At 39.2% G+C, this 57,671-nt stretch carries 48 protein-coding genes and 6 tRNA genes (2 of these 54 cut by a window edge); 16 read left to right on the top strand and 38 right to left on the bottom strand.

From position 1 onward, the window contains the following. Positions 1 to 939, bottom strand: the 5' portion of a protein-coding gene (locus IE199_RS05895; RefSeq protein WP_189768216.1) for a TonB-dependent receptor plug domain-containing protein. 2,139 nt of this gene lie to the left of the window's left edge; the window shows 939 of its 3,078 coding nt (coding positions 1-939); the start codon lies at positions 937 to 939; its stop codon lies beyond the left edge, outside the window. Between the two features lie 395 nt (positions 940 to 1,334). Between IE199_RS05895 and IE199_RS05890 the strand changes: the two genes are divergently transcribed. Further along, complete coding sequence (locus IE199_RS05890; RefSeq protein ID WP_189768214.1) at positions 1,335 to 3,476, top strand: winged helix-turn-helix domain-containing protein; 2,142 nt, start codon at positions 1,335 to 1,337, stop codon at positions 3,474 to 3,476. Here IE199_RS05890 and IE199_RS05885 read toward each other — a convergent pair whose 3' ends face one another. Beyond that, positions 3,477 to 4,481: an ABC transporter permease gene (locus IE199_RS05885; RefSeq protein ID WP_189768212.1), complete on the bottom strand. Its 1,005-nt coding sequence runs from the start codon at positions 4,479 to 4,481 to the stop codon at positions 3,477 to 3,479. A gap of 1 nt (position 4,482) precedes the next feature. After that, complete coding sequence (locus IE199_RS05880; RefSeq protein WP_189768211.1) at positions 4,483 to 5,364, bottom strand: ABC transporter ATP-binding protein; 882 nt, start codon at positions 5,362 to 5,364, stop codon at positions 4,483 to 4,485. Between the two features lie 253 nt (positions 5,365 to 5,617). On the opposite strand from IE199_RS05880, the gene IE199_RS05875 reads away from it, so the two are divergent. Together IE199_RS05875 and IE199_RS05870 are read left to right on the top strand one after the other, a co-directional pair. Further along, entirely contained in the window at positions 5,618 to 5,803 is a 186-nt protein-coding gene (locus IE199_RS05875; RefSeq protein WP_189768209.1) for a hypothetical protein, read from the top strand. Positions 5,804 to 5,806: 3 nt separating this feature from the next. Continuing rightward, complete coding sequence (locus IE199_RS05870) at positions 5,807 to 6,031, top strand: hypothetical protein (protein WP_189768207.1); 225 nt, start codon at positions 5,807 to 5,809, stop codon at positions 6,029 to 6,031. A 13-nt stretch (positions 6,032 to 6,044) separates the two neighbouring features. On the opposite strand, the gene IE199_RS05865 is transcribed toward IE199_RS05870, so the two are convergent. Beyond that, entirely contained in the window at positions 6,045 to 8,168 is a 2,124-nt protein-coding gene (locus tag IE199_RS05865) for a GNAT family N-acetyltransferase (RefSeq protein ID WP_189768205.1), read from the bottom strand. A 286-nt stretch (positions 8,169 to 8,454) separates the two neighbouring features. Here IE199_RS05865 and IE199_RS05860 point away from each other — a divergent pair, with 286 nt between their 5' ends. From IE199_RS05860 to IE199_RS05850, 3 genes are all read left to right on the top strand, one after another. Further along, the gene (locus IE199_RS05860; protein WP_189768203.1) at positions 8,455 to 8,631 is read left to right on the top strand and encodes a PA3496 family putative envelope integrity protein; all 177 of its coding nucleotides are present in this window, start codon (positions 8,455 to 8,457) and stop codon (positions 8,629 to 8,631) included. Positions 8,632 to 8,776: 145 nt separating this feature from the next. Beyond that, a complete protein-coding gene (gene pdxH / locus IE199_RS05855) occupies positions 8,777 to 9,430 on the top strand; it encodes a pyridoxamine 5'-phosphate oxidase (RefSeq protein ID WP_189768201.1) in 654 nt (217 codons plus the stop codon). 58 nt (positions 9,431 to 9,488) lie between these two features. Beyond that, a complete protein-coding gene (locus IE199_RS05850; RefSeq protein WP_189768199.1) occupies positions 9,489 to 10,241 on the top strand; it encodes a substrate-binding periplasmic protein in 753 nt (250 codons plus the stop codon). A gap of 27 nt (positions 10,242 to 10,268) precedes the next feature. Here IE199_RS05850 and IE199_RS05845 read toward each other — a convergent pair whose 3' ends face one another. From IE199_RS05845 to IE199_RS05790, 12 genes are all read right to left on the bottom strand, one after another. After that, entirely contained in the window at positions 10,269 to 11,402 is a 1,134-nt protein-coding gene (locus IE199_RS05845; RefSeq protein WP_189768197.1) for a sodium ion-translocating decarboxylase subunit beta, read from the bottom strand. 7 nt (positions 11,403 to 11,409) lie between these two features. Then, positions 11,410 to 13,185, bottom strand: coding sequence for a sodium-extruding oxaloacetate decarboxylase subunit alpha (gene oadA, locus IE199_RS05840; protein ID WP_189768195.1), 1,776 nt, complete (start codon positions 13,183 to 13,185; stop codon positions 11,410 to 11,412). Positions 13,186 to 13,197: 12 nt separating this feature from the next. Next, a complete protein-coding gene (locus IE199_RS05835; protein ID WP_189768193.1) occupies positions 13,198 to 13,467 on the bottom strand; it encodes an OadG family transporter subunit in 270 nt (89 codons plus the stop codon). Positions 13,468 to 13,853: 386 nt separating this feature from the next. Further along, a tRNA-Ser gene (locus IE199_RS05830) sits at positions 13,854 to 13,916 on the bottom strand. A 924-nt stretch (positions 13,917 to 14,840) separates the two neighbouring features. Further along, a tRNA-Arg gene (locus tag IE199_RS05825) sits at positions 14,841 to 14,917 on the bottom strand. Between the two features lie 180 nt (positions 14,918 to 15,097). Next, positions 15,098 to 15,174: transfer RNA gene (locus tag IE199_RS05820), tRNA-Arg, on the bottom strand. A gap of 150 nt (positions 15,175 to 15,324) precedes the next feature. Next, positions 15,325 to 15,401 (bottom strand) — tRNA-Arg (locus IE199_RS05815). Positions 15,402 to 15,582: 181 nt separating this feature from the next. After that, positions 15,583 to 15,659 (bottom strand) — tRNA-Arg (locus IE199_RS05810). A gap of 3 nt (positions 15,660 to 15,662) precedes the next feature. Next, positions 15,663 to 15,755 (bottom strand) — tRNA-Ser (locus IE199_RS05805). A 204-nt stretch (positions 15,756 to 15,959) separates the two neighbouring features. After that, entirely contained in the window at positions 15,960 to 16,154 is a 195-nt protein-coding gene (csrA, locus tag IE199_RS05800) for a carbon storage regulator CsrA (RefSeq protein WP_189768191.1), read from the bottom strand. A gap of 425 nt (positions 16,155 to 16,579) precedes the next feature. Then, on the bottom strand, positions 16,580 to 19,201 hold the full coding sequence (gene alaS / locus IE199_RS05795; protein ID WP_189768189.1) for an alanine--tRNA ligase: 2,622 nt from the start codon (positions 19,199 to 19,201) through the stop codon (positions 16,580 to 16,582). Between the two features lie 48 nt (positions 19,202 to 19,249). Next, a complete protein-coding gene (locus IE199_RS05790; protein ID WP_189768187.1) occupies positions 19,250 to 19,684 on the bottom strand; it encodes a regulatory protein RecX in 435 nt (144 codons plus the stop codon). A 194-nt stretch (positions 19,685 to 19,878) separates the two neighbouring features. Between IE199_RS05790 and IE199_RS05785 the strand changes: the two genes are divergently transcribed. Further along, the gene (locus IE199_RS05785; RefSeq protein ID WP_189768185.1) at positions 19,879 to 23,436 is read left to right on the top strand and encodes a BACON domain-containing protein; all 3,558 of its coding nucleotides are present in this window, start codon (positions 19,879 to 19,881) and stop codon (positions 23,434 to 23,436) included. A gap of 161 nt (positions 23,437 to 23,597) precedes the next feature. Here the strand turns inward: IE199_RS05785 and dinB are convergent, their stop codons facing one another. The 15 genes from dinB to IE199_RS05710 all read right to left on the bottom strand — a co-directional run bounded on the left by dinB (position 23,598) and on the right by IE199_RS05710 (position 38,030). Next, a complete protein-coding gene (gene dinB, locus IE199_RS05780; RefSeq protein WP_189768184.1) occupies positions 23,598 to 24,659 on the bottom strand; it encodes a DNA polymerase IV in 1,062 nt (353 codons plus the stop codon). A 110-nt stretch (positions 24,660 to 24,769) separates the two neighbouring features. Then, positions 24,770 to 24,991 (bottom strand): (Na+)-NQR maturation NqrM, encoded by a 222-nt coding sequence (gene nqrM / locus IE199_RS05775; RefSeq protein WP_189768180.1) that lies wholly within the window; start codon positions 24,989 to 24,991, stop codon positions 24,770 to 24,772. 26 nt (positions 24,992 to 25,017) lie between these two features. Then, positions 25,018 to 26,055 (bottom strand): FAD:protein FMN transferase, encoded by a 1,038-nt coding sequence (locus IE199_RS05770; protein WP_189768178.1) that lies wholly within the window; start codon positions 26,053 to 26,055, stop codon positions 25,018 to 25,020. Positions 26,056 to 26,191: 136 nt separating this feature from the next. Then, positions 26,192 to 27,415: an NADH:ubiquinone reductase (Na(+)-transporting) subunit F gene (gene nqrF, locus IE199_RS05765; protein WP_189768176.1), complete on the bottom strand. Its 1,224-nt coding sequence runs from the start codon at positions 27,413 to 27,415 to the stop codon at positions 26,192 to 26,194. A gap of 60 nt (positions 27,416 to 27,475) precedes the next feature. Next, positions 27,476 to 28,099 carry an NADH:ubiquinone reductase (Na(+)-transporting) subunit E gene (gene nqrE / locus IE199_RS05760; protein WP_189768174.1) on the bottom strand — a complete coding sequence of 208 codons (624 nt, stop codon included), beginning with the start codon at positions 28,097 to 28,099 and terminating at the stop codon, positions 27,476 to 27,478. 3 nt (positions 28,100 to 28,102) lie between these two features. Continuing rightward, complete coding sequence (locus IE199_RS05755) at positions 28,103 to 28,726, bottom strand: NADH:ubiquinone reductase (Na(+)-transporting) subunit D (RefSeq protein WP_189768172.1); 624 nt, start codon at positions 28,724 to 28,726, stop codon at positions 28,103 to 28,105. Continuing rightward, complete coding sequence (locus tag IE199_RS05750) at positions 28,726 to 29,517, bottom strand: Na(+)-translocating NADH-quinone reductase subunit C (protein ID WP_189768170.1); 792 nt, start codon at positions 29,515 to 29,517, stop codon at positions 28,726 to 28,728. Before IE199_RS05750 ends, IE199_RS05755 begins: the two co-directional genes overlap by 1 nt. After that, positions 29,507 to 30,718: an NADH:ubiquinone reductase (Na(+)-transporting) subunit B gene (locus IE199_RS05745; protein ID WP_189768168.1), complete on the bottom strand. Its 1,212-nt coding sequence runs from the start codon at positions 30,716 to 30,718 to the stop codon at positions 29,507 to 29,509. Before IE199_RS05745 ends, IE199_RS05750 begins: the two co-directional genes overlap by 11 nt. A gap of 2 nt (positions 30,719 to 30,720) precedes the next feature. Next, positions 30,721 to 32,058, bottom strand: a complete 1,338-nt coding sequence (locus IE199_RS05740) for a Na(+)-translocating NADH-quinone reductase subunit A (RefSeq protein ID WP_189768167.1) — start codon at positions 32,056 to 32,058, stop codon at positions 30,721 to 30,723. 370 nt (positions 32,059 to 32,428) lie between these two features. Continuing rightward, positions 32,429 to 33,619 (bottom strand): enoyl-ACP reductase FabV, encoded by a 1,191-nt coding sequence (gene fabV / locus IE199_RS05735; protein WP_189768165.1) that lies wholly within the window; start codon positions 33,617 to 33,619, stop codon positions 32,429 to 32,431. A gap of 139 nt (positions 33,620 to 33,758) precedes the next feature. Continuing rightward, entirely contained in the window at positions 33,759 to 34,859 is a 1,101-nt protein-coding gene (locus IE199_RS05730; protein ID WP_189768163.1) for a TRAP transporter substrate-binding protein, read from the bottom strand. A gap of 18 nt (positions 34,860 to 34,877) precedes the next feature. Then, positions 34,878 to 36,263: a TRAP transporter large permease gene (locus IE199_RS05725; RefSeq protein ID WP_189768161.1), complete on the bottom strand. Its 1,386-nt coding sequence runs from the start codon at positions 36,261 to 36,263 to the stop codon at positions 34,878 to 34,880. Next, positions 36,263 to 36,787: a TRAP transporter small permease subunit gene (locus tag IE199_RS05720; protein WP_189768159.1), complete on the bottom strand. Its 525-nt coding sequence runs from the start codon at positions 36,785 to 36,787 to the stop codon at positions 36,263 to 36,265. Before IE199_RS05720 ends, IE199_RS05725 begins: the two co-directional genes overlap by 1 nt. A 131-nt stretch (positions 36,788 to 36,918) precedes the next feature. Continuing rightward, complete coding sequence (locus IE199_RS05715; RefSeq protein WP_189768157.1) at positions 36,919 to 37,248, bottom strand: BolA/IbaG family iron-sulfur metabolism protein; 330 nt, start codon at positions 37,246 to 37,248, stop codon at positions 36,919 to 36,921. Positions 37,249 to 37,382: 134 nt separating this feature from the next. Continuing rightward, positions 37,383 to 38,030 (bottom strand): alpha-ketoglutarate-dependent dioxygenase AlkB family protein, encoded by a 648-nt coding sequence (locus IE199_RS05710; RefSeq protein ID WP_229854555.1) that lies wholly within the window; start codon positions 38,028 to 38,030, stop codon positions 37,383 to 37,385. A gap of 16 nt (positions 38,031 to 38,046) precedes the next feature. On the opposite strand from IE199_RS05710, the gene IE199_RS05705 reads away from it, so the two are divergent. From IE199_RS05705 to IE199_RS05685, 5 genes are all read left to right on the top strand, one after another. Beyond that, positions 38,047 to 39,186, top strand: a complete 1,140-nt coding sequence (locus tag IE199_RS05705) for a methyltransferase (protein WP_189768155.1) — start codon at positions 38,047 to 38,049, stop codon at positions 39,184 to 39,186. A gap of 8 nt (positions 39,187 to 39,194) precedes the next feature. Further along, on the top strand, positions 39,195 to 39,770 hold the full coding sequence (locus IE199_RS05700; protein WP_189768153.1) for a YajG family lipoprotein: 576 nt from the start codon (positions 39,195 to 39,197) through the stop codon (positions 39,768 to 39,770). Between the two features lie 5 nt (positions 39,771 to 39,775). Next, positions 39,776 to 40,357, top strand: a complete 582-nt coding sequence (locus IE199_RS05695) for a peptidylprolyl isomerase (RefSeq protein WP_189768151.1) — start codon at positions 39,776 to 39,778, stop codon at positions 40,355 to 40,357. A gap of 239 nt (positions 40,358 to 40,596) precedes the next feature. Next, positions 40,597 to 40,932: a hypothetical protein gene (locus tag IE199_RS05690; protein ID WP_229854554.1), complete on the top strand. Its 336-nt coding sequence runs from the start codon at positions 40,597 to 40,599 to the stop codon at positions 40,930 to 40,932. 92 nt (positions 40,933 to 41,024) lie between these two features. Then, positions 41,025 to 42,608 (top strand): AmpG family muropeptide MFS transporter, encoded by a 1,584-nt coding sequence (locus tag IE199_RS05685; RefSeq protein WP_229854553.1) that lies wholly within the window; start codon positions 41,025 to 41,027, stop codon positions 42,606 to 42,608. 7 nt (positions 42,609 to 42,615) lie between these two features. On the opposite strand, the gene IE199_RS05680 is transcribed toward IE199_RS05685, so the two are convergent. Together IE199_RS05680 and IE199_RS05675 are read right to left on the bottom strand one after the other, a co-directional pair. Beyond that, positions 42,616 to 45,153, bottom strand: a complete 2,538-nt coding sequence (locus IE199_RS05680) for an EAL domain-containing protein (RefSeq protein ID WP_189768149.1) — start codon at positions 45,151 to 45,153, stop codon at positions 42,616 to 42,618. A 527-nt stretch (positions 45,154 to 45,680) separates the two neighbouring features. Next, positions 45,681 to 46,229, bottom strand: coding sequence for a YkvA family protein (locus IE199_RS05675; protein WP_189768147.1), 549 nt, complete (start codon positions 46,227 to 46,229; stop codon positions 45,681 to 45,683). Between the two features lie 167 nt (positions 46,230 to 46,396). Between IE199_RS05675 and IE199_RS05670 the strand changes: the two genes are divergently transcribed. Next, on the top strand, positions 46,397 to 47,650 hold the full coding sequence (locus tag IE199_RS05670) for a DUF3667 domain-containing protein (RefSeq protein ID WP_189768145.1): 1,254 nt from the start codon (positions 46,397 to 46,399) through the stop codon (positions 47,648 to 47,650). 25 nt (positions 47,651 to 47,675) lie between these two features. Here the strand turns inward: IE199_RS05670 and IE199_RS05665 are convergent, their stop codons facing one another. Next, entirely contained in the window at positions 47,676 to 49,280 is a 1,605-nt protein-coding gene (locus IE199_RS05665) for an RNA polymerase sigma factor (protein WP_189768143.1), read from the bottom strand. 165 nt (positions 49,281 to 49,445) lie between these two features. Here IE199_RS05665 and IE199_RS05660 point away from each other — a divergent pair, with 165 nt between their 5' ends. Together IE199_RS05660 and IE199_RS05655 are read left to right on the top strand one after the other, a co-directional pair. Then, complete coding sequence (locus tag IE199_RS05660; RefSeq protein WP_189768141.1) at positions 49,446 to 50,045, top strand: CIA30 family protein; 600 nt, start codon at positions 49,446 to 49,448, stop codon at positions 50,043 to 50,045. Positions 50,046 to 50,105: 60 nt separating this feature from the next. After that, positions 50,106 to 51,305, top strand: coding sequence for an acyltransferase family protein (locus IE199_RS05655; RefSeq protein ID WP_189768139.1), 1,200 nt, complete (start codon positions 50,106 to 50,108; stop codon positions 51,303 to 51,305). Between the two features lie 440 nt (positions 51,306 to 51,745). On the opposite strand, the gene lysS is transcribed toward IE199_RS05655, so the two are convergent. The 4 genes from lysS to IE199_RS05635 all read right to left on the bottom strand — a co-directional run bounded on the left by lysS (position 51,746) and on the right by IE199_RS05635 (position 57,166). Beyond that, positions 51,746 to 53,299, bottom strand: a complete 1,554-nt coding sequence (lysS, locus tag IE199_RS05650; protein ID WP_189768137.1) for a lysine--tRNA ligase — start codon at positions 53,297 to 53,299, stop codon at positions 51,746 to 51,748. Between the two features lie 134 nt (positions 53,300 to 53,433). Continuing rightward, a protein-coding gene (gene prfB / locus IE199_RS05645; protein WP_189768135.1) for a peptide chain release factor 2 occupies positions 53,434 to 54,532 on the bottom strand; the annotation gives its coding sequence in 2 pieces (ribosomal slippage) (positions 53,434 to 54,456 and positions 54,458 to 54,532; 1,098 coding nt in all). A 118-nt stretch (positions 54,533 to 54,650) separates the two neighbouring features. Next, complete coding sequence (gene recJ / locus IE199_RS05640; RefSeq protein WP_189768133.1) at positions 54,651 to 56,375, bottom strand: single-stranded-DNA-specific exonuclease RecJ; 1,725 nt, start codon at positions 56,373 to 56,375, stop codon at positions 54,651 to 54,653. A 23-nt stretch (positions 56,376 to 56,398) separates the two neighbouring features. After that, complete coding sequence (locus IE199_RS05635) at positions 56,399 to 57,166, bottom strand: thioredoxin fold domain-containing protein (RefSeq protein ID WP_189768131.1); 768 nt, start codon at positions 57,164 to 57,166, stop codon at positions 56,399 to 56,401. A 200-nt stretch (positions 57,167 to 57,366) separates the two neighbouring features. Here IE199_RS05635 and fldB point away from each other — a divergent pair, with 200 nt between their 5' ends. Further along, positions 57,367 to 57,671: the 5' portion of a flavodoxin FldB gene (gene fldB / locus IE199_RS05630; protein ID WP_189768129.1), read on the top strand. Its footprint extends 226 nt past the window's final position; only the first 305 of its 531 coding nucleotides appear in the window; the start codon lies at positions 57,367 to 57,369; the stop codon falls past the right edge of the window.

Raw genomic sequence — 57,671 nt, 5'->3', positions numbered from 1 at the left:
TGTTTGTCCGTCGTACCAAAACTGAGTGTCATTACGACTTGTTTCACCAAATACGCCACCAGGTAAGCCGTCACTGCGATTTCGCCAGTCTGCTTTCGTGATATCTCGCATACATTGGTAATCATTTTCAGTTAGCATTTGGTTACACATCAACTCAGCGTTGTATCTAAACACATCTTCTTGTTGAGCTCGTTTACGATCCCAATAATCTAAACCCTTTTGCTCATCAAAACTGGCACTGAAAAATAAGTAACCACGGCTATCAGCAAACTCTGTACCGTAGTCTAAGTCTAAACTAATTTCTTCACCGCCACCCTCATGGCTATCGCCATAACGGCCTTTAAAAGCAAAGCCTTCCTTGTCTTTTTGAGTAATAATATTTACAACGCCAGCAATAGCGTCTGAACCATAAGTTGCTGATGCACCACCAGTAATGATTTCAACTTTTTGAACCATGCCAGCAGGAATAGTACTTAAACTAACATAGTTACCACTATAACTATTTGATACAGTTCGGCGACCATCAATCAATGTAAGTGTTCGGTTAGAACCTAAATCTCGCAAATCAATTGTCGATAAACCCGTTACCGATACATAAGATTGACTGTTAGTGTTTGCTACACCCTCTGCAATTTGTGGTAACTCTTGAACGAGAATTTCAGACAATGAACCTAAGCCAGTATCTTCAATTGCCTCTACACCAAGTGTAGCCATTGGTGTGGCAACACTGAAACTATCACGTCGTAAACGAGAGCCCGTTACTGTAATTTTTTCAGTTTTGTCACTTTTAGCTTGTTCTGAGGTATTATTTTCTGCTGTTTGTTGCAATTCAACTTGTGATAATGCTTGCTCTTGAGCAGCGAATACCGGACCTGAAATTGCAACAGCAGTACTAAATATGGCACTTTGTACGGCCATCGTAACTAGCGTTTTGTTCATATGGTTTCCCTTCATTTATTGTGTTTTTATTATGTTGATTTAACTGCTAAAGGCTTTTTCTATATAAATAGGCTAAAGCGTTTCGAGCACTTAATTTCAAACGATTATGTTGTTACTATGTGGTTTTAAAAAATTGAGGGGAAATAGACAATCTGCGGGGCGTCTTTTCTACATCTATTTAACATCTATCTTAAGATTTACAAACACTTATCAAAAGCTCAATAGATATCTTTATTTTTAATTTTTGCTGGTAAAAAAACAAAATGTATAGTTTATATTCGTTTACATTTTTAACTTGAAATTGCATTTGTAAGAGAGCATTGAAATCGCTATTATCACAAAGATAGATAACCTTTCACGACTACAACAACATCAATAAGTGACTTGACCCAGCTATGAACAAAAACGCCGTATTCAATATTGGTAATTGTAAAATCATCCCTATTGAATATGCTATTGAGCACCTAGGCGAAGAAAAACAGTCTGTTCAACCCAAGTTTATAGAAGTGTTATGTTATTTAGCTGAGCATTACCCTAGAGTCATTCCACGTGAAGAGCTAATTGAAAATGTGTGGGATGGAAACTCGTACGTTGGAGAAAAAGCGCTAACCAACGCAATTTGGCACCTACGCCAAAAGCTAAAGCATGACGATGGTGACGATGAGGTTATAGAAACCATTCGTAAAGTCGGATATAGGCTGCTTATTGCTCCGCAATTTAAATGTGACGACTCTACCATTTCAGCTGATGAAGCTCCCGACATCTCGAGCAGTCCAAACAAGCGTCGATTAATCATTGGTGCTAGCCTGTTGACCATTTTATTTGTCTTAGCGATGGCATTTACATTAAACACATTTCAGCAAGAACTTCCAGATCCGGTGATTGAACAAATCACCAAAAATCCAGGGACAGAATTGTTCAATGCCCCCTCGCCCGATGGCAGATTTGTTGTTTTTAAATGGATCAACAGACAAGGTATTGGCAACCTATATCTCAAAGACAGAAGAAACCTTGGGCTTCCACCTCAACAACTTACGTATGGTAGTGACTATTTAGGACATTCGGTATGGAGTACTGACGGAAAATACCTTTACTTTTCTCGTCGAAGCATAAGTAAAAACACTTGTGAGATTGTTCGGTTGCAAGTGAAAACTAAACACGAAGTGGCTCTGAAAGAATGTCCTGTTTTATCAGGATATTTGTATATTGATATATCACCGGATAATAATACATTGGCGTACTTAGGTATTTCAGATACCGATGAAAATTCTGGTATATATTTGTTAGATCTACTGAATAAAGATAGCGAACCGGTTCGTTTTTCTTGCAGTAACAATTGTGATTATCAAGAGCGCGATTTTGCATTTTCACCGGATGGCAAAACATTAGCGGTAACACGCCGTTATAACCGATTTGAAGAAAATATTTATCTAGTTGATATCAAAACCCAGCAGGCGAAGCAAATTACCTTTAAATCAGCAGATATTGTTGGCCTAACTTGGCACCCAAATGGAAAACAAATTGTTTACGGTATACAACACGCAGATAACCGCCAAGGCTATGTTTATAATATTGAAAACGAAAAGACCAAGGCGTTAAATATACTAGGTTTTAGTTACCCAGCTTTTTCTTTTAAAACTGCTGAGTTGTTTTACCAACAAAGGCGAGAAAAATACTCGATAGCACAGCTTACCTTCGATACAGACGTAGCCTCTTTGCCGTTCCCAATTCACCAATCTCAGTTTAAACATCACTCGCCGGATTACTCTGAGAAAGCAGGTAAACTTGTTTATGTGTCGAATGAGTCAGGGCATTACGAGCTTTGGCTTTCAGATCAAAATGGCGACAACCGAAAACAAGTTACTTTTTTTAACCAAACGGTGAGATATCCTCGTTGGTCAAGAAGTGGTAAAAAGATTGCATTTTTAGCACCTTCAGATTCTGCAAAAGCAGACAAAATCTATATACTTGACTTAGCAACGAAAAAGCTGAGTATGTTGCCAAGCAGCCATAAAACTCATAACCGACCTACTTGGTCATGGGATGATAATGCAATTATTACCACCATTTACCAAAAAGAATTTAAAGATTTACACGCATTAGATATTCAAACCGGCCAAAGTGTTCGCTTAACTTTTGACGGCGGTAGAATGGGCGTCATGACCTCCCCCACTACGTTGATATATACAACAAAAAATAGTGGACTCTGGCAAAGAGAAGTATCAACCCAGGTGCCAAACACACCAGATCAGAAATCGTTAGAAAAAGTCTCAGCTAAAGAATTTCAGACTACATATGCTTGGGAATACACCCCACAAGGCATTTACTATCGCCAAAATAAAGGTGAATTTCAGTTGTTATCTTTTTATGACTTCAATGAACAACAATCTAAAGCGCTAATTAAACTACCTAGAAATACGTTGGCGTACGCTAGTAGCCTGTCGTTTATACCGTCAAAAAATAGTTTATTGTTTACGCAAGCGGACATGCCACAATCTGATATCAAAAAAGTGACACACCCGTTAATTCTGAAGTAATTACCGCTCTGTGTTCCAATTAAACAAATAGGCACCTAGCGCTAAAAACACTGCCGACATAACAGCCATCACAGCCAAGTGATAGCTTATATCAGCTAATGTAGCGCCTTCAGTAATTATTTTTCGCGCGCCTGCCACTAAATGAGTCAATGGCAAAATATCCGCAAAGGCTTTGATACTGTCGGGCGCCCCTTCCAAACTAAACCATACACCTGAGAGCATCATCATCGGCCAAGACGCTAAATTAAGTAAACCACCAATCAATTCTTCACTTTTACTTCGACTTGCTACAACTAACCCTAAAGTGATTAAACTAAATGCGCCTAATAGCCCAACAAGAAACAGATCAAAGTAACTTCCCAGCATGTAAAAATCGAAAAAGAAATTGCACCCTATGTAAATTATTGTGGATGTTGTCATAACGATAATGGTACGTGATACTAACTGAGCACTGACAAACTCTAACGCTGTAAGCGGTGTTGCTTTAAGTCTTTTCAATACAGCATTTTTTCTATATCGAACGATGACGTAGCCAACACCAAATAGGCAACTAAACATCATATTCATGCCCAAAACGCCGGGCAATACCCAGTCGACATAACGTATTTTCCGCCCTTGAGTACTAAGTTGCTCAAAGTCTTGATAGTTTGATTGAAAAATTTTCTCAACTAAATAACCATTAGGCGAATCTTGATTTACCCAGTATTGGCGCTGCTCAAAGTCAATCAACATATCTATACTGTGTTGAGATAGTTTAGTTTTTGCCAGTTCAATATCGCTATAGTCAATAAAATCAATATGTTTAGTTTTAATAAAACTGGAGTCAACTTGTGTAAGGTTCAAGACACCAATTTTGTATGCCGCTTTACCATCACCTGAAAAAACAAATGATAAAACCACCAATAGCAACACAGGAAATGCCAAACTCCAGCCAAGAGAAGACTTATCACGAAAAAATTCAATGTTACGTGCCTTAACGACAGCAGTGAAACGTTTAAAATTCATATTATTCTCTTAATGAATGGCCAGTTAATTTTAAAAATAAATCATCTAAATTAGCCGATTTAACTTGCAAGCCCTCTAAGGAAACCTGTTTGGCAATCAATGCCGCTAACGTAGCTTCGACATTGGAAGACGTAATAGCAACACGTTCACCTTCGAGTTGCCAGCCATTTTCGTCAATAGTAGATTGGCTGACATGTGCAGCAGGCAAATATATAAAGATTTCTTTAAAGTGACGATTGAGCAATGTTTGTGGTGTGCCACGTTCAATCACTTGTCCTTTGTCCATAATGACCACGTCATCACAAAGCTGCTCCGCTTCGTCCATGTAATGCGTCGTTAAAATAACAGTTTTACCTTGTGTTTTAATGTTTTCTATTAATTGCCAAAAGTTACGCCTTGCTTGAGGATCTAACCCAGTTGTTGGTTCATCCAAAAACACAATATCAGGATCATTAATCAGTGCCAGTGCCAGCAATAACCGCTGGCGTTGTCCGCCTGATAGTAAACGATTATCTCGGTCGAGAAAGTCTTTAAGATCACATAACTCAATAAGGCGTTGGTGAGATACCGTATGCTGATAAAAAGAGGTGAATAAGTTGAGTGTTTCTTTCACAGTCAAGAAATCTTGTAGCGCGGTGTGCTGAAATTGAATACCTATTTGTTGCGCGATATCACTGCCAGCAGGTTTACCACCATATAAAACCTCACCAGAGCTAGGTTTAATAATTCCTTCCATAATTTCTATTGTCGTTGTTTTGCCTGCACCATTAGGCCCTAACAGACCAAAACACTGACCTTTATTTATGGTAAAGCTAATACCATCAACAGCATTTAACTCACCATATTGTTTGACTAAATCTTTAACTTCAATGATTGCGTTCACTGTATACCACACTTGTTTTTATTGTTAACGCTTAAGGGTTAATTCGAACATGCCCAGCTTTCAAAGACAATTAGCGATAAGAAGCAATTATCAACACGAGCAAAAGTTGCACTTAGCATAGCCTGATTAGTCAAATTAACATAGTGATTAAAAAACACTTATTGAGAATAATTATTATTTGCATTTGTTATTTTGAGCCGCTAAAGTTAACACTTATAGGTTTACTAGAAAACATCATAACCAAGGAGCTATTGTGAAGCCCAAATTTTTGTCTATCACTGAAAAGGAGCAGGCACAAGTTGCTATTTCAGGACAACTGCTAGCACAATTGATTTCACAGGGACTGGTCCATTGCAGCGATTTAAAGTGCTTAAATAGTGCGGCAAAAAGCATCATGTGGCAAAGCTTATTAAACTCTAGTGTGCAGCTTAAGGATTAACCGATGACTCATTATCAAGAAAGTAAATTTTCACAAATGCAAAGTTGGTTAACGGTATTACTTAATACTTACACCGAAAACCCAAGTATTGGCCTTGCCAAAGTTATTGGCTTTTATACAGAAAAAATTAGCCAATATGAAGAAGTTGTTTTTGATCACGAACTCTCTTGCCACTATTTTCAAATGAAAAAGTTTTGGCGATGGCGCGGACAAAGTGATTTAAAATGATTGCTCAATAAAACTAGGTATTTTTACTATCAAGCGCCTGTAATGTAGCTAGTAATAAACTGTTGAGCTGTTTAACGCCAGTAAGCTTTGCTTCTTGAATTAAACTTGCATCGCTATGGCATAACCAATATTTGCGTAATAAAAGGTAAAATGCCTGTGGCAATTGATATAGACCAAACTCTGTCTTTATTGTTTGTGCTGATAAAGTTTGCGCGTTTTTCATTTGGTGCTTTAACCAAAGTTGAATACTAAATGCGCTTTGCGCCAATTGAGCTTGACCACTAAGTAATCTAGCAACATTAGTTTCGTCTATCAGCTCCAAAGCGGGAAGAAACCGCTCAGAGAAACCACATACCAGCTCAAATGCTAGTTCAGGTTCAATATCACTATGAGTTGTAGATAGTTTATACCAAAAACTTCGAACGGCTTGAAAATGCAAACTGTCTAACAATTCAGAGTGGTTATTTGAAATTGCTTTTAATAAAACCGCTGAATATTCTCCACTTGCTTTGTCTTTATTCAGCCCTAAATCAGTCATGACAAAGCCAGCTTTATGCCAAAAGCTAACCACCAATGCACTAGCTGCAAAGCTGGTCGCTAAAAAGTCGACACCATGTTGTTTAGCTTTATCCTCAATTCGATTTAATAAATAACTACCAATACCTTGGCTTTGCATGTTTTGACAAACAGCAATTCGACTTACACGCCAGAACTTATATTCAAAAGCACGTTCAACCGCGCAATGACGGTACAAATACTGCGGAATAAACTGATTTTTAAGTTGTCGCTTATGTTGCTGCACTAAACTTATTTCGCTGTCGTTAGCTAGCCCCTCTTCTATGACTAGGCTGACCGCTAGAATTGCCATCTCCTGCTTAACAACAAACACTTTAGCTTGAGGGTTTGTTAGGATTAACTTTAAATCACTGGGAGAGGTTTGATAATGTGAGCTAACCAATATAGCAAAAACTTGTTCCAATAAACCTTCATCTTCAGACAATTCATTTTTATTGAGCAAATGAACGTGAAATTGACCTTTTGGTAATCTAACGTCTCTTTCACTTGCGTTTAGTACAAAAGCTGAAAAAGTAAAACGTTCTAACGGATCGCCTTCTCGCCATCGAATTGCTTGCTCTAAGTGCAGCTTACGGTAGTTAGGCGTCAACTTTTCGAGCGTTTTTCTAAATTTAGTAGCAAATCCACGACCAGCACCTTCATAACCATGTTGAGTGGTACTGAAGACAATTCTAGGGTAAGACTGAACTAGCCGATTTAATAAATAAAGCGGGATTGCAGCTGCTTCATCAACCAGTAACAAATTGACATCTGGCTGCTCGTGTAACAGCTTGTCTATGGGGAAAAACTCTACACTATTGTCACCAAAGCTAAGTGTATTATTTTTAAGTTCGCTGTCTGTACATTCGTTGATTGCGCTATTAAAAAAAACGGCAACTGATTCTCTAACTGGTGCGCAAACTGCTATTTTAAAAGGCTCTGTGCTGTGTTTTATCAAATGACCAGCGGCAATACCCAACGCAGTACTTTTACCTCGGCCTCGATCTGCTGTTAATACTAGTGGTCGATGCGCGCGCCCCTGTGCAACTTTCAATATTGCATTAATTGCAGCTAATTGATCTTGTGTTCGCGCGTTAAAATCTAAAGTCGAACTAGTATTTTCAGTGGGAAAGTTTAATTCATGACTTTCGCTATCTGGCAGTTTCTTTGCAAAATACAACACCTCAGCATCTGCTGAAACTTGTCGATTTAATCGTTGGATAAACAAATCTGGCGATTTCTGCTGCGTTTCGCTTGGTAGCCAAACTAAAAAACCTCCCGCTTTAATTGTGCCAGACAACGCGGCAAAGGCGTCGGCATGAAACTGCTCGTCATTAAAAACGACCACATCATATTCTCGCCCTAGTTGGTGACGAAAATTTAAATTGATACTCTTCAAATCAGCAATTGCACTGCCCCAGAGCAGCATGCTTTTACCTTGGTGTTGGCAAAAATGACTAATGGCTTGAACGGCATCTGATTGCGTTTTACTTTCACCTGTCACTACCACTAATCGACGCTCATTTTTTAATTTTAAAAAATGATGCCAACGTTCCAACCAAGTTACTGATTTTTCTGACACGTTTACCCTAATAATCGCTAAATTGCATTACCGTTTATTCTATCAGGCATATAGATATCAACAAAACATTCATTACACGCTTCCCCCCTTCATATTAAGCGAATTTTATAATGAATTCCCCTCGCAATGATCTACTCGCTGGCTATCACTCGTACAAACCGTTGGCTTTTTCAACTAACAGTCTAAGAAATTTAATTGACCTAACGAATTTCCTTGCCTATTTTCAAAAGGTGAGGATAAAATTTTGCAGACTGTTATCGTTATACGCATGAAGTAGGTAAGCACCATGACTTATGACAATACCGACGATTTAGACGAAAACCTTGATATCGAGCCAGAAAACACCTTGGACATAAAGCCTTCTGAAGAAAAGAGCGCTGACGTAAGGAAACGGATTGATGACTTGTTAGAAAGAAAGCGTCTTAAAGAGTTACTTGATGATAGTGATGACTGGGATATCTAGTCACACCATTACCCCGTAAAGCCTCATTAACCTAATATGAGGCTTTATCAATTCCACACTAAATTCCACTTTTCGAAAAGATCTATTAGTTTTTTTCTACGTATAGTTGATAAAATAAACTCAAAATAACTGTTTGATTAACCAAATGACCTTTTTAGAAAGATTAAAGTGCCTATTTACTTTTGGTCAGGGCGTTGCGCTGCCATTACCTCAAATTGATGCCGACATGTCACCTTACGAGTTATTTGACCTGTGGTTTAAAGATGCAAATAAATCCGGCATTTTATTGCCAGAAGCTATGTCTGTCAGCTCTGTCGACTCAACTGGACAACCCAGCTCTCGCATGGTTTTATTAAAAAGTTTTGACGAAAACGGTTTTGTCTTTTTCACTAACTACGGTAGCCGTAAACATCAAGAACTCTCTGGAAACAATAAAGTAGCACTACTTTTTCACTGGAGTGTTTTACAGCGACAGGTGCGTATTGAAGGCACGATAGAAAAAGTGACTGCAGCAGAATCTGAGGCTTATTTTCACTCTAGAGATAGAGGTAGCCAAATAGGCGCTTGGGCATCAAAACAAAGCCAACGTTTAACTCACGATAATGAACTTAAAGAACGTGTTAAATCCTACACGGATAAATTTAACAATCAGCAAGTACCACTGCCAGAATTCTGGGGAGGATTAAGAGTAAAGCCCCACTACATGGAATTTTGGCAAGGTAGAGCAAGTAGGCTGCACGATAGAATTTGTTTTGAAAAAAGCGAAAACAACTGGCAACAATTTAAGCTTCACCCATAAGGATTGTTGATATATCTTAAGCTGTGCTAAGGTTTAGTCATGCAATAAGGAACAAGCATTGAAAAAAGTTCTATTAATTACATTGGTATGTTACTCAACCTTAGCAGTAAGCCAAGAAGTAAACGTTGGTTTTGAACCCTTCCCGCCATTAATCAATGAAGACGGCAGTGGAATTGCAATTTCACTACTAGATGCCATTAGCCAAAAAACTGATTTAACATTTAATATTGAATTAATGACCTATGACAGAGCGAAGAAGAACTTACGTGATAATGAGCTCGACTTAATAGGTATCACACCCAAAGGCAACGAGTCTGAAGATTTTTACCTGTATGCTAAAGAGTTATCTTGGTCCTTTAGCACTACCTTGGATGTGTACAGCACCAACCAAAAATTATTAAACCTAAATCAAGTTGAAGAACAGTCAATTGGAACTCTAGTTGGTAACGCTGACTTCATTGCTCAAGTCACCAATATTCCAAGAGAAAAATTTATCGAAGTAAGTAACCTTAACCAGTTGGGTGTTATGCTAATTAAAGGTCGGTTAAAGGTCGCTGTGTTTGAACGTGTATCGATGATGACCACCTTGCGTAAACTCGGTTTACCTTTTATTCATTACAAAAAGCTAACATCAATTCCCGCAAGTTTAGCCGTGCAAAATAACAAAGCAGGTATAGCATTAAAAAAACAAATTGATGACACTCTCGCTCAGTTGGAAACCGACATTTATCTAGAACATTTCTATCAATATAATCGGCTAGCCGATTCTGGTGTAGTCAGTACCTTTTCAGATAAAAAAACGCTGAACTAAGTCAGCGTTTTTTTTACATGCCTTATTTTATTGTCCAACAAGTGCCAGTAAGATCCCTGCCGCAACTGCTGATCCCAATACACCAGCAACATTGGGGCCCATCGCATGCATAAGTAAAAAATTATGTGGATTGGCTTCTAATCCTACCTTATTAGCAACACGTGCCGCCATGGGGACCGCAGAAACACCTGCCGCACCAATTAAAGGGTTTACCTTTTCTTTGCTGAATTTATTCATGAGTTTTGCCATTAACACACCTGATGCAGTACCAATAGAAAACGCAACAGCACCAAGTGCCAAAATACCTAAGGTTTCCACATTTAAAAATGCATTTGCACTTAATTTTGAACCAACACCTAGACCTAAAAAGATGGTAACGATATTAATTAATTCATTTTGTGCAGTTGAACTTAAACGATCTACAACGCCACATTCTCGCATTAGGTTACCCAAACAAAACATGCCAACAAGTGGTGTTGCTGCAGGTAAAAAGAAAATGGTCATCATCAATACACCCAGCGGAAAGATAACTTTTTCAATTTTAGTTACATGCCTTAGCTGCGCCATTTCGATTTTACGTTCTTCTTCCGTGGTAAATGCTTTCATAATTGGCGGTTGGATAATTGGTACTAATGCCATATAAGAATATGCAGCTACCGCAATAGCGCCGAGTAATTCAGGTGCTAATTTCGAAGCAAGAAATATTGCTGTTGGCCCGTCTGCGCCACCAATAATGGCGATAGCCGAAGCATCTTGTAACGAGAACTCAAAGCCTGGAATAGCATTTAACGCGATTGCACCAAACAAGGTCGCAAAGATACCGAACTGAGCGGCAGCACCTAACAGTAGGGTTTTCGGATTGGCAATTAGCGCACCAAAGTCTGTCATCGCCCCAACGCCCATAAAAATGAGCAACGGGAAAATTCCAGTATCAATACCGGCATAATAGATGTAGTGCAATAAACCACCTACTTCTGAAAAACCAGCGACAGGAATGTTGGTTAAGATGGCACCAAACCCCATTGGAACTAATAGTAATGGCTCAAAGTTTTTAGCAATTGCTAAATACAACAAGCCACAACCTACCAGCATCATTACAATTTGGCCAAATTCGAAATTAGCTAAGCCAGTAGACATCCATAACGTATTTAACTGCTCCATATGTCACCTACGCCAAGCTCAACAGTACATCGCCAACAGCGACGGAGTCACCTTCTTTGACATTAATATCCACAATTTTCCCACTAGAAACAGCTCTGACTTCGGTTTCCATTTTCATCGCTTCCATGACGATTACAACTTCGCCAGCTTCAACTTGTTCACCTTCACTCACGAGTACTTTGAAGATATTTCCCGCTAAAGGTGCGTTTAATGTTTCTTCTGCGCTTACAGAAGCCGATTGTTTAATAGCGGCGTCTGCTGCAGATGTTACAGACGACACGCTGCCACTTGGGCCAACAACGACATCAAATACCTTGCCATCAACACTTACTGAATAACGCTCAGCTGATGACTTAGTAGAAGAGGCTGCTTGTTCAGTAGGTTTTGCCGCTTCCTTAGTTGGTACTGGCTCAAACGCCTCAGGGTTATTACGATTTTCTAAAAACTTTAACCCTATCTGTGGAAACAAAGCGTAAGTTAATACATCGTCAATAACATCATCAGCAAGCGAGATATTTTTCTCTTTGGCGAGCGATTCCAACTCAGCGGTTAATTTGTCCATCTCTGGTTCTAATAAGTCTGCTGGTCGACAAGTAATTGGCTCTTTGCCTTCGAGAACACGGTTTTGTAATTCAGAATTAACAGGTGATGCAGTTGCACCATATTCGCCTTTTAACACTCCTGCGGTTTCTTTAGTTATAGACTTATAGCGCTCACCAGTTAGTACATTTAATACTGCCTGTGTACCGACAATTTGTGACGTTGGAGTAACTAATGGGATATTGCCAAGATCTTCACGCACACGAGGGATCTCTTGCAGTACATCATCAAACTTATCAGACGCTCCTTGCTCTCTAAGCTGATTTTCCATATTAGTTAACATGCCGCCAGGTACTTGTGCCAATAAAATACGTGCATCAATACCTTTCAAACTGCCTTCAAACTTAGCGTATTTTTCTCGAACTTCACGAAAATAAGCCGCAACTTCTGCAAGTTTTTCCATGTCTAAACCCGTGTCTCGTTCACGTCCTTCAACAATAGAGACGATAGTTTCCGTTGGTGAGTGCCCGTAGGTTTGGCTCATTGAAGAGATTGATGTATCAATGACGTCAATATCAGCTTCGATAGCCTTCATATGAGTGGCGACACTTAAACCAGTCGTGGCATGACAGTGCAGAGAAATTGGTAACGAAACAGTTTCTTTGAGGCGAGAGATAAGCTCAGCACCATCGTAAGGCTTTAACAAACCAGACATGTCTTTTATACACAGAGAATGTGCACCTAGATCCTCTAATTCTTTGGCCATCGTCAACCAACCGTCTAGGGTATGTACAGGGCTCTCGGTGTAACTTAGCGTACCTTGGGCATGTGCACCGACTTTCACGGCAGCTTTTATCGCTGTTTTTAAATTTCGCACATCATTCATGGCGTCAAATATACGGAAAACGTCTACACCGTTAACATGTGCGCGCTCGACAAACTTTTCGACAACATCATCAGCATAATGGCGATAGCCTAATATATTTTGGCCTCTAAACAACATTTGTTGTTTAGTATTTGGCATCGCTTTTTTCAATTCTCTAATTCGGTGCCAAGGATCTTCACCTAAATAACGAATACATGAATCAAAGGTGGCGCCTCCCCAAGATTCAATAGACCAAAAGCCAATTTCATCTAACTTAGGGGCTATGGGTAACATATCCTCTAAACGGAGTCGGGTTGCCAACAAAGACTGGTGGCCATCCCTTAGTACAACTTCAGTAATTCCTAGTGGTTTAGACATGACAATCGCTCCTTATTCTTTGTTATTATGCTTTTGACGATACTGAGACACGGCACTGCTTATCGCAGCAACAATTTGCGGTGAAACACCATCTTGTTCAGATGTTTTTACTTTAGCCTTTTTTCTTGAATTTTGATTAACCGGATCAGGAAACTTAATTGCTAACTTGACCAATACTTGATTAATAAAAATGATGAGCAGCCCCAAAAATGCAAATACAAACACCATGCCTGCTAGCATTAATTTACCTGCATCGATAAAAAGCTGAGTTAGGTTTTCCATTATTATTATCCCATGCTCAATAATTATAGAATTAGAATAATCACTCCAATTAACAAAAAGCAAATAAAATTTAACCAGTTCAGAAAAAAAGCAATTCGTCAACATGACAAACGCAATTAAATTCACTTTTAATTAATATTTATTCATACGATATTCAATAATTAAATATCAAAATACACAACATCTTCATGGCACTAAGAAAATTCGCTTAAAACATCCGAAAACACCGATTAAACCTTGAATATACGAATGAATACGTAGTCAAACTTCCCGACAATTAACGACTAATAATAGAACAATTATTTCGAATAAACTTCTCAACATTTTCATTTTGCTTTATCAAAGTAATTGAAAGGATCAAGATAGCAAAGAACAATACTAAAAAATGGCGGACGCGGCAGGAGTCGAACCTACGACCGTAATAGGTATCGTTTCGTCGCCTGTACTCCAATTGCGCTAAGTCACTGCTCTTAAGTTGATTAATCGCAAAACGAAAAAAGCCAACCCGAAGGTTGGCTTTTTAAAAGTGGCGGACGCGGCAGGAGCCGAACCTGCGACCGGAATCGGTATCATTTCGTAGCCTGTACTCTAATTAGACTAAGCCACTGCTCTTAAGTTGATTAACTGCAAAACGAAAGAAGCCAACCCTAAGGTTGGCTTTTTAAAAGTGGCGGACGCGGCAGGAGTCGAACCTACGACCGTAATCGGTATCGTTTCGTAGCCTGTACTCCAATTACGCTAAGTCACTGCTCTTAAGTTGATTAATCGCAAAACGAAAAAAGCCAACCAGAAGGTTGGCTTCTTAAAAGTGGCGGACGCGGCAGGAGTCGAACCTGCGACCGGAATGGATCTCGTTTCGTAGCCCGCAGTCCAATTACGCTAAGTCACTGCTCTTAAGTTGATTAATCGCAAAACGAAAAAAGCCAACCCGAAGGTTGGCTTCTTAAAAGTGGCGGACGCGGCAGGAGTCGAAACTACGACCGTAGTCGGTATCGTTTCGTAGCCTGTACTCCAATTACGCTAAGTCACTGCTCTTAAGTTGATTAATCGCAAAACGAAAAAAGCCATCCCTAAGGTTGGCTTTTTAAAAGTGGCGGACGCGGCAGGAGCCAAACCTGCGACCGGAATCGGTATCATTTCGTAGCCTGTACTCTAATTAGACTAAGCCACTGCTCTTAAGTTGATTAACTGCAAAACGAAAGAAGCCTACCCGAAGGTTGGCTTTTTAAAAGTGGCGGACGCGGCAGGAGCCGAACCTGCGACCGGAATCGGTATCATTTCGTAGCCTGTACTCTAATTAGACTAAGCCACTGCTCTTAAGTTGATTAACTGCAAAACGAAAGAAGCCAACCCGAAGGTTGGCTTTTTAAAAGTGGCGGACGCGGCAGGAGTCGAACCTGCGACCGCCTGGTTCGTAGCCAGGTACTCTATCCAGCTGAGCTACGCGTCCGCGGTCATCAATATTTTATATCCCGAGGTAGGGATAGCGAACCAGTTCGTAGCCATCTAAACCAAGCATACTGCCTATCCAGCTAAACTACATATTCGCTGTCATCTATATTTTATATCCCGAGGTAGGGATAGCTATATAATAGCCTTTCCTAAATATTTAACCACTTAAAGAAAAAAGTGGCGGACGCGGCAGGAGTCGAACCTGCGACCGCCTGGTTCGTAGCCAGGTACTCTATCCAGCTGAGCTACGCGTCCGCGGTTATCTATATTTTATATCCCGAGGTAGGGATAGCGAAATTATCGCAATATCAGTTTCATTTCTTGATATAGAAAACCTAATAAAACTAAGATGTCGGCAATATCTTAGAGTAAAAAAAACCAGTCTTAAGACTGGTTTCTTAAATATGGCGGACGCGGCAGGAGTCGAACCTGCGACCGCCTGGTTCGTAGCCAGGTACTCTATCCAGCTGAGCTACGCGTCCGCGGTCAATCTATATTTTGTATCCCGATGTAGGGATAACGAACCGGTTCGTAGCCATCTAAACCAAGCATACTGCCTATCCAGCTAAACTACATGTTCGCGGTCATCAATATTTTATATCCCGAGATAGGGATAGCTACATAATAGCGTTTCTTAAATATTTAACCACTTAAAGAAAAAAGTGGCGGACGCGGCAGGAGTCGAACCTGCGACCGCCTGGTTCGTAGCCAGGTACTCTATCCAGCTGAGCTACGCGTCCGCATGGCGGTGAGAGAGGGATTCGAACCCTCGATACAGCTACAAACTGTATACTCCCTTAGCAGGGGAGCGCCTTCGGCCACTCGGCCATCTCACCAACGGGGCGAATATTAATGGATATAAAAAATAAGTCAAACACTTTTTTAGCTTTTATTTTTGTTTGCTGACAAATCACACAAACCGCTCGAATATCACACATTTTATGTACTAAAAGTGTGAACATGAATAAATTTAACCACCAAGCATTATAAATTGCGGACGAAAAAAAAGCCGGCTGAGCCGGCTTCTTCTTAAAACCAAATTAGAAATTTCCAGACGGTGCCGATTCGCCTTTTTCAGACTGTATACGCATGTAAATCTCTTCACGGTGCACTGACACCTCTTTTGGTGCATTAACACCAATACGGACTTGATTACCTTTAACACCTAACACAGTGACTGTAACATCATCACCGATCATTAAAGTTTCTCCAACTCTACGGGTTAATATTAACATTCCTAATTCCTTAATATTTAAAACGGGATAAACTAAATTAAGCTAGTTAAACAAATTTAGTAAATTAATTGGATCAATTTGCTTGTTAGGGGAATTCAACGCTTATCTTAGATAAGCTAAACGCAAAACATTCAAACCAGTTGAACTTAAAGAAGGGAATCCTCTTTAACACTCCCACAAGCAATGTCAAACCAATTAATTATATTTTAGCAAGCTTCTAGCCATCTGGCAGTTAAAAAACCATATTTTTGCAATAAAATTCGATATTTCATCGTTTCAACATCTATTTTTAACTTCCCTTTAACAAAACGATGGTATTGAACATCTGTACCAATCTGTTTGCTCTATTTAATTAGAACAGCAAACACCGTTTTATGTTTCAAAAAAAGAGGCCGAAGCCTCTTTTTCATACGCAAATAACTTGATTAAAGTTTACTTTCAAGCCAAGGTTTAACACTAGCCATAGCAGCCGGAATGTTTTCAGGCTGGCTACCACCTGCTTGTGCCATATCAGGGCGACCTCCGCCTTTGCCACCTACTTGTTGAGCAATTAAGTTAACAAGCTCTCCTGCCTTAACTTTATCAGTAAGATCTTTAGTTACCCCAGCAATGAGCCCTACTTTGCCTTCGTGAGCAGTAGATAGAGCAATAATACCTGAGCCTATTTTAACCTTTAGGTCATCAACCATGCCGCGTAAATCTTTCGATGCTACGCCATCTAATTCAGCAATAAGGACTTTAGTGCCATTTATTTCAATTGCCTGACTCACAAGATCAGAACCTGCTTGAGCAGCAAGTTGTTGCTTCAACTGAGCAATCTCTTTTTCTAATTGTTTAGTACGACTTAATACTTGTTCAACTTTCTCTACTGAACTTGCAACGTCAGACTTAACCATTGATGCAATTGTTGACAGTTTTGCTGCTTGTGCGTCAATAAATGCTAGCGCAGCTTCGCCAGACACTGCCTCAATACGTCGTACGCCAGCAGCAATACCTGATTCAGAAATAATTTTTACTAGACCAATGTCACCAGTGCGATCAACGTGAACACCACCACAAAGCTCTACTGAGAAGTCACCTAAAGTAACCACACGCACTTCATCGTCGTATTTCTCACCAAACAGTGCCATAGCACCTTTTTCTTTGGCTTCATCGATTTGCATCAATTGAGTATCGCGTTGATGATTCTTACGAATTTCTGCATTAACCAAACGCTCAACTTCGATTAATTCATTAGCCGTTAACGCCTCAAAATGAGAAAAATCGAATCTAAATTTCTCTGCTTCAACTAGTGAACCTTTTTGAGTAACGTGCTCCCCTAACACTTTGCGAAGCGCTGCATGCAGAATATGAGTTGCAGTATGGTTTTTTACAATTGATGCTCTGCGTTCAATATCAATTTCAGCTTTGACTCGAGCATTTAATTGAATTTTTGCTTTAGCGATACCTTTATGGGCAAAAGCATTACCTACTTTTGTCGTATCCTGTACTTCGAATACCCCAGCATCAGTGACGATGACACCAGAGTCACCCACTTGGCCACCAGATTCGGCATAAAATGGTGTGTTGTCTAATACCACAACACCTTGTTCACCTTCTTGCAGTTCATTAACTGAGCCCGTGCTGTTAAAGAGCTCAACAACAGTCGCTGAAAAGCTATTGTTGGTATAGCCTTTAAACGACGTATGTTTATCAGACTTCAATTTTTCATTGTAATCAGTGCCAAATTGGCTAGCTTGTTGTGCACGTTCACGTTGTAAACCCATCGCGACGTCAAAGCCATTTTGGTCAATTTTCAATTGACGTTCACGAGCAATGTCAGCAGTTAGATCGGCTGGAAAGCCATAAGTATCATAAAGCTTAAACACGTCGTCGCCATTAATGGTGTCACCTTGAAGATTAGATAAAATATCTTCAAGTAATAACATACCGCGATCTAATGTACGACCAAACTGTTCTTCTTCAATTCTTAGAATTTTTTCAATGACAGCTTGTTGTTCAACAAGTTCAGGATACGCTTCTCCCATTTGCTGAGCTAAAGAAGCCACTAATTTATGGAAGAAGTGCCCCTTTGCATTTAATTTGTGACCGTGACGAATAGCACGACGAATAATACGGCGAAGTACATAACCTCGTCCTTCATTCGATGGCATAACACCGTCAGCAATTAAAAAGCTACAAGAGCGTATATGGTCGGCAATCACACGCAAAGATTTGTTTTCTAAATCATCACAAGATAATAATGCTGCGGTATCACTAATTAAGCCTTGAAAGATATCAATTTCATAATTGCTATGCACATTTTGCATAATGGCGGAAATACGCTCTAAGCCCATTCCTGTATCTACTGCTGGTTTTGGTAAAGGCTCCATAGTGCCATCTTCATGACGATTAAATTGCATGAACACCAAGTTCCAAATTTCAATAAACCTGTCGCCATCTTCTTCAGGTGATCCTGGAGGCCCGCCCCAAATATGTTCACCATGATCGTAGAAGATCTCAGAACAAGGTCCACACGGGCCTGTATCACCCATAGACCAGAAATTGTCTGATTCGTATTTTTTACCTGCCGTTTTGTCACCAATACGAATTATTTTTTCAGCAGGAATGCCTATTTTTTTTGACCAAATATCAAACGCTTCATCATCGGTTTCATAAATAGTCACTAATAATTTTTCTTTAGGTAGCATTAAAACTTCAGTTAAAAAGTTCCAAGCATAACCAATTGCATCTTCTTTAAAATAGTCGCCGAAACTAAAGTTTCCTAACATTTCAAAGAAAGTATGATGTCTGGCAGTATAACCAACATTTTCTAAGTCATTGTGTTTACCACCAGCTCTTACACAGCGTTGTGACGAAGTTGCTCTGGTATAGCTACGCTTTTCGGCTCCTAAAAAGGCGTCCTTAAATTGCACCATACCGGCATTGGTAAAAAGCAATGTGGCATCATTGCCAGGAACTAGAGAACTACTTGAAACAATTTGGTGTTGCTTCGAAGCGAAAAAATCTAAAAATGCCTTTCTGATCTCGGCACTGGTTTTCATCATAGCCTTACCTAAATTTTTATAATATGTGAATTAATTACTCTATTTGCTTCAATCGTTAACCAAAGCAAAAATGTCATAGGACGAAAAACCACGATATTGCAAAAAACGAATACGTTTGGCTTTATCTTTTTCGTCGCGAATCGGCACAAGCCCAAATTTTTTTTCATATGCTTGTGCCGCTTGTTCAAACCAATCTATAGCATACTCTTGTTGAACCAAGCGTAAAATTGCTTTATCTACACCCTTTTGCTGTAACTCTTGTTCGATATATTTCAGACCGTAGCCTTTGTTCACTCGACTTCGAAATACAGATTCTGCAAATCGTTGCTCATTGCAGTAATTATTTTCAACCAAAAAGGTAATTACCTCTGCAATTTCTGAAGATGAAAAGCCGCGTTGTAACATCTTATGGTTTAGTTCTTTTACCGAGTGCTCTCGTCTCGACAACAAGTCTATTCCTACATGTAATATCTCTTTATTCACGCAACTCTTTACTTTCAGTAATTCAAAAAGGCAATTTAGTGCAAAACATCTAACTATTCTACCCGTTACTGGCGAAAAAATCATAATTCATGATTAAATTGTGATAAGTTTTTACATTAGTCCTGGGATAGAGCAAAATATTAATATTAATATTTAAGCTACCTGATAAGCAGTTAACAATAATAGGGAACTATATGAAGGAATATTCAATTCATTTCATTCGTTTTACTGTCACTTTAATTCTTGTATTAACGTTGCAGGCCTGTGGCGGAAGTTCTAATAAAAACTCACAGAATTTCACTATCTCCGCAAATACTTCAGAAATAAGTTTTAGCAATGAATTTTTGAAGGTATCCGACGATACTTACCAAGTAGATGTTACTTTTAACGGTAATGGTTTACTACTGGGTTTTGCACCCGACTCGCAAGCTGTAGGCTGGCTAAGTTACTCAACCAAAAATGTAACCGCCACGAGTGCAACTGTAGAACTAAAAGTCATTAATGCTGAAAATATTGTGCCTGACCGCTACCAAACCAAGTTGCGACTTTCAACAGGCGATGTTAATGATGTCAATCTTGCTCACCACGACATAGATATTTCTCTAGTCGTATGGCAATTAACGACGACTCAAGAGTCAATTAGTTTTAAAACAACCTTAGGTGAAGTCTCTCCCCTTTCTCAAACAATCGACATTACCACTGATAGTAATAACACTTGGACCGCTAGTGTTGACGCCAATTGGCTTACTATTGACAACAGCCAAGGAGAAAGTGAAGGCTCGGTTACTATTACCGCTGACCCTTCCGCTTTTAACCAACCGCAATTGCTTCAAGCTAGTTTAACACTGACAGAAACAACAAGTGGTGGCACAAAAATCATTCCAGTGGAACTTGGGATAGATCAGCACTATGTTTTCACTAATCAATCAGTAATTGGCCTTACTAAAACTAGAAATATTAACGTGACATCACAAACAGTCACTATCGACTCTAATATTGGTGGGGCTTTAAATCTAGCCGTCACGTCTAACGAAAATTGGCTGGATGTCGAAATTTCACCTAATAACAGCGATCAAATCACTATTACTAAGGCTGCAGACGTCGCGCTTAATGACGGCCTACACCAAGCAACAGTCACTGTTAACGCACTAAACAACGGCGGTGGTATTAACCAAGAGGTTGCCTCAGAAACCATTCAAGTAGCCTATTACCAAACAAGTGAAAATACCGACAACCAAGCCATCACAGAAAAGAACATTACTCTTGGTTCTATTGCAGTATCACCTTATTTACCGCATTTTTATACGGCAGAAAATAACCACATCGCAACTTATCATGTATATACCGGCGAACTTGTATATTCGTTATCCATTGCTGACGAAAGTGCCGTTATCGATCAGTTATTAATTCACCCAGAAGGACGATATTTACTAGCACGAGCAACAACATCAATAACCGCAGATGATGGAACTACGTCTCAAACTGTTGCTAGGTATAAAATAGACTTGATCGCCAACAGTGTCATTGAGTTGACTGAAGCAGAGTTAGAATATGAGCCAGCGAAGTTTATTTCGGTTAACGGACGCCATTTTGTTATTTCTCAAACATTAGAAATTGCAGATGAAAACTTAAAACGTATTTTCTGGGATGAAAACAACGCATATTTTGCCTCGCAAATCGACCAAGCAAAACACGCACAAAGTATCTATGCGTTAGATGTAAATGCATTTAGTTTTAAGAGATATGTAGCTACAGTTAATGACTTCACTAAACAAGCTATATCACTTGAGCAAACCCATGAACATAAACCTTCTTTATTAGAAGACGGGCAAGCAATATCTAGTTTTGTCGCTGACGATCATGATAGAGGCTTGTATTTGGTAAGCCCAACGAGCGAATGGATAAGCTTTGACGGTACAACTTTCACCGACCATGGTTTGCTTGAACAAACAGAAAATGCCACGACGTTAAACCTTGTGAAATCATTAAATGGCAGAGCTTACTTTTTACGTGCAGCTCAAGGCTTAGGTTTCTATTTAGACCTTTACAATGCATCACAACAACTGGTACACACTTTTGAAACCAATGGCCAACAACCGGCTTCGTTGCAATTTTCAGCCGATGGTAGCAGGTTGATTATCAATTCAGTAAATGCTCAACAAATAGAATTATTAAATGTCGAGCAACTACAAAGCTCGGAACAAAATGTCAATTTCAATACCGTTGTTAATGCACAAACACCTGACGCACAAAGCGTAACGATTAATGGGTTATCCAGTGAGTGGCAACTAGTGACATCTGCTCCTTGGTTGTCAGTTGATACTGCATTTACGGGAGAAACACTCACCCTAACATTAGCATTGCTAGACGGACAACTAACAGCGCCAGGCACTTATTACACACAAGTTGTAGTAAGAGATATAATCAGCGGTGCTTCAAAAACAATCACTGTAGCCGTTAATATCGATGCTTTACGTTTTAGTAGTAATTATCCAGCATTAGCTTTTAATGAAATGGCTAACATTAATACCTTGAGCCACACTGTAACCATTTTAAATAATAGAAATGATAATGGGTTAAGCTGGTCAGCAACTACAGCAGCAAATTGGATTACCTTGAACGCTGAACCAGCACAAAATACGTTAAATATCTCTGCAGACGCAAGTGCGCTAACACAAGGTATTCATACTGCTACTATTATCATTTCTTCTGACGAAAGTGAAAGTGCTCAAGGTGATGAGATAACTGTAACATTACACAAAAGTGACGAGCAAAGTGAAGAGTTAGTCATTAATGATATCAGTGTTAACAACGATAATACGCGTTTAAACACAGCATTAGATCCTATTCGCCCTTATTTGTACATCGCCTCTGGTCATAACATTAACGCGATCAACATCTATGATGGCACAATAGTAAAAACGGTCAGTGCACCGTTAACTGATATTGATTTAACTAATTTAGTTATTCACCCTGATGGTTCTTTATTATTAGTATCTAACCTAGAAACATACCAAGATGCCGATGGCCAAGAACAAAGCAGAGTTAATCATTATAAAATTGACCTAACTTCGTTTACCTTGACACAGTTACCTGAAGAACAAGTGACAATCAATAATAGCTATCGTCCAATGGCAATAGTCATGATTTCAGGGCAAGCAGTAGTAGTTACACAAGCGCAAGAATTTGCAGACCTGAATTTAACTAGTTTATGGTGGCAATCGGAAAGTGCTTTTATTTCTAACCAGTTTTACGATATTAAAAATACAGACAGTGTATTAAGCTTCAACAGCTTAAATAATACCGTGTTTCAATATGATTTGAACTACAACTCTGTTGCAGAAACTCCACTAACATTGAGCAACAAAATAAGCTACTTAAACACTTCGTTTAATAACAATATTAGAAACATTTCTGCTAGTAATGATGGTACTAATGTATATAGTGCGAGCGTGTTATCTGAATGGTCAACATTTGATGGCACTGTATTTACAGATCAGGGAGTACTTTACAATACTCCAGTAGTATCAAGTATTAGAGTAGCAACAGATTCCAGTGACAATGTGTACTTTTATCGATTTGATAGCGCAAATGGATTTTCATTAGCGAAATTTAATAGCGCACAACAAAGCCTTTGGCATGTAATTCACACCACAGGCTCTATTGACACGCTTATATCACCGGATTACCAACGCCTAATAAGTTACAGTAGTTCAAACAACACCTTGTCGTTTGATACCTTACCTGATTAATACTATCTCTAAAAAACGCCCTGATGGGCGTTTTTTTTAATCCGTAAAAAAACAAACTCATCTTTCCCAATTTAAAAAAGAAAACCTTTATTCGTAAAGTTGGTGTTTCATTTTGTTTTTGTTGGTATTTCAAACTGGCAAGACACAATAGGAAACTCAGTTTAGACAATAGGCAGAGTTAATTGTGCCTGCTCGCTATGTGATTGCGATTTATCTGCAAAACCAAGAGTTAACCCCACTAACCTTATTTTCCGGAAATTGGCGCGTGTTAATGCCTTGCTAAATAAAGTTAAGAAGTTTTGCTCATTAATCGTCTGACTCTGCATTTCAACGGTTGTTTGGTTAAAATCAGAAAACTTTAGCTTTACGCCCTGTTTAACAATAGGATAGCCCTCAAGCTTTTTATATCTAAGAGTTAATTTGGGCAGTAAGTTCATCATAACCCGCTTAACCTCTTCAATTGACATGATATCTTGCGCCAACGTTGTTTCAACCGCCAGTGACTTTCTTATTCGTGATACTTGCACTTCCCTATCGTCTCGGCCAAAACTTCGATGAAACAAAGAGCTCGCTTGTTTACCGAGCAGAGTTTGTAAATAAAGGATATTACTAGCCCTGACGTCCTTACAGGTGTTAAATCCATGTTTTGCAAGACGCTCTGCGGTTTTAGGACCAACACCAGGTATTTTTCGCAATGGTAAATTTTCGACAAATGCAGCAACCTTGTCAGGCGATATAACACATTGACCATTAGGTTTGTTTTCATCGCTCGCTATTTTGGCTAAAAATTTATTAGGTGCAATACCTGCAGAGGCGGTCAGCTTTGTTTGCTCGTATATTTCTTGGCGGATTTGCTGTGCAATTAACGTAGCGCTACCAGAAAACAATTCACAGTCAGATACATCCAAGTAAGCTTCATCTAGAGATAAAGGCTCAATTTTATCTGTGTATTTGGCGAATATCTCTCTTATTTGCTGAGAAACGGCTTTATAAACTTCCATTCTGCCATTAACAATAATGAGATCTGGGCATAACTTTTTCGCCTGATGGTTTGGCATAGCCGAACGACAACCAAATTGGCGAGCAAGGTAATTGCACGTACTGAGAACACCACGTGCTGAATTGCCGCCAACCGCGATAGGTCGGTTTTGCAGCTCGGGATTGTCGCGCATTTCTACAGCAGCATAAAAACAGTCCATATCAATGTGAATTATTTTACGCATAGCACAAACCTAACAACTGTATTTATACACAGTATATTTTTTACATCTAAAAATGTAAATACGAAAAGTTTATTCTAGATATAAAAAAAGCGGCTATTGCCGCTTTTTAATTAAATATTCTTGATATCAATTTGATTTTCTTTCAACGATGCTTGTCGCTCTCGCTCTTGTCTCTTTTCACAAGGGTTGTCGCAGTTACACGCCTTGTCGATGCCAACTGAGCCCAGCCCACCGCAGCTTCCTGCCAAAGTTTTATGTTGAAAAATATAGCCAACCGCCATAGCCGCGACGACAAGCAAGAAAAACCCTAAGGTCACTAAAAACATGGTCATGGATAAAGCCCTTAAATCCAACTGCCCTACTTCAAATACGGCATAAAGTTTACCGTAGATTGCTCAACAAAGCCATTTTCCGTCTTAGAAATCAGATAAGCGGCAATTTTATGCTCCTGAGCAAACTGATACGCTTTGTCAGGCCCCATAACAATCATTGCCGTCGCCAAGCCATCAGCGGTCATAGACGATGGGTGTATGACCGTAACAGAAACAAGTTTATGGTTAATTGGTTTACCAGTATGTGGATCGATAAGATGTGAGAATCGTTGTCCGTCAGACTCAAAATATTTACGATAGTCGCCAGACGTAGCAATAGCATTGTCTTTTGGAATAATAATTTGGTGAACTGCTCGTTCAGTAGTTACTGGACGCTCAATCGCCACAGACCATAACTCACCAGTATGTTTAAAGCCTTTTGCACGCAATTCACCACCTATTTCAACTAAGTAGTTATGTGCACCAATTGAGTCTAAATATTCTGCTACAAGGTCAACAGCATACCCCTTAGCAATCGTTGATAGATCGACATAAAGGTTAGGTATACCTTTAGACAACATGTTGCCATTTAATACTAGATTATTAATCCCAGAACGAGATCTCGCTTGAAAAATAGCTTCATCAGAAGGTACCTTCTCAGGTCGACTTTCAGGACCAAACCCCCAAAGATTAATTAATGGTCCAATGGTAACATCTAATTTGCCTTCACTAAGCTCACCTAAGCGAATAGACTCGGCAATAACCCGACGTAAACCTTCTGATACTTCTACTGGCTCAGTAGAGCTGTGAGCATTGAATTTAGATAGTTCTGAATCGGGGATCCAATTGGACATATCTTGATTCAATTTCACCAATATATTTTCGATACCTTGATGGACATCTTTTTGCGCAGGTATTTGTTTATTACCTTCTATAGGCATTTCTATATATTTGACGTTATAGCCAACTGTGCCCATGGTTATCCCTTGCAAATGAACCTGCTTTTTATCCAGATCATTACTTGGAAAACACCCTTGTATAAAAACTAGCGCGATGAAAGTCGCCGCCAACTTATAAAAACGCATGGAGAGCTCCAACTTAATTAAGACTTATAAAATTGCGCGATATTCTATCGCATTTCTGCGGGGTACAAAAACAAAAAGAGTGGCCAAAGCCACTCTTTTAATGTTTTGTTTTTAAACACACGGTTTAAAACTTTGCTTAGCCACCGAAGTCATCTAATAAGATGTTTTCGTCTTCAACGCCAAGATCTTTCAGCATGCCAATAACCGCAGCATTCATCATCGGAGGACCACACATGTAGTACTCACAATCTTCAGGTGCTTCATGGTCACGTAAGTAGTTTTCATACAATACGTTGTGAATAAAGCCAGTCATTCCGTCCCAGTTATCTTCTGGTTGAGGGTCTGAAAGCGCAACATGCCAATTGAAGTTGTCATTTTCTGCCGCTAAGCCGTTAAAGTCATCTTCATAGAACATTTCACGTAAAGAACGTGCACCGTACCAGAAAGAGATCTTACGCTTAGATTTTAATCGCTTAAGCTGATCAAAAATATGAGAACGCATTGGTGCCATACCTGCACCACCACCAATAAATACCATTTCTGCATCAGTTTCTTTAGCGAAGAATTCACCAAATGGACCAGAAATAGTCACTTTATCACCTTCTTTTAAGCTCCAAATAAATGAAGACATTTTACCTGCAGGTAATGAAAGGTTGTTAGGTGGCGGCGTAGCAATACGCACGTTAAGCATGATAATGCCTTCTTCTTCTGGGTAGTTAGCCATTGAGTATGCACGCAATGTTGGCTCGTCTACCTTAGATTCAATATCGAAGAAGCCAAAACGCTCCCAGTCGCCACGATATTCTTGAGGAATATCAAATTCTTTATACTTAACGTGATGCGCAGGTGCTTCAATTTGAATATAACCACCGGCACGGAATGGAACAGACTCGCCATCAGGAATCGCTAATTTTAGCTCTTTGATGAACGTTGCCTTGTTATCGTTAGAGATAACAGAACATTCCCACTGCTGAACACCGAAGATTTCATCTTCAAGTTCAATATCCATGTCTTGCTTAACAGCTACCTGACATGATAAACGACAGCCTTCTTTTGCTTCACGCTTAGTAATATGTGATTGTTCAGTAGGTAAAATGTCACCACCACCTGAATGAACGTGTACACGACACTGGCCACAAGTACCACCGCCACCACATGCAGACGGTATGAAAATACCTTTATCAGCTAGTGCGCCAAGCAATTTGCCGCCCGCTGCTGTAGTAACCGCTTTACTCGGGTCACCATTTATTGAGATGGTTACATCACCAGAAGATACTAACTTAGATTTGGCAACTAAAATCACCAAAACAAGTGCAATAACTATGGCTGTAAACATCGATACGCCGAGAATAATTTCCATCGACTTTTCCTTAGCACTTATCTTGAGGAAGCGAACAAGTCGCTTCCTACGTTAATCTTACTATAACGAAATACCACCAAACGAAAGAAAGCCAAATGCCATCAATCCAGAAGTGATAAACGTAATACCCAAACCTTTAAGGCCAGCTGGTACATCTGAGTACTTCATTTTCTCACGGATACCCGCAAGAAGAATCAAAGCTAATGCCCAACCAATACCAGAACCAATACCGTACACAGCTGACTCACCTAATGTGTAGTTACGAGCAACCATGAACGAAACTGAACCGAAAATCGCACAGTTTACAGTAATTAGTGGTAAGAAAATGCCTAGCGCGTTATATAACGGCGGGAAGTACTTGTCTAAAACCATTTCTAGAATTTGAACAAGTGCCGCAATAACACCGATAAAGGTAATAAATGATAAGAAGCTTAAATCAATAGACTCAGCAGGATCAGTTATTCCCATCAATCCATCTAATGCGCCTGGCACAAGAATCGCTTGATAAATAATTTGGTTTGCAGGTACCGCAATACCCAAAACAACAACAACCGCTACACCAAGACCAATCGCTGTGCTCACTTTCTTAGATACAGCTAAGAATGTACACATCCCTAAGAAGAATGATAAAGCAATGTTCTCAATAAAGATGGCTTTAATAAAAATGCTTAAATAATGTTCCATTGCTTAGTCCTTCTCAACTTGCTCTGGTTTCCACTGGCGGATTGCCCAAATGATCAAACCAATGACGAAGAATGAACTGAATGGCAATACCAACATACCATTTGCTTGGTACCAACCACCGTTTTGAATAAGAGGTAAAATCTCTACACCAAAAACAGTACCAAAACCAAATAGTTCACGGAAAAATGCAACCGTAAGAAGGATAAAGCCATAACCTAGACCGTTACCAATACCGTCCATAAAGCTCACGCCTGGCTTTTCTTTCATAGCAAAAGCTTCAGCACGACCCATTACGATACAGTTAGTGATAATCAAGCCAATGTAAACCGCTAGTTCTTGTGATAGTGAGTATGAAAATGCTTTAAGCACTTGGTCTACTACAATTACAAGTGATGCAATAATCGCCATCTGTACGATGATACGTACACTTGATGGAATTTGATTACGGATAATAGAGATAAACAAGTTAGAGAAACCTGTTACAAATATTACCGCCAGCGACATTACTAACGCATTTACCATAGAGCTGGTAACCGCTAGCGCAGAACAGATACCCAATACTTGTAAAGCAATTGGGTTATTATCAACGATTGGTTTCGTTAATACGCTTTTATTGCCTGCAGACATTATTTAAGCCCCCCATCACGGTTTTTAGCGATAAATGGCTTATAACCTTGTTCGCCAAACCAGAATCTTAAGGTATTAGTAACACCATTTGCTGTTAACGTTGCACCTGATAAACCATCAACCTGGTTGATTTCATTTGGATTACCTGGTTTAACACCACCTTTAACCAGTTGAACCGCAACGTCAAAGTTGTCGTTGTAGATCTTCTTACCTGGCCATAATGCTTTCCACTTAGGGTTTAGTACTTCAGCACCTAAGCCCGGAGTCTCTTTCATTTCTGCAGTGTAAATAACGTTACGTACAGTATTTAAATCAGACTCAAGACCAACGAAGCCATACATTAAATCCCAAAGGCCTGAACCTACAATAGGAAATACAACAGCATCAACGTTACCTGCATCATTTTTTACAATGTAAATAACAGCATCATGAGAACGACGGCTAATACCCGCAATATCATTTTCAAGTTTTTCTGACTTAGTCACGTCACGAGAGTTACGACGTTCATCAAAAAGGTTAGGATCACCTTCAATAAATTCGCCAGAATCTAGATCAATCATGCGTGCTTCAACATACTGTGCATAAGTCGCTTTAATTGATTTTGAAGTACCGTCTGTTTTTTCTAGTAAGCTAGCCGCTTCTAAAATTTTAGTTTGCTGGTCAAGTAGCTTGTTGGCTACTTGCAAAGGCTTTAATTGAACAGCTGAAATTGATACTAAAGCAGCACATACTAAACACACTGCAAATACAAATATAACCGTTCTGCTAAATGTTTCTTTATTAGCCGACACGTGCAAGCCTCCGTTTAACATTTGATTGAACAACAAAGTAGTCAAACAATGGCGCAAACAAGTTAGCAAACAAGATAGCTAACATCATACCTTCTGGGAATGCAGGGTTAACTACACGAATTAACACTACCATCACACCAACAAGGGCACCAAAAACATATTTACCTTTATTAGTAAATGAGGCTGACACTGGATCTGTTGCCATAAACATCATACCAAAGGCAAAACCACCAACGACTAAGTGCCAGTACCACGGCATAGCAAATAGTGCATTAGTTTCACTGCCAATGTTATTAAATAAGAATGACGTTAACACCATACCTACAAACACACCTAACACGATGCGCCATGATGCAATACCTTTATAAAGGATATACGCACCACCTAATAAGATAGCCGCTGTTGATACTTCCCCAACTGAACCAGGAATTAGGCCCCAGAAAGCGTTCCACCACTGCTCGTTCATGCTGTAATCAATAGCACCAGGAACAGCCGAAGCGCCCGCAGCTAAGTGAGTAGCGCCAGAGAAACCATCAATAGCAACCCAAACTGAGTCACCTGAAATTTCTGCAGGGTAAGCAAAGAACAAAAAGGCACGACCCGCTAACGCAGGGTTAAGGAAGTTTTTACCTGTACCACCAAATATTTCTTTAGCGATTACAACACCAAAAGTAATACCGATAGCTACTTGCCACAATGGAATAGATGCTGGCAAGATTAACGCAAATAAGATAGATGTTACGAAGAAACCTTCGTTAACTTCATGCTTGCGAACAGCGGCAAATAATACTTCCCAAAAACCACCAACAGCGAAAGTCACTGCATAAATTGGTAGGAAGAAACATGCGCCATAAAGCATCATTGTAAACCAACCAGCGTCAGCTGTTAGTTCACCACCTAGCATATGGAATAAACCAACTTGCCAAGAATCTGGTAAAGAATAACCAGCAGCTAATGCTTCAGTTGCTTGAAAACCAATGTTATACATACCAAAAAACATTGCAGGGAAAACTGCAAGCCACACAGTAATCATGATACGCTTCAAATCGATGCTATCACGAACGTGTGTTTTACCTTTGGTTACATAACCTGGTGTAAATAAACCAGTAGCAATTGCTTCATACAAAGCAAACCACTTTTCATGTTTACCGCCTTTTTCAAAATGCGGTTCGATATCTTCAATAAACTTTTTCAAGCCCATGACTAACCTTCCTTCTCAATTGTGGTTAGACAATCACGAAGTAATACGCCGTAGTCTGATTTGCCTGGACAAACAAACGTACATAACGCTAAATCTTCTTCGTCTAGCTCTAGTGCACCTAATGCTTGTGCACCATCAGTGTCACCTGCGCATAAATCACGTAACAACATGGTCGGTAATATGTCTAATGGCATTACACGCTCATAATTGCCAATTGGCACCATAGCGCGAGAACTACCGTTAGTTGTCGTTGTCATGTTGAATAATTTGCTTGGGAACAAGTGCGACATATAAGCACGAGTTACAGAGAATTTATTTGGACCTGGGTACAAATAGCCCATAAACTCTTTATCGCGACCTTCTTTCAAGATTGCTACTTGAACGTGGTAGCGACCTAAATAAGCGTGAACACCAGCTGCTTCAGAGCCCTGTAAAATAGAACCAGAAATAATGCGAGTTTCAACATCATTTGCTTCATTTTCAGTAAGTTCAGCAGTACTAGCACCAACAACGGTACGCACTAAACGAGGGTTTTTCGCTTCTGGACCGGCTAAAGCGACAACACGTGTTGAGTCGATTTCACCTGTGGTAAAGAATTTACCGTAAGCGATAACATCTTGATAACCAAGATGCCAAACAAACTTGTCACCACCAACAGGATTTAAAAAGTGAATATGAGTACCAACAAGACCCGCAGGGTGCTTGCCAGCAAATTCGTTCACACTTTCATTGCCTGTAGTTGGGATGTTTGCACCAGGTGCTTTTGAAACAAACACTTTACCATCAGTTAAACGACTAAGAATCGTTAAACCATGTTTAAAAGCTTCTGCCTGTTCATTAATAATCACTTCTGGGTTAGCAGCTAATGGATTAGTATCCATTGCACTAACAAAGATAGCGTTAGGTGTACTATCGATTGCAGGGATTTTGCTGTATGGACGAGTGCGCAATGCAGTCCACAAACCAGAATCAACTAAGTTAGTAACAACAGTTTCTCGCGAAATGCTGTTTAACTCATTTTCTGCAAACTTAGTGAAAGTTTCTTGTTCATCGCCATCGATTTTGATAACAACTGATTGCAAGACACGTTTTTCACCACGGTTAATCTCTGTAACTACACCTGCAGCTGGAGCTGTGAATTTAACGCCTGGGTTCTTTTTATCTTCAAAAAGAACCTGGCCTTTTTTAACGCGTTCGTCCACACGTACATGCATGGTTGGACGCATACCCACATACTCTTCACCGAGCGTAGCAACGGTTTTGATGGACGGACCATCATGGATTACTTGCTGGGGAGCACCTGTTACAGGAACATCCAGACCTTTTTTTATTGTAATCATAAACACTTGCACTACTTTGACGGGAGTATAAAACCAATAATTTTCTCACCTAAATACTTTTAAATCATGTAGTTAAAAGCACCTAAGTGAAAAAACATTTGATTTCAGTGTATTTCAGCAGAAAATCTTTTTGTTAACAAAAGTTAATAAAAAGCATCCACCGGCTCTAAGTTAAAATATTCTGGCACGAATTTTAGCATATTTTTTAAGAAATGCGCCATCAGGCATCAATACTTTTCTTTAGAATTTTACGACTTTGCTGCTTTTTTAAACTATAAGCTCAGTTGTTACAATTTACTAACAAATAAAAAGGCCAACCCTTTCTAAGGATTGGCCTTTTTAACATTGTTTTGTTCTATCGTTAGAACTTTTAGATCAAATGATTTATCTCTGCAAGAGGACTTACGTCAGCGTCGTAGTCAACACCATCAACGTTAAAGCCAAACAGTTTCAAAAACTCATTGTGATATCCAACGTAATCAGTCAATTCGTCAATCGTTTCTGTTTCAACCGAATCCCAAATCGATTGAACGCGATCTTGTACTGAATCTTCCAATTCTTTGTAGTTTTGACTTAAACGCCCTGCTTCGTCAAAACGTGGTGATTCACTATATAAGTTTTCATTAAATAGTGCTTGAATTTGCTCTATTGTGCCTTCGTACGTACCATCAGCTTTCATCACTTTGAACATTGCAGAAATATACAATGGCATAATTGGAATAGCTGAACTTGCTTGTGTGACGACGGCATTTAAAGACGTTACATAAGCTTCACCTGAAAGATCTGATGTCGATGTTTTGATTGCAGCAGCTGCACGATCTAAATCTTCTTTTGCACGTCCAATTGTCGCATGGCCGTAGATTGGCCAAGTTAGCTTCTTACCAATATAGGTATAGGCTGTTGTTTTAAAACCTTTAGCTAAAACACCAGCTTCATTAAGAGCGTTGATCCAAAGTTCCCAATCAGCACCGCCCATCACATCAACGGTACCTTGAATTTCTTCTTCAGTAGCGGCTTCAACTGTCACTGAATCGATAACACGTTTAGAGGTATTTAAATTACGTGTAGTTACTGTTTGGCCGATAGGCTTAAGTGTAGAAGAATACACTTCACCTGTATCAGGATCAGTACGACGAGGTGATGCTAAGCTGTATATAATTAAATCAATTTCACCTAGTTCTTCTTTTATAACGTTAATTGCTTTCGCTTTTAACTCATGAGAAAACGCATCACCGTTAATATTTTTTGACCAAAGCCCAGCTTCGTCAGCAGCTTTTTGAAATGCCGCTGTATTATACCAACCAGCTGAAGCCGTTTTCTTTTCAGTAGGCTCTTTCTCAAAGAAAATACCTAATGTTTTTGCTCCACAACCAAATGCAGCGGTGATACGTGAAGCTAAGCCATAGCCAGTGGATGCACCAATAACCAAAACATTTTTTGGTTTATTTGTTGGTTGAGGTTGGCTTTTTACATATGCAATTTGTTCTTGTACATGTGCTTCACAACCCACTGGATGCGCATTTGTACAAATGAAGCCACGAATTTTCGGTTGAATGACCATAGAATTGCCTTTGATAAGTTGTTCTTAATAAATTGCTGCATAGTTTACTCATGTTCTGGCAACAAGAGGTACGAGCAGTTAAAAAAGAAGCAGCGTTTTAACACGCTGCCTCTTGAAAAATTTTCTGTAGTGTAACCAATTAACGGTTTTCGTAATAGGCTTTTAATGTTAAATCATTATATTGTTTAGCATTTGTTAAAAACTTCGAATAAGAAGCCCACACTTTTGCAAACATAGGGTCAGCAGCTACTTGCTCTGCAATAATATCGTCAGTATAACCTTTTAGCGCCTGCATAACTTCAGGTGGGAACTGTTTTACGTTTACGTTATGTTCATTGATCAAGACTTGTAATGCACTATTATTACGCGCGTTATATTCATCAAGCATATTTTGGTTTACCGCCCTTGCCGCTACTTCAACAATTTTTTGTAAGTCTTTAGGTAGCTCATTTAATGCCTTTTCGTTCACAATAAACTCTAAATTAGTACCAGTTTCATGCCATACAGAAGAATAATAAGTATTAGCTATTTGGTAAAAGCCAAATGCTAGGTCGTTATAAGGGCCAACCCACTCCGACGCATCAATAGCACCACTTTGCAGTGAAGAAAAAATTTCGCCGCCAGTTAAATTTACTGGAATGGCTCCCGCTCGCTTAAGTACTTCGCCACCGAGGCCAGGAATGCGCATTTTCAAGCCTTTAAGGTCTTCAATGCTATTAATATCCTTTTTAAACCAACCCGCAAATTGTGCTCCTGAGTTACCGCCAGCAAATGGCACAACACCAAAAGGCTTGTACAATTCCTGCCATAACTCTAGCCCACCACCATAATGCAACCAGGCATTAAATTCAGTTGCAGTCATACCAAAGGGAATAGCGCTAAATATTGGAGCTGCCGGCATTTTACCTTTCCAATAATAAGCACCACTGTGCCCCATTTGTGCAGTGCCTTGAGACACTGCATCAAATACCTCAAAGCCAGGCACTAACTCACCGGCACCATAAACTTTTACCTTTAATCGGCCATCGCTCATTTCAGCAACATACTCGGCAAATTTTTCAGGCCCTAAACCCAAGCCTGGAAAGTTTTTTGGCCATGAGGTGACTAGTTTCCACTGATATGTTTTTGCTGGCTCTGCTGATGTTGCGACATCACCCTGCTGTTGTTTATCCCCACAACCTACTAACGAGACCAGTATTAATGCACTGCAAGTAAGTGCTTTTAATAATCTATTTTTCATCTAGTTTCCTTCCTTTTGTTAGCCATATATTTTCGAGGGTAGCCACGTCACTATAGACGGCCAATACGCTAATGCGATCAACAATGCTAATTGCATCAATATAAACGGGATAACCCCGCGATAAATTGCAGCGGTTTTAACGGTTTTATCCGCTACGCCCCGCAAATAAAACAAAGCAAAGCCAAACGGCGGTGTTAAAAATGAGGTTTGCAAATTAATTGCTATCATAATGCCTAACCAAATTGGGTCTAATCCCATCGCTAATAAAATGGGGGCAACAATTGGCACAACGACGAAAGTAATCTCAATAAAGTCTAATATAAACCCTAATAGAAATATCACTAACATAACGATTAAGGTTGCACCTACAACACCACCAGGCATCTGTTCAAAAAATCCTTGAACTAAATCTTCACCGCCAAACCCTCTAAATACCAGAGAAAACAAGCTGGCGCCGATTAAAATCAAAAAGACCATCGACGTTATCTTAACGGTACTTTCCATAACAGCCTTCAAGTTAGTCCGAGATAACTGCCCCTGAAATACTGCTAATAACAATGCGCCCATCGCACCAACACCTGCAGCTTCGGTAGGTGTTGCATAACCAAGTAAAATTGAACCTAATACCGCTAGAATTAAAATCATCGGAGGAATTAGCGCACTAAACATTACTTTGGTTAAAGAACGGTTTTGAAGAATTTCATTGGTATCATCAATCGTTAAAGGAGGAACTTGCGCGGGTTTGATTGCGGCATAAACAACACAATAGATTAAATACATCACTACCAAAATTAGCCCAGGAATTAAGGCGCCAGCAAACAAGTCACCTACTGAAACGGTTTCAGGACTAAAAATCCCCATTTGTAACTGAGCTTTTTGATAAGAACTCGATAACACATCACCTAACAGCACTAAAGCGATCGATGGTGGAATTATTTGTCCTAAAGTTCCTGTTGCACAAATGATGCCCGTCGAAAACTGTTGGTTGTACCCCCGCTTTAACATAGTCGGCAATGATAACAAGCCCATAGTGACTACAGTTGCACCAACTATTCCGGTACTGGCCGCTAATAACATACCGACCAATGTAACCGAAATCCCTAATCCTCCTTTAAAACGACCAAACAATACCGCCATTGCGTTAAGTAAGTTTTCAGCGATTTTTGAACGCTCTAACATTGCGCCCATAAACACAAAAAGAGGCACAGCCAGCAAGGTTTGATTATTAATAATGCCGAAAATGCGATTAGGTAATGCATGTAAATATGACAGTTCAAAAATACCAAAAACAGCGCCAGCGCCTGCAAATATCAATGCAGTGCCCGCTAATGACAATGCCACTGGATAACCCAGCAGCAACACCAAACAAACAACAACAAACATGAGTAGAGAAAGGTACTCCATTAACCATTCCCCTTAACTTGATATATAACAATAAGATTTCGGCCAACTTCGGCAAGGCCTTGTAAACTCAGTGTAACGGCCAACAATATTAACAGCGACTTACTAAGATAAACCAAGGGCAATCCACCTGCTTCACCAGACTTTTCCATGATATGCCAAGATGCAGCAACATAATCCCAACTTAAAAAAGCGATAGCAAAACAAACAGGAAACAATAGAAACAAGGTGCCAAACAAGTCAACAAACGCTTGGTTTTTCTGAGAGAATTTTTGATAAAAGATGTCGACACGAACGTGGCCATCAGCTTTTAATGTGTATGCTGCCCCGAGCATAAAAACAAAACCGTGAAAATAAAGTACAGACTCCTGCATGGCAATCCAACCAAGATTAAAACCATAACGAAGTACTACGATTAAAAAGCTGACAATAACCATAACCAAGGTAAACCACATAATAGTTTTACCGGTTAGTTCAGTCACTTTATCTATGCGCTTAACAAATTTATCAAGCCATGACAAAGGCATAGAAACACCCTGTTGTTTTATTATTAGCTTTACAGCTTAACAAGCTTTTTTAAAAGTGAAAATAAAAAAGCCACAAGATATTCTCAACCTTGTGGCTTTTCAGTTTAAATTCAGTTGATGGCGTATTACAACTAAGCGCGTTGTTCTCCTTTTGAGCCACCTAGGCATTTTGGTGATAACGGCGTGTTGTCTGCGTAATATTCAATCCATTCTTTTTCAGTGTAGGTATGTAATGCCAACGCATGGATATGTTCTGCTAGTTCCTCAGATAAGATCGCATTTACCGCACGATGACGTTTGATTAAGCGTTCACCTTCAAAATTTGGAGATACGATGATTACTTTGAAATGAGATTCACTACCTGGCGCCACATTATGTTGATGACTTTCATTGATGACATCAAGGTGAATGGGAGAAAATGCCGACAAGAGTTTTTCTTCAATGACAGCTTCAATACTCATAAAAGGTTCCCTTGTTAGTTGATTTTATGTTTGTGTTATAAGGCTAAGTCTAGATGTAAATTACACTATAGCCATCTGTCTAGACGGCCAAATTATCCTATTTTTCACTAAGCCTTTGCCAGTAAAAATAAAATTTATTTTAAAATTTTTCTAAAGGTCAAATTGATACGATAAGGCGCCATTTGCCTAGACTTCAAAACAGCATGCTGCCAAAAACTTTGAGTTTTTCCTTTCATTATCAACAAACTACCACTAGGCAACTTGAGTTTGAATTTTTCACCTGATTGTTTGTGCTTCATGTGAAAATACCGCTCAGCTCCCAAAGATAAAGAGGCTATCACAGGTTCAGGCCCTAATTCAGGTTCATCATCACTATGCCAACCAACTGAGTCATGGTGATCACGATAACAATTTGCCAAAACCGAATTAAAAGACGCCTGACTTTTTTCACTGATAACATGCCTCAATGCCAATAATTCATCGTTCCACGGCTGAGGGTTTAACTTTAAATTAGAATATTGATAATCCGTTCCAGCATCACCATACCATGCTTGAAGCCTGGGAATATCAATCAAGCGCCCATACATGTATAGCTGGTCTTGGCGCCACTGAATTTTCTCATACAAGGTATTAGCCAGTACTTTACTTTCAGCAAAAGCAATAAAATTTGGGTAAAACACTAAGCTTGCATCAGGAAGAGGAATGTTAATAACAAAAACCCATATTGATATAGAGACCTGAGCAGAATTTTGGCACAATACAGCTCTTGCATCCAGCGTCACATAAGCCCTAACATCTATGCAAAGCCCTTTTATTGTAAATGATCAACCTTTGTTTTTAACTCGCTTTCCTGCAAATCAAGTCACTCGCAGTTTACAAGCGTGGGATTCAACCGACGAATATTTAGTAAATTACGTCAATGAATCACAAGTTATTGACTCATCAAAAACCATACTTGTTTTCAACGATAGCTTTGGCGCTTTGTCGTTGAGCTTTCCACAATCGAAGGTTTTTAGTGTTACTGACTCTGTTGTTAGTCAGTTCGGGTTAAAAGCGAATGCCAAACAAAACAATCTCGATGTCTCAAATCTGACTTTGTTAACGAGCCTTGATACATTGCCTGATCAGGTTGATGTGATCGTATTTAAGATCCCAAAAAGCAAACAATTATTAGAAGAACAGTTATCAGCTATTCGGCAGCAATACGGCTGTACTGCTGCTTTTATCGCCGGCGATAAAGCAAAAAACATTCACTCTTCTACTTTAGCGATTTTTGAAAAGCGTCTTGGTACCACAACAACGTCTCTAGCAGTTAAAAAAGCTAGGCTGGTTTTTTGCCAACTCGACGCTCCAATTGCTCAAACGAATATTCCACAGTTTAAACAGTGGCAAACAGATGATAAAAAGTATCAAGTATTTAACTACAGCAATGTATTTGCCCGTGACAAATTGGATATAGGTGCTCGATTTTTTATTGAACACTTACCGACACTAAGACCTAATCAACATGTTATTGACCTTGGTTGTGGAAATGGCGTTTTGGGCCTGTACTTATTGCAACAACAACCAAGTATTCAGCTTACACAAGTTGATGAATCCTTTATGGCGGTAGCCTCAGCACAAAAGACACTTGAGTTTAATTTTCCAGAACAAGCATCACAATTTAAATTTGTTGCCAACGACTGTTTAACTGGCTTTGAACCTGATTCTGCCGACCACATTGTTTGTAATCCTCCTTTTCACCAGCAAAATGCTGTGACCGATCATATTGCATGGCAAATGTTTAAAGACAGCTATAACGTATTAAAAAAAGGGGCAAAACTCACTATTGTTGGTAATAGACAACTTGGATACCATATTAAGTTGAAACGAATTTTTGGTAACAGTAAGCTAATTGCCAGTGACAAAAAGTTTGTTATTTTAACCGCTAAAAAATGAGAATCGTTATGCCCCTAAATAAAAAACTCATCCCTACCGTTCTTGTTAGTGCTGTAACCTTATTCGGCTGTAGCCAAAAACCAAGCCAAATGATTATCGCTCCCGATGTCCGTACAGTAAGCAGTAATGCCTTTGCAGGCTTTAGTGCCAAAGTATCGGTTGAAGATCTCAGAACTCACTTACACATTATAGAAATAAAAAAAGAAGACAAAGCATCACACTTAGTTAGCAATGCAAACGATTTTGCTATTGCGATTGAGCAGCAACTTACTCAGGCATTAAAATCGAATCAGCTGCAGATTTCTCCTAGTAACCAACAAACTTTTGCGGTGACCATAAATCAAGCTTATGTCAAGGTGGCTCAATCTTTATCACGATATAAGGCAAATAGTCGACTCACTCTAACGGTACAGGTTAAAAAAGGTGAGTCTACTTTAACCAAAACGTTTAATAGTAAATCGTCTTCAGAAGGTTTATTGGCAGCAGATATCGCAGTGCTTGAGCGTGACTTTAACCAGCAACTTGGTAACTTAATCTCTCAAATTGTTGGCGACGTTGAAATTCATCAGTTTGTGAGGTCTTAACAGCAATGAAAAAATGGTTTTTGTTATTGGCTATGCTTTGGCAGACAAGTTTTGCACAACAGGCCGCTATTGATCCTAATAACCTTTATCCGCAAGTGAAGTTTGAAACCTCAATGGGCGATATTATTGTCGAGCTCGACCGTATTAGAGCACCACTAACCGTAGACAATTTTTTGCAGTATGTCGTTAGTGGTGAATATGACAATACTGTTTTTCACCGAGTCGTGACAGACTACGTGGTTCAAGGCGGCGGTTACAATACCGAATTAGAGGCCAAAGACATTAAAAGTGCAGTGGTCAATGAATCAGGTAACGGGTTAAAAAATGAACTTGGTACTATAGCAATGGCCAGAGAAAATAAACCACACAGTGCCAACCGTCAGTTTTTTTTCAACGCCGCCGATAACAGCAACTTAGATCCGGGAAGAAGTTGGGGCTATACCGTTTTTGGCGCAATTATCGAAGGCGAAGCCGTCATGGAAGCCATGGCAAAAGTGAAAACGGATTTTAATGGTAGTTTAGGTTGGGAAGATGTACCGATTGAACCTATCGTGTTAAAAAAAGCAACTTTGTTACCTGCTCAATAAGCTGTAAGCCACTAAAACTGCGTCGGTTATTGGCGCAGTTTACAATTTTTGTACAAAAAACTCACTTTTCAACTTTGACAGATTCTACTTTCTCACCGATAACTAATAGTAATACCAACTCGGTTAAATAGTTGGTCACATAGCAGGCCTGCCTAAAAATAACTACCCGCCTTGCTCAGCTAAAAACACTAAATAAAAGCGCTAAATAACGTATTACGATTAATGTAAGAGTTTTGGGGATGAAGATGATCATTGAGCAGTTTATCAATGAAAAAATCGTTCAAACCAGTGCCTATGTCAAAGCTGTTATTGAACATGACATTCATTACACTGAGTTAGATCGGTTTGTTGAAGACACTATAGAGGAATGGACCTTAATACCTGTTACCGATGAGACACCCGGTAGCGCTAAAGAACGTGTGTTTTGGCATCTTATTCACGAGTTTTCGTTGTACGGCAGCCAGGCTTTAATCAACAATCTTTTTTTCCAAAGTGAAATAAAAACCTGCATCGACTTTTTTGACGATAGAGGTAGCTACCCCATTGATTGTATAGGGTGGCGCCCGTTGCATTAATCACAGAACGTGAAGGTAAAAAGTACTTCTGTCTATCAAGATTAACTGTTACCCTCGGCTTGGTCATTCAATAAAAACGATATGCTTGAGCTGTGCAGACAATAAAATCAACACTCCAATACTTTAAAAATAAAAAACTGTTAACCATCTTCTTTTTTGGTGTTGCTAGTGGCTTTCCTTGGGTGATGATAGGCTCAGCCATGACAGGATGGCTAAAAGATGAAGGTTTAAGCCGCTCAAGTATAGGGTTGTTTGGTCTGATCTTTGCCATGTACAGCATTAACTTTTTATGGTCGCCTCTTGCCGATCGACTCCGTATTCCTCTACTTACCCAAAAGTTTGGTTTAAGACGAAGCTGGATCATGTCGACACAGTTGCTCATTGTTTTATGTGCCTTTCAACTGAGTTTTTTCAGCCCTGAAAACCAATTACATCTGATGGCGTTGTTTGGTCTATTTATTGCCATTGCTGGGGCGACTCAAGACATTGCCATAGACGCTTATAGAATCGATATTTTATCCGATCAAAATAGTGAAGCCATGGCTGCAGGTTCAGCTATGGCAACATCAGGCTGGTGGACAGGATATGCAGGTCTTGGCAGCATTCCTTTTATTCTAGTAAGTCGTCCAGAGTGGCAATGGCATGAAGTATTTATTGTACTTGCAGTTATCATGGCAGTTTTAATGATTACCGCATTTGTTGTCTCAGAGCCTGCTTCAAATAGAGCTAAAGTCCTTGATAACATCCAACAAAATTTTGTTAATGTATTGCCTAACCATACTTTAGCGTCTTATAAAGTGGTTTTGATTATTCCAACCATCATCGCAACTATTGTTTATGGTAACATCGGCTACCCTGGCCTGCCTGAATCACTAAAAGATTATCGATTTGCTCTATTAACTTTTACAATTGTCGGCTTAATTGCCTTATTGATTAAGCAACTTATTTCGTTAAACAGTCAAATTGCTCAGCAAATTGAACGTAAAACTCTATCTTCGACTGAACCAAAACGAATTCATAGACTTACGGCTTGGTTATTGACCACTATGGCAGCGCCGATCCAAGAGTTTTTTCAACGAAATGGTGTACGACTGGCGCTATCAATTTTGATGTTTATATTTCTCTTTAAACTTGGTGAAGCCTACTTAGGCAGAATGTCTATCGTGTTTTATCGGGAAGTTGGTTTTAGTAATGAAGATATCGCTTATTATTCCAAGCTAATTAACTGGGGAACTACCATAGTGTTTTCACTTATCGGTAGTGTATTCACCATTAGGTTTGGTATTTTAAAAGGCTTATTTATTGGTGGCATCGCTATGTCGGCCAGTAATTTATTGTTTGCCGCTATGGCAATGGTTGGGCCAAATAAAGCGCTATTTGCCGTTACTGTTTTTGTTGACGGTTTTACATCTGCATGGGGATCTGTGGCATTTGTTGCTTTGTTATCTGTGCTTTGTAATAAAACCTTTACCGCAAGCCAATATGCTTTAATGGCCTCACTAGGTACCTTTGGCAGGGTAATGTTAGGCTCTTATTCAGGTATTTTTGTCGACTGGCTAGACGGTAATTGGGCTGCGTTTTTTGTGATGACCTCACTAATGGTGATCCCAAGCTTGTTATTTTTATACTCGATAAGAAAGCAGCTAACGCGCTTAATTGAACAACAGCAAACTTGACCTTAGCCTAAGCCAAGGTCAGCTCAACGTCTTTATGTTCTGCGCTTTTATCAAACTCCAGTAGGAAGTCTGTACACTGCATGGCGTTACCAGGGCGGTTGTAATAATAGCCTTGGTAAACAAAACATCCTTTGTCCGATAAAAATTCAACTTGGGCATGTGTTTCAACACCTTCCGCCACGACCGAAATATCTAATGCTTTGGCCATGGCGATAATTGTGGTTACTAACTGACACTGCTGAGCATTTTTTGGCACCTGTTTGATGAAAGAACAATCAATTTTTAACGTATCAAAAGCTAACTGTGATAAATAGCTTAAGGACGAATAACCAGTACCAAAATCATCAATAGAAGATTTAACACCAAGAGCTCTAATTTCAGCTAACATTCCCGAAGCATTTTTCATGTTTTGAATAAAACATCCTTCGGTGATTTCTAATTCAAGCAAATGCGGCGGTAAACTTGAATGCTCAAGTGCTTGCTGCACTGAATACACTAAGTCGTGATTAAAATGTAGTGCTGAAATATTGACTGAAATAGGACCACACTCAACTCCGGCATCAAGCCATATTCTGCGTTGTTGACAGGCAGTGTTTAACACCCAAGTATCAATATCAACAATCAATCCTAGCTCTTCTGCCATTGGAATAAATTGAGCGGGAGATACTCTTCCTAATTCACTATGGTTCCATCTTACCAGCGCTTCTATACCTACAACTTCTTGAGTTTGATGATCCACTTTACTTTGATAATGCAGCTCAAATTCATTCTTTTTCAGAGCTATACGCAGACAATTTTGCATTATCAAACGTTCCATTGACACGATATTCATCTCGGGTGAATACAATTGAAATGAATTTCTGCCATTATCTTTGGCTTTGTACATAGCAATATCAGCATGTTTCAGTAATGCGTCAGTGGTTTCGCCATCGTCAGGGTAAATCGCTACACCAATAGAAGAAGTAACATGTAATTCACGAGAGCTCAGTTCATAAGGCTCACATAATACTTTGGAGATACGCTCGGCAACTTTAACGATATCTTTTACTGAATTCATCTCTGTTAATAAGATAACAAATTCATCACCACCAAATCGTGAAACAGTGTCCCCCTCTTTAATACAGGCTTGTAATCTTTCTGCTGTTACTTTTAACAACTCATCACCCATTTTGTGGCCTAAGTTGTCATTGATTTGTTTGAAACGATCCAAATCCAAAAACATTGTCGCAACTAGCTGATGGTTTCTATGTGCGGTTGAAATAGCAACTTCGAATCTATCATTAAACAAGCGTCTATTAGGTAAGCCTGTTAACTCATCAAAAAATGCCAACGCATGAATTCGTTTTTCATTGAGCTTTCTTTCAGTGATATCACTAAAAATAGCAGCGTAATATTCTTGAGCATCTTCATATTCAGGTTCAGCTAGTCGAACTATGGTTAACCATTCAGAATAGGTATCACCATTTTTCTTTTTATTTAATATCTCACCTTGCCACATTCCGTTGTCGGTGATGCTTTGCCAAAGCTTTTTATAAAACGCGCCATTGTGTTTTCCTGAACTTAATAAACTGGCATTTTTTCCTATTGCTTCTTTGGCGCAATATCCGGTTAACTGTGTAAATGCTGGGTTTACCGATAAGATCGTGCCAGCCCGGTCGGTTACCATGACACTATCAAGCGACGCTTCAATGATTTTTTCGGCAAAAGAAAGGTGTTTACGTGATTCTTTAAGCGCAGAATCTCTCTCGCTTAAAACTGACTCTAGCTTTTGGATGTAAGCAATCTCCATGTCAGATAAAATGTGCTGTAGTGATAATATTCCTACAATGTTGTCTTTATCATATACCACTAAATGGCGAACACTATGCTGTTTAATAACGGTATAGGCATGATATAAAGAATCATTGATATCAATGGTCAGTAATGGATGGGCCGCATGATGCCAAGCACTTCTGCTGCCTTGCTTTTCAGCAATCAATCTCAACAAATCACGTTCAGTAATTATGCCATAATCGCCATTGCAGGTATTGTGAATAATGGCTGACGTGCTGTGATATTCAGCCATTTTATTGGCAACAAATTGCACATTTTCAGTACCGTTTACAATTGGTACTCGCGGGTTAAAGTTATCTTTAATTTTTCTTAATTGTAAATAGCGCTCAATACCCTGCTTTTTAATCACATCAGTTTGGCTAGTGATGCCTATAGGTGAGTTGTTTTCGTCAACCACCAATAAATGTCTGACTCGATGACGGTGAAACGCCATTATAATTTCCTGAATGGGTGTTGTTTCTCTTATCGAGATCACAGGAGAACTCATATAGTTGCTAATAGGTGCATCAAAATCATCACATTGCGTAAATGAAATTTTAGTACTGTCAGCTTCAGTAAAAATACCGACAATATCATCACCAGATTGAATGAGTATTGAGCTAGTTTTACGAGACTTCATCAGCTTTGCAGCTTGATGTGTTGCAGTTTCAGGTGCACAAACAAGCAGATCTCTATTGGTAATTTGTGACGCATAAACAACGGCATTTGCCATAACCAAATAAGCTCCTACAACGTGCTCATAAAAACAGGCTGGCTATAGTATAAAAAGTTGGCAATTTGTTTATTGCGCTAGATCAATATTCATCTTGGCGGTTCCAACTATAGTGTTAATTTAGGCAAATCGATTATCTAATTTTAATAACGTCTGCAATAATTCAACGCTCTTGGGCAGATATAGCAATGAACATCGGTATTTACTCGTTTGGCGTCAGGCAAAGTATTAAACCGTTCAAACTCCACTTAGTGCATTGTTAAGTAAAATACTCTAAGATGAAAAACATAAATATCAGTGATGTATAACAAATATGATCAGATTATTTTTTCTTCTTCCCATAATCATGTGTGCAATTTGGTGGTGGTTTTTGAACGCAAAAGGCTATTCAGTTAAAGATGGTTTCAAGGGGTTTATGTATATTCTGGCGTTTAACGCAGTGGTTATTGTTTTTTTTGTGGTGATGATTTTTGTGACCCATCAATAAAAAAAGCCTGCTAATGCAGGCTTTATAAACTTCATATTTTTTAGAAGATAGAACGGAAAGAAGAACGCCCACTTCTGCGTTTAGAACGACGATTTCTCATACGACTATGCAGTTCACGACGTTTGGCATCTAACCAATCTTCTGTTGTTATCACACTGTCGCCAGCACGTTCTTTTTCACGCTCACGGTATGCACAAAATTCGTTAAAGGCATCAATATCGTCAGTTAACTCTTCTGCAACCAATTCAATCATGATCGCATCATCTAAAAAGCCTAACGCTGGAATATGATCTGGTACTAAGTCTTCCGGATCACTGAAATATGCCAATGCAGCTAAAACATCTGAGCGCTCTTCATCAGGAATTTGCCACTCACTGTCTTCAATCATCGCCACTAAAGTTTCAAGCTTTTTAATGCGCTCGCTAACAAAAACTGGTACATCTGATTTAACATCTGCACTTAGTTTTTTAGCATTGTCTAAAATTTCTTTTTCGCTTAACGACTTAGCACCTTGCTGTGCTTTTTTCATAACACCACGAAAATGCTCAATATCTGAATCTGACAATTCAAACGTCACTTCAAAGGCCATTATAATTCTCCTACCATTTGGCTTTCTGTGTGAAACTTAATTCACTTAAAGGTAACAGAAGTAATTGGTTTCATCACTAAAAACCTGAATTATTTTTATATTTATACATACTCATATTCTCTATAGCTTGTTAAAATGCATCAAAATAACAAAAATACTCACCGTTCATGGAACCTAAAAACGAGCTGACAAACATACATATTAATACGGAAATAGAAGCGTCTGCATTAATCTCACCAGAGTTGAATCAAAAAAAGCAGTGTGAAAATTGTTATTCGCCTGTTGAAGGGCCATTTTGTGCTCAATGTGGCCAAGAAGTAGAATCAACGTTAAAATACTTTTGGACTGTTTTGCTACATGTGCTAAATGATATTTTTAGTTTTGATTCGCGCGCTAACAGAACGCTTTTTCCTTTGCTATTTCGACCAGGTTTTTTAACTAATCAATACTTTCAAGGTCACCGTGTTCATTATGTTCCGCCAATCAGGTTATACCTGTTTATTAGTATTATCTTTTTTATATCCCTGAAATTTTCTACCTCCACAGGGTTGGAGATTGAGCACGTTAAAGAGGTGGAAAGCTTAACAAAGGAGGTGGATAAAATAGCTGCTATTTATAAACAGAGTGACGTAGAAAATAGTCAAGAGAAATTAGTCTTGCTCAGCTCATTCAACAGCAAGTTAGCAGAAATCAAGCAAAGGGACTCAATCAATAATAATGCATACGAAAGTTTAATCTCCGAATTGGTAGCTCTAGAGAGCAAGTTAGTTTCAGGTCAGTTATTGTCAATAAAGGAATCTGAGAAATATGAAACCTTAAACACTAAATGGCAAAATATCCAAGTAGGAAAAGCAGAGCTATCGCCTGAGCGTGGTATTAATTTTAGTAATAACCCAGATGGCACATTTACCTTTGACTGGTTAACACCAAGTGCTAATGCAAAATTAGAACAAGCAACAAGCTCAATTGAACAAAAGGTTAAGAGTTCATCATTTGATCAGTTGTTTGAACAGGCACTCGATAAGTTTCCGCAATTAATGTTTATATTATTGCCGTTATTCGCGTTAATACTCAAAATAATGTATTTGTTTTCTAAGCGGTTGTATTTAGAACACCTTACCGTCGCCTTACACAGCCATAGCTTTATCTTTTTAGCCTTATTAGTAGCTGAACTGCTTGATTTATTGACGGACTATAGCGCCAAAAACTTGCCGTCAGTACAGCCAATTTTGGATAATTTAGTTGTCGTGATTTTAGTGTGGGTTCCCATTTACCTATTTATTATGCAAAAGCGCGTTTACAAACAAGGCTATTTTTTAACCGCAGTGAAATATAGCTTCATCGGTATTATATATACCATATTATTATCCATTGCGTTTTTAACTGCCTTTATTTGGGGCGTTGCCGACCTACCAAGTTAATTAAATATAAAACAGCGTTGTATCATTAGACATGACGCTGTTTTACATTATTTGCATACCAAATAGCTGGGATAATCACCAAGACAGATAAAAATAACAAAGCCCATGGGTATAAATGATTAAATAAGCTTAAATTAATGAGCTGTGCCGCGGCATCATTATTCACTTCACTAGCATAGGCGATTCGACCTATCGCTGCGTTGTTTGCTATCGAAAAACCATCACTTAAAGCACTTTGCCAACCCAAAGCAGATAAAGAGCCGTATGCCTTAAATGCGATAGCAGAAGCGCCAAGACCTAACGCTCCTATGGCAACTGTACCTAAACTTAAAACACCTAAACTTACGGCGCCAATACTGACGACGCCAACAGACAAAATACCGACACTTATCGGAGCAATAGCGACTCCGCCCCAAGCAAATAATAATCCGTGAGCGTATGTTCCACCTGCGATCCAGGCAAAAGTTGGTTTATCTGTTACCTCGTGCAAGCCAAAGTGGATATGAACCAGAGGCACACCTAATAAGGAAAATGAACTTTTATAATATCGTTGCTCAGCTTGCTCTGTATCGATTCCCTTATCAAAAGCTTCAGGGTGAAAAATTCGTTCTTGGGCTCTTAAGTTTTGTATTGCTGCAAAAACATGTTTTACCAGTAATAGATAACCGACCACAAACAAACATACCAACAGTTGGGACAAGGTGGCGTAAGTGCTAATAAAAGATTGGTGCGCCAATGCTATATATTTTAATGCCATCATGCCCACGACAAAAACCAATGCAACAATTATAAACAGCGAAACACTTTTTTTAGTTAGCTGCTTTTCCCGCAACGTCCTAGATTGCGCAAGGCTTGCCTGCAAGCCAAAATATGAACTGATCAAACCAGACAATGATGCCAAAAGAGTGACAATTGAGGTGAATTTAAATAAGTAACTAACTTTCGCAGCGCTGGTGCCAATCGCAGTAGATTTTAACCCAGGAGCAATATCACTGATCATGACCATCACACCAGTAGTAAAGGCTTCACCTGGTTTTGTATTTTTTAAACCGTCTTCGATAAATTCGGTCATTGCTTCTTTTAGCTGCGCTCGACCTCTGGACAACCGCTGTTTTACCGTATCTTTGGTCAAAGAAAGCTCTTCGGCTACCTTGTCAATTGACTGATTTTCACGATAAAAAAGAATTAATGGCTCTTTATAGTTATCGTTCAGACCATCGAGAAATTTCCACAATAGTACTTGATGTTGTTCGTCAATAATGTGTGGTTCTATTTCATGCTCATCAGCAGCGTCATGCTGCTCAATATCAACAGCTCCAGACATGACTTGATGTCGCTCTTTTCGATGAAAATGACTTAATTTAAAACGTAAAATTCCACAAAGCCAAGCTCTGAGCTTCTCAGGCTCTTGAAGTGAAGCAAGTTTTTTCCAAGCTTCAATAAAGCTCTCCTGTGCGATGTCTTCACTTTGCTTAATATCTCCCAAGGCGGCATAAGCAATCGAACACAATAAATTTTGGTAGCGTTTAACTATTTGGCAAAACGCGTCTTTGTCACCACCCAGTGACAACGTTACTAAACTATCATCACTGTATTTTTCTCTGGTCAAATAAGATTTAAAAAACTTCATGTCGTTTCAATTTTTGTGGATTTATTAATAAGTGCCAAACCTTAGCCAAAGGTGACAAAAATAATTAACTAAAAACTTTTCCAATATTTGTCACCTTATTTTTCTATCGGGCACTTATTTATCAAACCTTCAATCAATAACGCTTTTAAACGTCAGGAGAATAAAATGAAGTTTATTAAAACCATATCAAAACGAGTAGTTTATATCACATCAATGCTTGCATGCATTAGTGTAAGCTCAATAGCCTTTGCATCAATATTGCCAACAGTAGTCGATGACTTTAGCCATGCTACAAATAATAGTTTAGGTATACCCAGACTATACATAGATGATTCAAGTGCTGGTGGCAAAACTAAGACAGAACACACTTTTCAACAAGGAAGCCTTAATATTACTGGCAAGATAACTCCCGCAAGAGGACAACCTGGTTGGTCTAGTACCGTATTACCATTAAGTATTGATAATAGCATGCAAGATGCCAGTAAATTTACAGGAATTAAGCTAAAAGTAAAATTGCGCAAAGGTATGTTATCAGTGTCAGCAAATAGTAGTGAAGTCACAAATTTTGACTTTCATGCAGCACCAATTGTAATAAAGCCTGATAACACCTTTCATGAAATTACCATCCCTTTTAATACCATGAAAAGAGCTTGGTCAGAACAAACAAAATTAAACACCTCAACCTTAATCAGTATAAGTATTGTCGCCTTTGGCTTACAACCGTCTGATTTTGATTTCGATATAGCAAACGTAAGTTTTTATTAAAGATTAGGTGCCAGTATTTTACTGCTGGCACTTGGTTGACCATGCTAGGTAACATTTCAAATGAATATAAAACATTCAACCAATCATAATTCCCCAAGGTTACACTACCTTGATGCCGTTAGAGCGTTTGCCTTATTACTTGGCATTGTTTTTCACGCGAGTTTATCTTTTATGCCGATTTTTATCGGTTGGGCAGTAATGGATATATCAACAAGTGATTTTGTTACTTACTTTATCCATTTAAGTCACTCTTTTCGTATGCCACTGTTTTTTATGCTCGCTGGATTTTTTAGCCATATGGCGATCAACAAAACTACATTGCAACATTTTGTTCACTCTCGTCTGATCCGCTTAGTCATGCCTTTTGTTATTGGTTGGTTTTTACTAAGGCCATTATTAGTGGCTGGCTGGGTTTTAGGGGCTGATAGCATGAAAGGCGATGTTGATTATCTAAATGCATTAAACCAAGCGTTTAATACCTTTTATGAATTACCAAGCAATCTGCTTATAGGTACTCATTTGTGGTTTTTGTATTATCTCATTTTACTCAGCGCATGTTTGACTATTGGCATCGTTTTATTCAACAAGATGCCAATAGTCGCCAAAAGTTTAACGCAACGATGTAATCGTCTATTGTCAACCGTAGAACATAATCCATGGATACTTAGCCTATTGCTATTTCCTACAGCAACGGTTTTGTGGTTAATGAATGCCTGGGGGTTAGACACACCCGACAAATCCTTAATGCCAAACTGGCCTGTTTTTGGCCTGTATGCACTTTTTTTTGGCTTTGGAATTATGTTGCATAACAAGCCCATATTATTAGAAAAAATTGTCAATGTCGGCAAAGCTAAGCTTTGTTTCATGCTTGTCACGCCATTGTTAAGTCTTTGGTTGGCTAGCTTTGAGGCAAATCCTATCTTCGGAAACTACTCGCTAACCAAGCTAGTATTTAGTTTTGGTTACGCGCTGATGATGTGGTCGCTGATCATCTTGAGTTTAAATTTGGGCAAAGCAATATTTACCAAACCGAATAAAGTAGTAAGGTACTTTGCTGATGCTTCATTTTGGCTGTACTTTATTCACTTACCCATTGTCATATTTTTGCAAGTGGCTTTTGCTGAATTAGAAATTTATTGGCTATTGAAGCTGCTTTTTATATCACTACTTACCGTGGCTATCTCACTGGTTTTATATGAACTGATAATAAAGACCACGTGGGTAAAACGTATATTCATACCAATTAAAAAAAATATTTGACCACTTAGCGAGAGTTAACAGGTTCAGAGGCAAGGCATTGATTGCAAAGAATGGTTATTCAGGAGAACCTGCTCCTGCGTTCTCTAATAAGCTACATCCCTGTAGCGTCTTTGTTAAAATCAATAACGCAGGCTATAAGCCTGTTAGACTCGCCCTTTGGGAACTCATTAGCACTCTGATAACATCTCTAAATAATCTAACCATAGAATGACTATGCTTAAATTATTTAGCTTGTTCTAAGCACGCTAATGAAGTTCTAAGTTGACCAAATATTTAATTCAATTGGTATTATTGGCAATAACAATGCAGGAGTTAAGTACAATAATGTTACTGCGCTTTAAAAATTGTTATTAGCGAAGTATAGACTAAACTTCGCATTGGTAATCAGAAACACAAAAGGCAACCATGCGGTTGCCTTTTCATTGTCTAAACCTTTATTTTTATTCAGCTAGCGGACGCATATGCGGGAATAAAATAACGTCTTTGATCGTCGGTGAGTCAGTAAATAACATCACTAAACGGTCAATACCAATACCTTCACCGGCTGTAGGCGGTAAACCATGCTCTAGTGCACGAATGTAGTCTTCGTCAAAGTGCATTGCTTCATCATCACCCGCATCTTTTTCTTCCACTTGCTTACGGAAACGTTCAGCCTGATCTTCAGCGTCATTAAGCTCAGAGAAACCATTTGCTAACTCGCGACCACCGACGAAAAATTCAAAACGGTCAGTAATAAACGGGTTTTCATCATTACGACGTGCAAGCGGTGATACTTCCCACGGGTATTCAGTGATAAATGTTGGTTGGTCCAATAAATGTTCTGCTACTTCTTCAAAGATTTCACAGATATATTTACCAGGGCCCCAAACTTTTGCAGCCTCACCTTCTTTAACGTGTACTTTTTTCGCTAATGCTTTAATAGCTTCAAAGTTATTTTCAGGATCACGCAACGCGGCTTCATCTTCAGCCGTAATCAGACCTTCTTTTGCGTATTGTAAGATTGCATCAACCATAGACAAACGTACAAATGGCTTACCAAAGTCATAGAATTTTTCTTCAATAACTTCACCTTCGTCATTTTTCACGGTGTTGCGAACTACGCTTGTGCCTAAAACGTCTTCGGCTACCGTGCGTAACATCTCTTCAGTTAGATCCATCAAGTCATGATAAGTCGCGTAAGCTTGGTAGAATTCAATCATAGTGAATTCTGGGTTATGGCGCGTTGATAAACCTTCATTACGGAAGTTACGGTTGATTTCGAATACACGTTCAAAACCACCAACCACTAAACGCTTCAAATAAAGTTCAGGCGCTATACGCATAAACATTTCTACGTCTAGTGCATTGTGATGTGTCACGAATGGCTTAGCCGATGCACCACCAGGGATGGTTTGTAACATTGGTGTTTCAACTTCCATGAAGTCACGTTCAGCCAGGAAACGACGGATACCTTCGACAATTTTTGAGCGAACTTTAAAAGTATTACGTGTTTCTTCATTGATAATTAAATCAACATAACGCTGACGATACTTAGTTTCTGTATCTTGCAAGCCGTGGAATTTTTCTGGTAATGGACGCAATGATTTAGTTAACAGGTGATACTCATCCATATTAACGTATAAATCACCTTTGCCAGACTTATGTAAAGTACCAGTCACACCAACAATGTCTCCAATATCCAATACACCCCACTTGGCTTTAATTTCTTTTTGGACATTTTTATCGGCATACGCTTGAATGCGGCCAGACATGTCTTGTAATACTAAAAATGGACCACGTTTTGCCATAATACGACCAGCAACACTGTAAACCGCAGTTTCAGTTTCAAGCGCTTCTTTTTCTTTCTCACCGTGTGCAGCTTGTAAATCAGCTGCATAGTGTTTTCGATCAAACTTATTTGGGTGCCCGTTGGCTGAACAGTTTTCTCGAATCTGCGCTAATTTGCCGCGACGTTCGGCAATCAATTTGTTTTCGTCTTGAATTTGCTCTGTCATTTGACTTCTCAATTGGTGGCTAAAGTTGCTCGATTTTAACGAGCGTTAAAAAATGGTTAATATCGCGAGCATAATCGCGAACAATTCACCATGCAATCATCCTATTAGATTGATTTTTGCATGGTTATGCTAAGTTACAAGCCCGACTTTAAACTGGCTTCAATAAATTTATCCAAATCGCCATCTAATACGGCTTGGGTATTTCTGTTTTCTACACCTGTGCGTAGATCTTTAATACGACTATCATCAAGAACGTAAGAACGGATTTGACTGCCCCAACCTATGTCGGATTTTCCGTCTTCTAATTCTTGCTTACTTTCGTTTTGCTTTTGAATCTCCATTTCGTAAAGCTTAGCTTTTAACAGCTTCATTGCTGTTGCGCGGTTTTTGTGTTGTGACCTATCACTTTGACACGAGACAACAGCACCCGATGGAATATGAGTAATACGGATCGCAGAATCAGTTTTGTTTACGTGTTGTCCACCAGCACCTGAGGCACGGAACGTATCAACACGTAAGTCGGCAGGATTGATATCAATTTCGATATTATCGTCAATTTCTGGGTAAATAAACGCTGAAGCAAATGAAGTATGGCGACGACCGCTTGAATCAAATGGCGACTTGCGTACCAAACGGTGCACTCCTGTTTCCGTTCTCAACCAACCGTATGCGTAATCACCAGAATATTTGATGGTACAACCTTTGATACCTGCAACATCACCGTCGGTAACTTCGATCACTTCGGTTTTAAAACCATGTGCTTCACCCCAACGCAGATACATACGCATTAGCATCTCGGCCCAATCTTGGGCTTCTGTGCCACCAGAGCCAGATTGAATATCTAAATAACAATCTGCTGGATCTTGTTCGCCAGAAAACATGCGACGAAATTCAAGTTTTTCAAGGTTTTCTAATAAACCTGTGACTTCAGCTTGAGCGTCGTTAAAGGTTTCAAGATCTTCCTCTTCAACCGCTAACTCTACTAAACCATCAATGTCATCACAGCCTGACTCAAGTGTTTTAATCGTTTCAACAACAGCTTCTAGGCTTGCTCTTTCCTTACCAAGTGCTTGTGCGCGTTCAGGCTCATTCCACACATCGGGCAACTCTAATTCTCTGACAACTTCAACTAAACGTTCAGCTTTGTGATCGTAGTCAAAGATACCCCCTGAGCATCTCAGTACGTTCACGGATTTCTTTAATTTGATTTAGTACAGGATTGACTTCAAACATACTCAGTTTATTGCGCCTATATCGACTTGTGGTCAAAAATAAAATAGTCGCGCATTGTAGCGTAAAATATAGGGTAAATAAACGCTTACCAGTACAATAATTGCTTAAATTTTATCGCTTAATTTGGCGTCAAATATTCGATGATTAATTGTGCACTTTTTACGCCGCGAAACTCGTTAATATCAAGACGATATGCAGCGTGAATTTTACTTGCTTGAGTGTTTGGCCAAGATTGAATATCAACATTAAAAGCAATTGCATCAATGAGCTTGCCCTGCTTTTCTAGTTGCAGTTTTAAATGTTTATCCCCGACCAGTCGTTGTTGTTTTACTTCAAAAACATCATCAAACATTGGCTCAGGAAACGCCTGTCCCCATGGGCCACTAGCGCGGAGTAACTGAGCAAATTCAATGGAAAGTTCACTGGGTGTTAACTCTCCATCAGATAACAAGTTACCTTCAAGTTTATCGGGCGTTAGCCACTTACCGGCATATAGTTCAAACAATTGTTCAAATTGGTTAAAGTTAGCTTCTTCAATTGACAAGCCTGCCGCCATCGCATGACCACCAAATTTGATGATAATACCAGGGTGTTGACTATCTATGTGTTCAAGTAAGTCTCGAATATGTAACCCAGGAATTGAACGAGCGGAACCTTTAATTTCACTTGTACCTTCGTTTTTAGCAAAGACAATACTAGGACGATAAAACTTATCTTTTAATCGGCCGGCAACAATACCAATGACCCCTTGATGCCACTCTGGCTGATAAAGCGCAATCGCATTGGGCATGTTATCTTGATTAAACGCCAATTTTTTTAGAATATGTTCTGCTTCTTGTTGCATGCCTTGTTCAATTTCACGGCGAGACTTATTTAATGCATCCAATTCCATTGCCATTGCTCGTGCGGTCATTAAATCAGGTGCTAATAGGCAGTTTATGCCAAAAGACATATCGTCTAAACGCCCTGCTGCATTAATTCTTGGCCCTAAAGCAAAACCGAAATCACTGGCCACTAATTCACTTTGTTCGCGATTAGCTACTTCAATTAAAGCTTGAATACCCGGCCTAGTATGCCCAGCTCGAATACGTTTTAAGCCTTGTTCAACCAAAATACGATTGTTAGCGTCTAGTGGCACCACATCGGCAACAGTACCTAGCGCCACCAAATCAAGTAACTTTGCAAAATTAGGTTCAGCGATGCCTCGTGTTTGAAACCATGATAGTTCTCTTAGGTATTTGCGCATCGCCAACATAAAATAAAAAGCAACACCAACACCTGCTAGCGCTTTACTTGGAAAGTCACAACCATGTTGATTGGGATTAATTATGGCGTCAGCGTTTGGTAGACTGGCACCGGGTAAGTGATGATCGGTGACAATCACTTGCATATTTAGCGCTTTTGCTCGCTCAACCCCCGCGATACAACTAATGCCGTTATCGACTGTGATTAAAAGCTGAGCGCCTTGTTGATGAGCGATATCAACAATTTGTGGTGTTAAACCATAACCATATTCAAATCGATTCGGGACGATAAAATCATGGTTAAAACTGCCGAGCATAGTTAATGCTTGCATCATCAACGCAGTGCTGGTGGCGCCATCTGCATCAAAGTCACCCACAATACAGATTTTTTTGTCCTGTAATAACGCTTGATGTAGAACCTGACAACCAAGCATCAAACCTGATAGCGACTCCACAGAGGCTAATCGCTCTACCCTGAGAGCTAATTCATCTGCATGCAACACACCTCGTGTTGCATACATTTGTTTTATTTTAGGATGTAATTCAGTAGGTAAAAAACTGTCGTCTACTAACGCTCTTCGTTGTATTGTTTTAATCATTGTTATTTGAGCTAAAACCTTGATTAACTTTCTTCAGCCAGACTTTGTAAAATTTTAAGTAAATCTTGAGGCTGACGATATCCTGGCAACATAAAACCATTGTCAAAAACAATCGCAGGTGTTGAATTCACACCAACTTGGCGAGCGAAATCAAATTCTTGTTCAAGTGGCTTATCACAAATGCGTTGTGCTACTGACGAGCCCGCTTTTGCTTTAGTTAATGCTTTGGCTGGATCTTCATGACACCAAATAGAGCGTAGATCTTTAAATCCGTCGGTTAACTGACCTCTATTATCTTTAACGCCAGCGCGAGGATAAGGTAAATAACGAACCGTGATCCCTAACTTGTTGTACTCATCCATTTGTTGATGAAGTTGACGGCAATAACCACAAGTAATGTCGGTGAATATAGTCACAGTAAACTTTTCATTTTTAGCAGGATAAACAATAAAATCCCCTTTAAATTGCTCTATCCCTTCAATTCTTAACTTAGCCAAAGCTTCTTCAGTATAATTGGTGACATTTTCACCTATACCGTACAATTTACCATGGACTAAAAACTCACCATCGGCACTGGTGTAAAAAATACCTTGGTTAGTAATCACTTCTAATAAGTTTTCCATCGGAGATGGTTTAACAGATTTAACCTCCAACCCAAGTAAGGCACCAATTTTAAGTGTTAATGCGTTTTTATCCAACGCAGGTTTTGCTTGCTCGGCATAAGAAAATGAAGACAAACTTGATAACAAAACTACACAAGATAGCGAGCGAAGCGCTTTTTTTAACAACATGATTAATCCAATTCCAACAGTTATGGCTTGCAGTTTACCATTAGCACAGCCGATAAATAAACGATGCTTTATCGCAAATAATGTAAATACTGTCTATTAGACCACCAAATTATCAATAAAATTGCAAGCGTCTTGGTTAGGCTTCTGGTAAACTTGCGCGCAATAAAACATCACCCTTAGTTGAGGAACCTCAGTTACCGATGAAAATAGGTTTATTTTACGGCTCTACTACATGTTATACCGAAATTGCAGCAGAAAAAATTCAACAAGCGTTAGCAGCTAAATTCCAAGTTGAATTGCACAACTTAAAAGATGTCAACATTGCTGAATGTGCCGAATATGACCTTCTAATTATGGGTATTTCTACTTGGGACTACGGTGAGCTTCAGGAAGACTGGGAAAGCCAATGGGCAGACTTAGCTAACGTTTCGTTAGAGGGCAAAATTGTTGCGCTTTACGGGATGGGAGACCAAATTGGTTACACAGATTGGTTTCAAGATGCGTT

The sequence above is a fragment of the Thalassotalea marina genome (assembly GCF_014656435.1).
GTDB classification, from domain to species: domain Bacteria; phylum Pseudomonadota; class Gammaproteobacteria; order Enterobacterales; family Alteromonadaceae; genus Thalassotalea_C; species Thalassotalea_C marina.
This window is presented reverse-complemented; position numbering and strand designations above follow the sequence as displayed.

Excerpts from the sequence above, each read along its gene's own strand:
- IE199_RS05845 (WP_189768197.1), bottom strand. The coding sequence starts at position 11,402 with ATGGAGCAGTTAAATACGTTATGGATGTCTACTGGCTTAGCTAATTTC.
- pdxH (WP_189768201.1), top strand. The coding sequence starts at position 8,777 with ATGACCTTTTTAGAAAGATTAAAGTGCCTATTTACTTTTGGTCAGGGC.
- IE199_RS05740 (WP_189768167.1), bottom strand. The coding sequence starts at position 32,058 with ATGATTACAATAAAAAAAGGTCTGGATGTTCCTGTAACAGGTGCTCCC.
- IE199_RS05670 (WP_189768145.1), top strand. The coding sequence starts at position 46,397 with ATGGAACCTAAAAACGAGCTGACAAACATACATATTAATACGGAAATA.
- IE199_RS05720 (WP_189768159.1), bottom strand. The coding sequence starts at position 36,787 with ATGCCTTTGTCATGGCTTGATAAATTTGTTAAGCGCATAGATAAAGTG.
- IE199_RS05885 (WP_189768212.1), bottom strand. The coding sequence starts at position 4,481 with ATGAATTTTAAACGTTTCACTGCTGTCGTTAAGGCACGTAACATTGAA.
- alaS (WP_189768189.1), bottom strand. The coding sequence starts at position 19,201 with ATGATGAAAACCAGTGCCGAGATCAGAAAGGCATTTTTAGATTTTTTC.
- dinB (WP_189768184.1), bottom strand. The coding sequence starts at position 24,659 with ATGCGTAAAATAATTCACATTGATATGGACTGTTTTTATGCTGCTGTA.
- IE199_RS05890 (WP_189768214.1), top strand. The coding sequence starts at position 1,335 with ATGAACAAAAACGCCGTATTCAATATTGGTAATTGTAAAATCATCCCT.
- fabV (WP_189768165.1), bottom strand. The coding sequence starts at position 33,619 with ATGGTCATTCAACCGAAAATTCGTGGCTTCATTTGTACAAATGCGCAT.
- recJ (WP_189768133.1), bottom strand. The coding sequence starts at position 56,375 with ATGATTAAAACAATACAACGAAGAGCGTTAGTAGACGACAGTTTTTTA.
- IE199_RS05700 (WP_189768153.1), top strand. The coding sequence starts at position 39,195 with ATGCCCCTAAATAAAAAACTCATCCCTACCGTTCTTGTTAGTGCTGTA.
- IE199_RS05705 (WP_189768155.1), top strand. The coding sequence starts at position 38,047 with ATGCAAAGCCCTTTTATTGTAAATGATCAACCTTTGTTTTTAACTCGC.
- IE199_RS05770 (WP_189768178.1), bottom strand. The coding sequence starts at position 26,055 with ATGCGTTTTTATAAGTTGGCGGCGACTTTCATCGCGCTAGTTTTTATA.
- IE199_RS05730 (WP_189768163.1), bottom strand. The coding sequence starts at position 34,859 with ATGAAAAATAGATTATTAAAAGCACTTACTTGCAGTGCATTAATACTG.
- IE199_RS05665 (WP_189768143.1), bottom strand. The coding sequence starts at position 49,280 with ATGAAGTTTTTTAAATCTTATTTGACCAGAGAAAAATACAGTGATGAT.
- IE199_RS05660 (WP_189768141.1), top strand. The coding sequence starts at position 49,446 with ATGAAGTTTATTAAAACCATATCAAAACGAGTAGTTTATATCACATCA.
- nqrF (WP_189768176.1), bottom strand. The coding sequence starts at position 27,415 with ATGGAAATTATTCTCGGCGTATCGATGTTTACAGCCATAGTTATTGCA.
- IE199_RS05725 (WP_189768161.1), bottom strand. The coding sequence starts at position 36,263 with ATGGAGTACCTTTCTCTACTCATGTTTGTTGTTGTTTGTTTGGTGTTG.
- IE199_RS05870 (WP_189768207.1), top strand. The coding sequence starts at position 5,807 with ATGACTCATTATCAAGAAAGTAAATTTTCACAAATGCAAAGTTGGTTA.
- IE199_RS05755 (WP_189768172.1), bottom strand. The coding sequence starts at position 28,726 with ATGTCTGCAGGCAATAAAAGCGTATTAACGAAACCAATCGTTGATAAT.
- csrA (WP_189768191.1), bottom strand. The coding sequence starts at position 16,154 with ATGTTAATATTAACCCGTAGAGTTGGAGAAACTTTAATGATCGGTGAT.
- IE199_RS05745 (WP_189768168.1), bottom strand. The coding sequence starts at position 30,718 with ATGGGCTTGAAAAAGTTTATTGAAGATATCGAACCGCATTTTGAAAAA.
- IE199_RS05715 (WP_189768157.1), bottom strand. The coding sequence starts at position 37,248 with ATGAGTATTGAAGCTGTCATTGAAGAAAAACTCTTGTCGGCATTTTCT.
- IE199_RS05680 (WP_189768149.1), bottom strand. The coding sequence starts at position 45,153 with ATGGCAAATGCCGTTGTTTATGCGTCACAAATTACCAATAGAGATCTG.
- IE199_RS05655 (WP_189768139.1), top strand. The coding sequence starts at position 50,106 with ATGAATATAAAACATTCAACCAATCATAATTCCCCAAGGTTACACTAC.
- IE199_RS05835 (WP_189768193.1), bottom strand. The coding sequence starts at position 13,467 with ATGGAAAACCTAACTCAGCTTTTTATCGATGCAGGTAAATTAATGCTA.
- nqrM (WP_189768180.1), bottom strand. The coding sequence starts at position 24,991 with ATGACCATGTTTTTAGTGACCTTAGGGTTTTTCTTGCTTGTCGTCGCG.
- IE199_RS05690 (WP_229854554.1), top strand. The coding sequence starts at position 40,597 with ATGAAGATGATCATTGAGCAGTTTATCAATGAAAAAATCGTTCAAACC.
- IE199_RS05675 (WP_189768147.1), bottom strand. The coding sequence starts at position 46,229 with ATGGCCTTTGAAGTGACGTTTGAATTGTCAGATTCAGATATTGAGCAT.
- nqrE (WP_189768174.1), bottom strand. The coding sequence starts at position 28,099 with ATGGAACATTATTTAAGCATTTTTATTAAAGCCATCTTTATTGAGAAC.
- IE199_RS05695 (WP_189768151.1), top strand. The coding sequence starts at position 39,776 with ATGAAAAAATGGTTTTTGTTATTGGCTATGCTTTGGCAGACAAGTTTT.
- lysS (WP_189768137.1), bottom strand. The coding sequence starts at position 53,299 with ATGACAGAGCAAATTCAAGACGAAAACAAATTGATTGCCGAACGTCGC.
- IE199_RS05860 (WP_189768203.1), top strand. The coding sequence starts at position 8,455 with ATGACTTATGACAATACCGACGATTTAGACGAAAACCTTGATATCGAG.
- oadA (WP_189768195.1), bottom strand. The coding sequence starts at position 13,185 with ATGTCTAAACCACTAGGAATTACTGAAGTTGTACTAAGGGATGGCCAC.
- IE199_RS05785 (WP_189768185.1), top strand. The coding sequence starts at position 19,879 with ATGAAGGAATATTCAATTCATTTCATTCGTTTTACTGTCACTTTAATT.
- IE199_RS05635 (WP_189768131.1), bottom strand. The coding sequence starts at position 57,166 with ATGTTGTTAAAAAAAGCGCTTCGCTCGCTATCTTGTGTAGTTTTGTTA.